Source organism: Curtobacterium sp. S6 (assembly GCF_000710345.2).
Classification (GTDB): Bacteria; Actinomycetota; Actinomycetes; order Actinomycetales; family Micrococcaceae; genus Rothia.
Window position 1 is genome coordinate 287,379 of sequence record NZ_KL537414.1, and the last position, 57,105, is coordinate 344,483.

54 protein-coding genes (2 of these 54 running past the window's edge) are annotated in these 57,105 nt (G+C 65.8%); 44 read left to right on the forward strand and 10 right to left on the reverse strand.

Going from position 1 to position 57,105, the window contains the following annotated elements; genetic code table 11:
* The 4 genes from CURSPS6_RS10680 to CURSPS6_RS10695 form a co-directional block, all read left to right on the forward strand.
* Positions 1-151 carry the 3' portion of a DUF3870 domain-containing protein gene (locus CURSPS6_RS10680; protein WP_030016057.1) on the forward strand. Its footprint begins 167 nt before the window's first position, so 151 of the gene's 318 nt are visible here — the last part of the coding sequence; its start codon lies beyond the left edge, outside the window; its stop codon occupies positions 149-151.
* Positions 152-269: 118 nt separating this feature from the next.
* Entirely contained in the window at positions 270-1,424 is a 1,155-nt protein-coding gene (locus CURSPS6_RS10685; RefSeq protein WP_030016058.1) for a DUF819 domain-containing protein, read from the forward strand.
* On the forward strand, positions 1,424-2,572 hold the full coding sequence (locus CURSPS6_RS10690; RefSeq protein ID WP_051687928.1) for a dipeptide epimerase: 1,149 nt from the start codon (positions 1,424-1,426) through the stop codon (positions 2,570-2,572). The genes CURSPS6_RS10685 and CURSPS6_RS10690 overlap by 1 nt, the downstream gene beginning before the upstream one ends.
* The gene (locus tag CURSPS6_RS10695) at positions 2,569-3,609 is read left to right on the forward strand and encodes a C40 family peptidase (protein WP_030016061.1); all 1,041 of its coding nucleotides are present in this window, start codon (positions 2,569-2,571) and stop codon (positions 3,607-3,609) included. Before CURSPS6_RS10690 ends, CURSPS6_RS10695 begins: the two co-directional genes overlap by 4 nt.
* 49 nt (positions 3,610-3,658) lie before the next feature.
* On the opposite strand, the gene CURSPS6_RS10700 is transcribed toward CURSPS6_RS10695, so the two are convergent.
* Genes CURSPS6_RS10700 through CURSPS6_RS10710 form a run of 3 tightly spaced genes read right to left on the reverse strand, consistent with a single transcriptional unit; the run spans position 3,659 to position 6,442 of the window.
* On the reverse strand, positions 3,659-4,438 hold the full coding sequence (locus CURSPS6_RS10700; RefSeq protein ID WP_030016062.1) for an SDR family oxidoreductase: 780 nt from the start codon (positions 4,436-4,438) through the stop codon (positions 3,659-3,661).
* On the reverse strand, positions 4,435-5,115 hold the full coding sequence (locus CURSPS6_RS10705; RefSeq protein WP_235503756.1) for an isochorismatase family protein: 681 nt from the start codon (positions 5,113-5,115) through the stop codon (positions 4,435-4,437). Before CURSPS6_RS10705 ends, CURSPS6_RS10700 begins: the two co-directional genes overlap by 4 nt.
* Positions 5,116-5,152: 37 nt before the next feature.
* Entirely contained in the window at positions 5,153-6,442 is a 1,290-nt protein-coding gene (locus tag CURSPS6_RS10710) for an enterochelin esterase domain-containing protein (RefSeq protein ID WP_030016065.1), read from the reverse strand.
* A gap of 279 nt (positions 6,443-6,721) precedes the next feature.
* Here CURSPS6_RS10710 and CURSPS6_RS10715 point away from each other — a divergent pair, with 279 nt between their 5' ends.
* From CURSPS6_RS10715 to CURSPS6_RS10740, 6 genes are all read left to right on the forward strand, one after another.
* Positions 6,722-7,816, forward strand: a complete 1,095-nt coding sequence (locus CURSPS6_RS10715) for a heme/hemin ABC transporter substrate-binding protein (protein ID WP_235503757.1) — start codon at positions 6,722-6,724, stop codon at positions 7,814-7,816.
* A gap of 6 nt (positions 7,817-7,822) precedes the next feature.
* Positions 7,823-8,884, forward strand: a complete 1,062-nt coding sequence (locus CURSPS6_RS10720) for a FecCD family ABC transporter permease (protein ID WP_035811077.1) — start codon at positions 7,823-7,825, stop codon at positions 8,882-8,884.
* Positions 8,881-9,639: a heme ABC transporter ATP-binding protein gene (locus tag CURSPS6_RS10725; protein WP_030016068.1), complete on the forward strand. Its 759-nt coding sequence runs from the start codon at positions 8,881-8,883 to the stop codon at positions 9,637-9,639. Before CURSPS6_RS10720 ends, CURSPS6_RS10725 begins: the two co-directional genes overlap by 4 nt.
* 76 nt (positions 9,640-9,715) lie before the next feature.
* On the forward strand, positions 9,716-11,458 hold the full coding sequence (locus tag CURSPS6_RS10730; RefSeq protein WP_030016069.1) for a (2,3-dihydroxybenzoyl)adenylate synthase: 1,743 nt from the start codon (positions 9,716-9,718) through the stop codon (positions 11,456-11,458).
* 37 nt (positions 11,459-11,495) lie between these two features.
* Positions 11,496-11,729, forward strand: a complete 234-nt coding sequence (locus CURSPS6_RS10735; RefSeq protein ID WP_030016070.1) for a phosphopantetheine-binding protein — start codon at positions 11,496-11,498, stop codon at positions 11,727-11,729.
* On the forward strand, positions 11,726-15,754 hold the full coding sequence (locus tag CURSPS6_RS10740) for a non-ribosomal peptide synthetase (RefSeq protein ID WP_051687929.1): 4,029 nt from the start codon (positions 11,726-11,728) through the stop codon (positions 15,752-15,754). Before CURSPS6_RS10735 ends, CURSPS6_RS10740 begins: the two co-directional genes overlap by 4 nt.
* Here CURSPS6_RS10740 and CURSPS6_RS10745 read toward each other — a convergent pair.
* The gene (locus CURSPS6_RS10745; RefSeq protein ID WP_051687930.1) at positions 15,714-16,535 is read right to left on the reverse strand and encodes a serine hydrolase; all 822 of its coding nucleotides are present in this window, start codon (positions 16,533-16,535) and stop codon (positions 15,714-15,716) included. The genes CURSPS6_RS10740 and CURSPS6_RS10745 overlap by 41 nt on opposite strands.
* Positions 16,536-16,584: 49 nt before the next feature.
* Positions 16,585-18,564 carry an acyltransferase family protein gene (locus tag CURSPS6_RS10750; protein ID WP_051687931.1) on the reverse strand — a complete coding sequence of 660 codons (1,980 nt, stop codon included), beginning with the start codon at positions 18,562-18,564 and terminating at the stop codon, positions 16,585-16,587.
* Between the two features lie 189 nt (positions 18,565-18,753).
* On the opposite strand from CURSPS6_RS10750, the gene dapB reads away from it, so the two are divergent.
* The 11 genes from dapB to CURSPS6_RS10805 all read left to right on the forward strand — a co-directional run bounded on the left by dapB (position 18,754) and on the right by CURSPS6_RS10805 (position 30,336).
* On the forward strand, positions 18,754-19,509 hold the full coding sequence (gene dapB, locus CURSPS6_RS10755) for a 4-hydroxy-tetrahydrodipicolinate reductase (protein WP_030016075.1): 756 nt from the start codon (positions 18,754-18,756) through the stop codon (positions 19,507-19,509).
* Entirely contained in the window at positions 19,510-20,130 is a 621-nt protein-coding gene (locus CURSPS6_RS10760; protein WP_051687932.1) for a hypothetical protein, read from the forward strand.
* A gap of 21 nt (positions 20,131-20,151) precedes the next feature.
* Positions 20,152-21,081 carry a 4-hydroxy-tetrahydrodipicolinate synthase gene (gene dapA / locus CURSPS6_RS10765; protein ID WP_030016079.1) on the forward strand — a complete coding sequence of 310 codons (930 nt, stop codon included), beginning with the start codon at positions 20,152-20,154 and terminating at the stop codon, positions 21,079-21,081.
* Between the two features lie 49 nt (positions 21,082-21,130).
* Positions 21,131-22,837 carry a ribonuclease J gene (locus CURSPS6_RS10770; protein WP_030016082.1) on the forward strand — a complete coding sequence of 569 codons (1,707 nt, stop codon included), beginning with the start codon at positions 21,131-21,133 and terminating at the stop codon, positions 22,835-22,837.
* A 119-nt stretch (positions 22,838-22,956) separates the two neighbouring features.
* Complete coding sequence (locus CURSPS6_RS10775) at positions 22,957-25,974, forward strand: DNA translocase FtsK (protein WP_030016084.1); 3,018 nt, start codon at positions 22,957-22,959, stop codon at positions 25,972-25,974.
* Positions 25,975-26,024: 50 nt separating this feature from the next.
* A complete protein-coding gene (locus CURSPS6_RS10780; protein ID WP_030016087.1) occupies positions 26,025-26,654 on the forward strand; it encodes a CDP-alcohol phosphatidyltransferase family protein in 630 nt (209 codons plus the stop codon).
* On the forward strand, positions 26,651-27,160 hold the full coding sequence (locus CURSPS6_RS10785; protein ID WP_055725747.1) for a CinA family protein: 510 nt from the start codon (positions 26,651-26,653) through the stop codon (positions 27,158-27,160). Before CURSPS6_RS10780 ends, CURSPS6_RS10785 begins: the two co-directional genes overlap by 4 nt.
* Positions 27,161-27,372: 212 nt before the next feature.
* Complete coding sequence (locus CURSPS6_RS10790; protein WP_035811220.1) at positions 27,373-27,825, forward strand: helix-turn-helix domain-containing protein; 453 nt, start codon at positions 27,373-27,375, stop codon at positions 27,823-27,825.
* A 183-nt stretch (positions 27,826-28,008) separates the two neighbouring features.
* Positions 28,009-28,230 carry a DUF3046 domain-containing protein gene (locus CURSPS6_RS10795; RefSeq protein WP_030016093.1) on the forward strand — a complete coding sequence of 74 codons (222 nt, stop codon included), beginning with the start codon at positions 28,009-28,011 and terminating at the stop codon, positions 28,228-28,230.
* 190 nt (positions 28,231-28,420) lie between these two features.
* On the forward strand, positions 28,421-29,551 hold the full coding sequence (gene recA / locus CURSPS6_RS10800; protein ID WP_030016094.1) for a recombinase RecA: 1,131 nt from the start codon (positions 28,421-28,423) through the stop codon (positions 29,549-29,551).
* Between the two features lie 149 nt (positions 29,552-29,700).
* Entirely contained in the window at positions 29,701-30,336 is a 636-nt protein-coding gene (locus CURSPS6_RS10805; RefSeq protein ID WP_235503758.1) for a regulatory protein RecX, read from the forward strand.
* A 10-nt stretch (positions 30,337-30,346) separates the two neighbouring features.
* On the opposite strand, the gene CURSPS6_RS10810 is transcribed toward CURSPS6_RS10805, so the two are convergent.
* Complete coding sequence (locus tag CURSPS6_RS10810) at positions 30,347-31,261, reverse strand: hypothetical protein (RefSeq protein ID WP_030016099.1); 915 nt, start codon at positions 31,259-31,261, stop codon at positions 30,347-30,349.
* 146 nt (positions 31,262-31,407) lie between these two features.
* Here CURSPS6_RS10810 and miaB point away from each other — a divergent pair, with 146 nt between their 5' ends.
* The 3 genes from miaB (at position 31,408) to dapF (ending at position 34,933) form a co-directional block, all read left to right on the forward strand.
* Complete coding sequence (gene miaB / locus CURSPS6_RS10815) at positions 31,408-32,931, forward strand: tRNA (N6-isopentenyl adenosine(37)-C2)-methylthiotransferase MiaB (RefSeq protein ID WP_030016101.1); 1,524 nt, start codon at positions 31,408-31,410, stop codon at positions 32,929-32,931.
* 28 nt (positions 32,932-32,959) lie between these two features.
* Positions 32,960-33,907, forward strand: a complete 948-nt coding sequence (gene miaA, locus CURSPS6_RS10820; RefSeq protein ID WP_030016103.1) for a tRNA (adenosine(37)-N6)-dimethylallyltransferase MiaA — start codon at positions 32,960-32,962, stop codon at positions 33,905-33,907.
* Positions 33,908-33,973: 66 nt separating this feature from the next.
* Positions 33,974-34,933 carry a diaminopimelate epimerase gene (dapF, locus tag CURSPS6_RS10825; protein WP_030016105.1) on the forward strand — a complete coding sequence of 320 codons (960 nt, stop codon included), beginning with the start codon at positions 33,974-33,976 and terminating at the stop codon, positions 34,931-34,933.
* A gap of 30 nt (positions 34,934-34,963) precedes the next feature.
* Here the strand turns inward: dapF and CURSPS6_RS10830 are convergent, their stop codons facing one another.
* Positions 34,964-35,569 (reverse strand): class I SAM-dependent methyltransferase, encoded by a 606-nt coding sequence (locus CURSPS6_RS10830; protein ID WP_030016107.1) that lies wholly within the window; start codon positions 35,567-35,569, stop codon positions 34,964-34,966.
* A 301-nt stretch (positions 35,570-35,870) separates the two neighbouring features.
* Here CURSPS6_RS10830 and hflX point away from each other — a divergent pair, with 301 nt between their 5' ends.
* Together hflX and CURSPS6_RS10840 are read left to right on the forward strand one after the other, a co-directional pair.
* A complete protein-coding gene (hflX, locus tag CURSPS6_RS10835) occupies positions 35,871-37,298 on the forward strand; it encodes a GTPase HflX (protein ID WP_416371674.1) in 1,428 nt (475 codons plus the stop codon).
* A 13-nt stretch (positions 37,299-37,311) separates the two neighbouring features.
* A complete protein-coding gene (locus tag CURSPS6_RS10840) occupies positions 37,312-39,372 on the forward strand; it encodes an ATP-dependent DNA helicase (RefSeq protein WP_321164039.1) in 2,061 nt (686 codons plus the stop codon).
* 90 nt (positions 39,373-39,462) lie between these two features.
* Here the strand turns inward: CURSPS6_RS10840 and lexA are convergent, their stop codons facing one another.
* Positions 39,463-40,173, reverse strand: a complete 711-nt coding sequence (gene lexA / locus CURSPS6_RS10845; protein ID WP_030016113.1) for a transcriptional repressor LexA — start codon at positions 40,171-40,173, stop codon at positions 39,463-39,465.
* A 230-nt stretch (positions 40,174-40,403) separates the two neighbouring features.
* On the opposite strand from lexA, the gene CURSPS6_RS10850 reads away from it, so the two are divergent.
* Genes CURSPS6_RS10850 through CURSPS6_RS10875 form a run of 7 tightly spaced genes read left to right on the forward strand, consistent with a single transcriptional unit; the run spans position 40,404 to position 45,191 of the window.
* On the forward strand, positions 40,404-40,850 hold the full coding sequence (locus CURSPS6_RS10850; RefSeq protein ID WP_051687933.1) for a LysM peptidoglycan-binding domain-containing protein: 447 nt from the start codon (positions 40,404-40,406) through the stop codon (positions 40,848-40,850).
* A gap of 23 nt (positions 40,851-40,873) precedes the next feature.
* A complete protein-coding gene (locus CURSPS6_RS10855; protein WP_152978137.1) occupies positions 40,874-42,004 on the forward strand; it encodes a histidinol-phosphate transaminase in 1,131 nt (376 codons plus the stop codon).
* 40 nt (positions 42,005-42,044) lie between these two features.
* Positions 42,045-42,659 carry an imidazoleglycerol-phosphate dehydratase HisB gene (gene hisB, locus CURSPS6_RS10860; protein WP_030016117.1) on the forward strand — a complete coding sequence of 205 codons (615 nt, stop codon included), beginning with the start codon at positions 42,045-42,047 and terminating at the stop codon, positions 42,657-42,659.
* Positions 42,659-43,420 carry an imidazole glycerol phosphate synthase subunit HisH gene (gene hisH, locus CURSPS6_RS10865; protein ID WP_082470477.1) on the forward strand — a complete coding sequence of 254 codons (762 nt, stop codon included), beginning with the start codon at positions 42,659-42,661 and terminating at the stop codon, positions 43,418-43,420. The genes hisB and hisH overlap by 1 nt, the downstream gene beginning before the upstream one ends.
* Complete coding sequence (locus CURSPS6_RS12710; protein WP_173834725.1) at positions 43,417-43,584, forward strand: hypothetical protein; 168 nt, start codon at positions 43,417-43,419, stop codon at positions 43,582-43,584. Before hisH ends, CURSPS6_RS12710 begins: the two co-directional genes overlap by 4 nt.
* Positions 43,585-43,590: 6 nt before the next feature.
* The gene (gene priA, locus CURSPS6_RS10870) at positions 43,591-44,334 is read left to right on the forward strand and encodes a bifunctional 1-(5-phosphoribosyl)-5-((5-phosphoribosylamino)methylideneamino)imidazole-4-carboxamide isomerase/phosphoribosylanthranilate isomerase PriA (RefSeq protein WP_030016119.1); all 744 of its coding nucleotides are present in this window, start codon (positions 43,591-43,593) and stop codon (positions 44,332-44,334) included.
* Positions 44,334-45,191 carry an SseB family protein gene (locus CURSPS6_RS10875; RefSeq protein ID WP_030016121.1) on the forward strand — a complete coding sequence of 286 codons (858 nt, stop codon included), beginning with the start codon at positions 44,334-44,336 and terminating at the stop codon, positions 45,189-45,191. The genes priA and CURSPS6_RS10875 overlap by 1 nt, the downstream gene beginning before the upstream one ends.
* Positions 45,192-45,297: 106 nt before the next feature.
* Here CURSPS6_RS10875 and CURSPS6_RS10880 read toward each other — a convergent pair whose 3' ends face one another.
* A complete protein-coding gene (locus tag CURSPS6_RS10880) occupies positions 45,298-45,750 on the reverse strand; it encodes a DUF1844 domain-containing protein (protein ID WP_030016123.1) in 453 nt (150 codons plus the stop codon).
* 364 nt (positions 45,751-46,114) lie between these two features.
* On the opposite strand from CURSPS6_RS10880, the gene infC reads away from it, so the two are divergent.
* The 9 genes from infC to CURSPS6_RS10925 all read left to right on the forward strand — a co-directional run bounded on the left by infC (position 46,115) and on the right by CURSPS6_RS10925 (position 54,597).
* Complete coding sequence (infC, locus tag CURSPS6_RS10885) at positions 46,115-46,777, forward strand: translation initiation factor IF-3 (protein WP_235503763.1); 663 nt, start codon at positions 46,115-46,117, stop codon at positions 46,775-46,777.
* 141 nt (positions 46,778-46,918) lie between these two features.
* Positions 46,919-47,113 carry a 50S ribosomal protein L35 gene (rpmI, locus tag CURSPS6_RS10890; RefSeq protein WP_030016127.1) on the forward strand — a complete coding sequence of 65 codons (195 nt, stop codon included), beginning with the start codon at positions 46,919-46,921 and terminating at the stop codon, positions 47,111-47,113.
* A gap of 90 nt (positions 47,114-47,203) precedes the next feature.
* A complete protein-coding gene (gene rplT, locus CURSPS6_RS10895; RefSeq protein WP_030016129.1) occupies positions 47,204-47,584 on the forward strand; it encodes a 50S ribosomal protein L20 in 381 nt (126 codons plus the stop codon).
* 134 nt (positions 47,585-47,718) lie between these two features.
* Positions 47,719-48,651, forward strand: coding sequence for a TrmH family RNA methyltransferase (locus CURSPS6_RS10900; protein ID WP_030016131.1), 933 nt, complete (start codon positions 47,719-47,721; stop codon positions 48,649-48,651).
* A 54-nt stretch (positions 48,652-48,705) separates the two neighbouring features.
* Entirely contained in the window at positions 48,706-49,665 is a 960-nt protein-coding gene (locus CURSPS6_RS10905; RefSeq protein ID WP_030016133.1) for a cation diffusion facilitator family transporter, read from the forward strand.
* A gap of 3 nt (positions 49,666-49,668) precedes the next feature.
* Entirely contained in the window at positions 49,669-50,106 is a 438-nt protein-coding gene (locus CURSPS6_RS10910; RefSeq protein WP_030016135.1) for a (deoxy)nucleoside triphosphate pyrophosphohydrolase, read from the forward strand.
* Between the two features lie 113 nt (positions 50,107-50,219).
* A complete protein-coding gene (gene pheS, locus CURSPS6_RS10915) occupies positions 50,220-51,350 on the forward strand; it encodes a phenylalanine--tRNA ligase subunit alpha (protein WP_030016136.1) in 1,131 nt (376 codons plus the stop codon).
* Between the two features lie 3 nt (positions 51,351-51,353).
* On the forward strand, positions 51,354-53,906 hold the full coding sequence (pheT, locus tag CURSPS6_RS10920) for a phenylalanine--tRNA ligase subunit beta (protein ID WP_030016137.1): 2,553 nt from the start codon (positions 51,354-51,356) through the stop codon (positions 53,904-53,906).
* 64 nt (positions 53,907-53,970) lie between these two features.
* A complete protein-coding gene (locus CURSPS6_RS10925) occupies positions 53,971-54,597 on the forward strand; it encodes a hypothetical protein (RefSeq protein WP_051687936.1) in 627 nt (208 codons plus the stop codon).
* A gap of 73 nt (positions 54,598-54,670) precedes the next feature.
* On the opposite strand, the gene CURSPS6_RS10930 is transcribed toward CURSPS6_RS10925, so the two are convergent.
* Positions 54,671-55,657, reverse strand: coding sequence for a quinone oxidoreductase (locus CURSPS6_RS10930; RefSeq protein ID WP_321164040.1), 987 nt, complete (start codon positions 55,655-55,657; stop codon positions 54,671-54,673).
* A 98-nt stretch (positions 55,658-55,755) separates the two neighbouring features.
* On the opposite strand from CURSPS6_RS10930, the gene argC reads away from it, so the two are divergent.
* The gene (gene argC, locus CURSPS6_RS10935; protein WP_030016140.1) at positions 55,756-56,817 is read left to right on the forward strand and encodes an N-acetyl-gamma-glutamyl-phosphate reductase; all 1,062 of its coding nucleotides are present in this window, start codon (positions 55,756-55,758) and stop codon (positions 56,815-56,817) included.
* Positions 56,814-57,105, forward strand: the start of a protein-coding gene (argJ, locus tag CURSPS6_RS10940) for a bifunctional glutamate N-acetyltransferase/amino-acid acetyltransferase ArgJ (RefSeq protein WP_030016142.1). 923 nt of this gene lie beyond the right edge of the window; 292 of the gene's 1,215 nt are visible here — the first part of the coding sequence; the start codon lies at positions 56,814-56,816; its stop codon lies off the right edge, out of view. Before argC ends, argJ begins: the two co-directional genes overlap by 4 nt.

Sequence of the window (57,105 nt, forward strand, 5' to 3'; positions counted from 1 at the left end):
GAGCTTGATCGTCGGGGCCAACCTGTTGGAGGAGGAGGGTCTGGTCGAGCAGATCTCCGCCAGATACCACGGTTCGTCCCAGCGAGCCCTGATCACCGCATTGCGCAATGCGGCGGCCAAGTATCGCGGGGTCGCCGTCACCGAGCAGTAAGCACATCTGATTGCTTGGCCCTTTCCCGAGGGCCGGATCCAGTCGGAAACATCGAGACCTCATGGTCCCGTGTTTCCGGCTTTTTCTTTGTCACGAGGTGCGGGAAGGAAATACCACCATGATCACCGAAGGATTCCTCTACCTGGGGGTGCTTCTGGGGCTGGCCGCCGTCATCGTGTACCTAGAGAAGAGGACGCGCTACGCCTTCTTCCGGTACGTGCCCGGTTTCGTGCTGATGTATATCATCACGGCCCTCATGAACACCTTTGGCGTTTTTGAGCAAACGGACGACGTCGCCGCCACCGGGGCCTCCGTCCAGGACGCGCTGTTGCCCGCGATGATCCTGTTGCTGCTGTTCCAGTGCGACGTCCGCAAGATCATCAAACTCGGCCCGAAGCTCCTGCTGACCTTTGTGGTCACGGCCTTCAGCATCTTCCTGGGTTTCGTGGTCGCCTACCTGGTCTTGCAGAAGACCTTGGACCCCGAGGCGTGGAAGGCCCTCGGCGCCCTCTCGGCTTCCTGGACGGGCGGATCGGCCAATATGGTCGCGGTCCAGTCGATCCTCCAGGCGCCGCAGGACGTCTTCGGGTACGTGCTGATCGTCGACACCATCATCTACTCGGTATGGCTCCTCGTGATGTTCGGGTCGGTCTCGATTTCCGAGAAATTCAACGCGTGGACCAAGGCCGATACGAGCTATCTGGACGAGCACTCGGGCAACCAAGAGGAGGTCGCGAAGAAGCCGATCGATCAGGCGTCGCTCATGTGCGTGATCGGATTCAGCATCCTCATCTCGGCGTTCGCGACCAAGATCGGTGAGCTCTTGCCCGAGATCGGCGTGGTCGTCACCGGCAGCACCTGGACGATCCTGATCGTCAGCGTGCTCGGCCTGGTGATCGGTTCGACCAAGCTGGGCGCGGTGGCCGGATCCAGCGAGGTCGCGATGGTCATGCTGTACATGATCATCGGCATCATCGCCTCGCAGTCGGACTTCGCGTCCCTGACGCAGGCGCCGCTGTATCTCGTCGCCGGCGTCATCGTGATGGTGGTTCACATCGTCATCATGGTGGTTTACGCGAAGCTGACCCGGACCGAACTGTTCAGCCTCGCGGTGGCCAGCACGGCCAACATCGGTGGTATCGCCTCCGCCCCGGTGGTCGCGAGCGCCTTCAACCGTCAGCTCGTCCCCGTCGGCGTGCTCTTCGCCCTGATCGGGGCGTTTGCGGGCACATTCTTCGGTCTGCTGACCGCCCAGGTCTTGGCGGTGCTGTGATGAGCGAGACGACACGCGCACCAAGCAACGGGTCCCTCTCGGCCGACGGTCGGTTCAGACTGACCGACCTCCGCGCGCGACCGTACAGCGGCCCGCTCAAACGTCCGTTCGTCACCTCGCGCCGCAGGGTCGACTCCGTCCAGGGCGTCCTGGTCGAGGTGGATCTGGACAACGGTGCCCGAGGCATCGGCACCACCGCGGAAACCTGGGCGGTGACCGGGGAGTCCGTCGCCTCGATCCTCGCGACGATCAACGGGCCGATCTTCGACTCCCTGACGGGGCGGGACCTGTGCCTGCGGGAGGCCGCGGATGCCGTCGCGACGTGCTGCCAGGGCAACACGAGCGCGAAGGCCGCGGTCGACGTCGCCCTCCACGACGCCTGGGCCTCCGGCCTGGGGGTTCCGCTCGCCACGGCCTTGGGCGGAAACACCGCCGGAACCCTCGAGACCGACATGACCGTGAGCCTGGCGGATCCCGACCGCATGGCCAAGGAAGCCGTCGCGGCATGGGCGGACGGGTTCGAGATCCTGAAGATCAAGCTCGGCCAGGATTGGCAGCGGGACGTCAACCGGTTGGAGACCATCCGCGAGGCGGTTCCCAGGGCCCGATTCCGGTTGGACGCCAATCAAGGCTGGAACGCCAAGGAGGCCATCTCCGCGATCCGCCGATTGGAGGACGCCGGTCTTCCGATCGACCTGGTCGAACAGCCGACGCCCAAGCACGACCTGGTGGGCCTGGCCAAGGTCACGGCGGCGGTCGACACCCCGATCATGGCCGACGAATCCGTGGCGACGCCACGGGACGCCCTCGAGATCATTCGCCGGGGGGCCGCGGACCTGCTGAATATCAAGCTCGCCAAATGCGGCGGGATCGGGCCCGCCCTCGCGATCGCCCACCTGGCCGAGGCCGCCGAGATGGGCTGCATGATCGGCGCGATGATGGAGCCTCGACCGTCCATCGCCGCGGCGATGCACCTGACCATGGCCCACCCGGCCATCACCATCGTGGACCTCGATTCGGCCGAATGGATCAAGGATTCCCGGATAACCGGGGGATACGCGCGTCACGGCGCAAGCCTCCGACTCTCAGACCGCCCGGGGCTAGGGATAGACCTGGACGATTCACTCACGGAAGGATCATTCGCATGAAGACCCCACGAATCATCGTCGCGACGCTGGCATTAGCGGTGGCCTGCACCACGACCGGCACGGCGGCGGTGGCGCAGTCCGGAACCCACAAGACCGAAGACCAGGGCGGTATTTCCGTCGGCGACACCGCATACGTCGACACCGAGGTCGCCACGCTGTGGACCGAGCCGAATATCGCCAGGGACATCGATCGGCCCTCGACCACGAACCCCGTGGACTTGGACCGGTGGAACGCGAATATGGAGGATACCGACACGCGCGGCTGGCTGACCGGCCACCTCGAGACGCAGGCCCTCTACGGCAGCGAGGTCGAGGTCGACGAGATTTCCGGGGACTGGGCCAAGGTGGTCGTCCACGGCCAAGATACGCCTCGGGATCCGCGGGGTTACCCGGGCTGGGTTCCGACCCGGCAGCTGGTCGACAACGGATCCTTCGCGCAACAACGGGCCCAGTCACCGCGCGCCGTGGTGACCGCGAAGAAGGCGGGCTTGACCGGGGAATCCGGCCCGGCCGGCGGCGAGCTCAACCTCAGCTTCAACACCGAACTGCCCGTGGTGGGCCATCACGGCGACGCCGTCACGGTGGCACTGCCGGACGGCGGGCGAGGCACGGTGTCGGCCGACGACGTCGAGGTGTATCTGCCGGGGCAGAGGCCACCGCGACCGAGCGGCGAGGACGTCGTGGCGACCGGGAAGCAATTCCTGGGTCTGCGCTACCTGTGGGCCGGGATGTCCTCGTACGGATACGACTGCTCCGGCTTCACCTACAACGCGTACCGCGCCCACGGCATCAACATTCCGCGCGATGCCGACGCGCAGGCGGAATACGGTACGTCGGTGGCCGAGAAGGACCTGCGGCCCGGCGACCTGCTCTTCTTCGCGAAACCCGGTGGCACCGGCGCGGTGCATCACGTCGGCATGTACATCGGCGACGGAAAGATGATTCACGCCCCGAACGAATCCACGAGCGTCTCGATCGTCGATTGGAAGCAGTGGGACTCCCAGGGAGAATTCTCGGGGGCTCAGAGAATGATGTGATCGGCCACGATGACCCGTTCGGCGGAAGGGAGCGCCCGGGGGTGAACGCTCACCTCTGGGTTGCTCCTCCGTCGACGGTCAGCTCGGTCGCGGTGATGTGGGCCGCGCGGGGTGAGAGCAAAAACTCGACGACCTCCGCGATGTCTTCGGGATCGGCCACGCGGCCTAGCGGTATGCCCGCGCGGTACAGCGACGGGTCGCCGGCGATGGCTTCGGCGGACCGATCCGCCCCGGCCCACAGGGCATCGACCATGGGCGTCCTCGTGGTGCCGGGATTGACCACGGCGCAGCGGATGCCTCGCGGCCCGATCTCGAGCCCGAGACTGCGCGTGTAGTGAGAGGCGAAGGCCTTGCTCGCGCCGTAGGCGGCAAATCCGGCCCGGGGTCCCGTCCCCGCGTTCGAGGCGATCGTGAGGATGGTCCGTTCCGGCCGGGCACCCGGGCGGTGGCCGCCCTGGCGCATCATGGCGCGGGCGACGGCCGAGGACACGTTGACAACCCCCAACGCGTTGACCTCGATCATCCGCCGGATCTGATCCTGAGACAGCTCCACGGCCGCGCCGGTCGCGATGACTCCCGCCGCGTTGACCACGGCCCGTAGCCGATGTGATGCGGCGAGGTCCTCGATCAGCCGGTCCACGGCCGCCTGATCCGTGATGTCGAGGTCGAGATGCTTGATGCCGTCCTCACGAGCCGGCGCGACCCGGTCCACCGAAACGACCTCGGCGTGCCCGTGGTCCGAGGCTCGCTGCTCGATCAGGCGCGCGACGCAGCGGCCTATGCCGCCGCTGCCGCCGGTCACGATGACGACATCGGGGCGAGGCGTCACGAGACCACCCCCTCGTCCAGGGCGCGTTGGCCGCTGAGGGCGGCGTCGACGTCGCGGCTGGTGCAGGCCTGCCCGCAGCACGAGGCGACGTAGTCGACGGCCATGCGATGCCGCTCGGGGGAGAAATCCGCCTGGGCATCCGCCACGAAAAATACCTGGAAGCCGTGCATGAAGGCGATGAGGGCCGTGGTCAGGCAGCCGATGTGGGAGTACACCCCGGTGATGACGAGCTGATCCCTTCCGGCATTGCGCATCCGATGTTCCAGATCGCTGCGATAGAACGCGCTGTACCGCCACTTGGTGAGCACGACGTCGTCCTCGCGCGGGGCGAGCTCCTCGACGATGCGCGCTGAATCCCGGGTGGTCATCCCGGGACCCCAAAAGTCGGTCAGGAGCCCCCGGTCCTCGGGGGCCTGACCCGGCGGTTGCGCCGTGTAGGCGACGGGAACCTCGACACGCCGACAGGTGCGCAACAGCGCGGCGATCTCGTCGATCGCCGTCTCTATCTGGGACTCGGGGGCTCGGTCAAAGGCCCGGACAAAGTGGTTCTGCATGTCGTGTACCAACAGAAGCGCCCGGGCCGGGTCCAGCCGCCAGCTGGTCCGGTTGGCCCAGGTCGGCTCCGGACCGAGGCGATAGGACGGGATGATCGGCAATGCCAACTGATTCTCCTCCACGGTAGGAATTCCTGGGGGTCCCTGGGCCATGACGAGGTCATCGAGCCTCACCCAACGCCGCTTCGAGGCCGTCGAAGAGGGCCTCCCGCCACCAGGCAAAATCGTGACCCCCGGGGTACATCCGCGAGGATGCGGCCCACCCCCGCTGCCTCACCACCCGGTCGAGGGCGTGGACGTGGGAAATCGAGGGTCCTTCCAGACTGCCGACCGCCAGGGAGACGGAGACGTCGTGAACGGCACCCTCCGAAAATCGACGGACGATCCAGTCCTCCTCGGGAACGGACCCCAGGTCTTTGGGTTTGGACGTGCCATCGGGGGTCCACCACATCGAGGGCGAGTGGGACAGTACGTGCGCACAGGCCCGCGGAAATTCGAGCGCGCAGACCAGGGCCGAAAGCCCTCCGAGGCTCTGCCCCGCGATGACCCGCTCGGCCCTCCCGGGCGGGACGAAACCCGCCGCGACGATGGAGGACACGGCCCAGGGAACGGATGATCCGACGACGCTGCCGAGGAAATCGGAATTCGCGCCGAGGCTTGCGATGCGATCTGCCGTGCTCTCGTTGGCAATTCCGAGAACCGCCAGCGGGGGCAGCCGGCCCGTTTGGACGGCCGCCTCGAGGGCCCGGGGGAGATCCAGGCGGCCGAACCAGGTCTCGGCGTCGAAGATGGTCAGCAGGGGGAGGGGGCCGGACCTCCCCGTGGTCGTGCCGGAAGGCGGCAGATACAACCAGTGGGGCCGCGTGCGGTCGCCGTCGCGTGCGGTCAGGCGGCGCGCCTCACGCCGGACCTGACCGGCTAAGGGCCGGCGGGAGTGGTCGCACCATTCGGGTTGGGGAGAGGCCTGCGGGCCGTGGAGCAGCGACAGCCCCTTGTCACCCGAGCGGACCAGGGGCGGGGTGGGATTGAAGGGGTCGAGAAATCGGTCGTAGGCATCGAACCGCGGCGGCCCCGGACGCGGTGATTCGCCCGGGCCCAGCGGGGTGAATCCGTAGCTGACGCTCAGATCAGGGTCGAGGTCGAGGGTTCGCACCCAGATGTCCGTGCCCGGGACGTGGCGCATGTACCCGTTCTCGTAGCGGTGTTTATCGGTGACCCGGTTCATGGACAGATGCACCGCGGTGGACCCGTCCGATCGGTCCCGGGCGTGGGGCCCCCGCCACACGAAGGTCGTGGATCGAGGATCGCGGCCCCTGAGGGGAGTCCCGCTCTCGGCGACGGACCTCCAGAATTCTTCGGTTTCCCCGGGCCCGGCCTGGGACAAAGCGCTCGCGATGGAGCGTTCGTCGGTCCACGCGCCGTCCCGACGAGCAGGGGGGATGGTGTTCATGGGGAGGATCCTTGTCCTGGTCACGGCATCGTGTCGACCACCCGAGGCGCCCCACGAATTACGCTACAAAAAACTAACCGAATATCCCGGGCCCTTCAAGTCCGAACAACGCGTCCGGGCGCAATTCCCGTCATCAAGCGTCGTCGTGCCGGAAGGTTCAGATATCGTGGACATTCGACCAAGGCTTTGGTTAGCCTTCTCAAAGGTGTGAGCGAGGGTGACTTGCCACGCCGTCATTCGCCCCCCCGAAAAGGCCGTCCGGCCAAGAAATGAGGAACCATGTCCAGCAAGCTCGCGAACCCCTCGTCCGATCGCGGCCGCGTCGGGATGCGAGGCCTGCGGGCCTCGGGTGCCGCCGCGGCCCTGAGCGTGGGATTGCTCGTGATGACCGGGTGTGGTTCCTCGGATTCGGCCGCGTCTTCGTCGAGCTCGGCGTCCTCCTCGGCGGGCGGCGAGCACAGCGAGGACCTGAAGCTGCCCGCGGGGTGGAAGCACGCGGTCGGCACCACCGACTTCCAGGGAATTCACGCGGAGACCAAACTCCCGACCACGGTGACGGACGCAACCGGAGCCAGCGTGACGGTCACGGACGATTCCAAGATCATTTCCGCCGGTGACGGCATCTCCTCGACCCTCGAGGCGCTGGGCCTGAAGGACAAGATCTACGCCGCGTCGAAGGACAGCACCTCCCCGGCCGGCAAGGACGCCCCCGAACACTTCGAATACACCAAGCAAACCGGGACCGAGGGCCTTCTCGCCCTGGACGGAACGCTGTTCATTGGGGATAACACCAAGAGGCACGGTTCGGTGGCACAGCAGTTCCGCGACGCGGGAACGCCGGCCGTGGTCGTGGACGACCAGGCGACGCAGAGCGAAAAGCTTCAGGCCGTGGCGGATTACGTCGGAGCCCACGACGCCGGAGTGAAGCTCGTCGACTCCGTGGAAAAAGACATGGCCAAGGCCAAGGACACCGTGAAGGACCACGGCCTGCAGGGCCATAGCGTCATTCAGATCACCGCGACGGGAGCGGGCGGGGCCAATTCCGTCGCCGGAACCGGAACCCCCGGAACGGAAATGATCGAGAGCCTCGGCATGACATCGGTGGGTGCCGAGAGCGGGCTTCGCGGTCTGTCGAGGGAATTCAGCAACGAAGGAATCCTGGCCTCGGATCCGGACGTCATCGTCATGGCCGAGTCCGACTACCAGAAGTGGGGCGGAGAAGACGGCGTGTGGGAGGCCTTCCCGACGTTGAAGGAGACCAAGGCCGGAAAGGCGGGAAAGATCATCGTCATGCCCGACGCCCAGATCCGGTACTCGAGCCCGGAGATCGGCGCCGGCGCGCAGGCCCTGGCCCGGGCGATCTCGGAGAACTGATCGCAGATGAGTTCCGTCCGTTCCTCCGCCGTCGCCGAGGAAGTCCGCCGCCTTCCCCTGCCCGTCACCCTGATCGTGGGGTTGGTGGTCTTGGCGGGGCTCGTGGTGGTCGCGATATCCGTCGGGCCCCTCCGGGTTCCGCTGGGGGAGGTGTGGCACATCCTGATGTCGCCGCCGATCCTCGGCGGGGACGACTCCATCAGCCAGCGGGACGCCTCCGTCGTGTGGAAGCTGCGGGTTCCCCGGACCCTCTTGGCGGTCGTCGTCGGGGCCTCCCTCGCCGTCGCGGGGGCCTCTCTGCAGAGCCTCTTCAATAACCCGCTGGCGGATCCCGGAATCGTGGGGGTCACCAGCGGCGCCTCGGTGGGAGCGGTCGGGGCCATCGTGCTCGCCGGCGGATTCGCGACCCAGTGGGTCGTGCCGCTCGGGGCCTTCGTCGCGGGGCTCGGGGTGACCGGGCTGATTTACGTCCTGGCCCGACCGGGCCGGACCACCGGGACCGCGCGCATGTTGCTGGTCGGCATCGCGGTGGGGTCCGCCTGCCAGGCCCTCGTGGGGTTCTTCACCTATATCGCCGACGACTCCCAGCTTCAGACGCTGGTGTTCTGGCAGATGGGTTCGCTCGGGCGCGCGGATTGGCCGCAGCTGATCGGAGTCGCACCGATTTTCGTCGTCGGGATGCTCTTGGTGCTTCGGCTGTCCACGACGTTGGACGTCCTGACCCTTGGCGAGCGCCAAGCGCAGCATTTGGGCCTGAACGTCGCCGTCAGCCGGCTCCTCATCGTGGCCACCACGGCCCTGTTGACGGCGGCGGCGGTGGCCTTCGCCGGGTCCATCGGATTCGTGGGGTTGGTGGTTCCGCACATCATGCGTTTCGTGGTGGGCCCGGGGCACAAGGCGTTGCTTCCGGCCTCGGCCGTCGCGGGTGCGATCCTCGTGGTCGCGGCCGACGCGGCCGCGCGGACCATTAACCCGCCGACCGAGATTCCGATCGGGCTGTTCACCGCGGCGGTCGGAGCGCCGTTCTTCCTGTTCCTGATCCTGCGCGAGAAGAGGAGGATCGCATGATCCGGGTCGACTCGGTCAGCTACCGCATCGGGAAGAAGACCCTGGTGGATGGCGTCAGCTTCGAGATTTCGCCGGGGACCTTCACCGCGATCATCGGGCCCAATGGGGCCGGTAAATCCACGATGCTCGGGCTCCTGTCCGGGGATCACCAACCCAGCGACGGCACGGTCTTTCTGCGCGACCGTGCGGCGGGCCGTTGGCGGCCCCTCGAGTTGGCCCGGGAGCGGGCCGTCATGTTGCAGCAGCAGACCACGCACTTTTCCTTCAGCGTCCACGAGGCGGTCGAGATGGGCCGCTTACCCCACGACGTCGACCGCGAACGGGACCGCCGGGTGGTCGACGAGGCCCTCGAGGATTCCGGCCTCACTCCGCTCAGGAAGCGTGACGTCACGACGCTTTCCGGAGGCGAGGGGGCCCGCGTCGGGTACGCGAGGGCGACCGCCCAGGAAACCCCGATTCTGCTCCTGGACGAGCCGACGGCCGCCCTGGACCTTCACCACCAGGAAAAACTCCTGCGCTCGGCCAAGAAGCGGGCCGAGGACGGGGCCGCCGTGGTCGTCGTTCTTCACGACCTCAACCACGCCTCGCGCTACGCCGACCGGATCCTGATGTTCGACGGCGGCCGCCTGGTCGCCGACGGCCCGCCGGGGCACGTGCTGACCCCGGAGCGCATCGACGACGTGTACCACCAGCCCGTGTGCCGGCTGACGCACCCGCAGACCGGGGACCCGGTGCTGATACCGATGCACGACTGATCTCCCGCGAACCACGACGGATGAGGGGACGCTCCCGGGGCGCCCCCACGCTTGCTACGACGAAAGAAGCTCACCGATGATCACGAGTTCAGGGCACAACCGGAGCGACCTGGCCGATTTCCCTGGAATGCCCGAAGAATGGGCGGAAAAATACCGCCGCGCGGGCTACTGGATCGACGAGACGATTCAGGAATTCCTCCTGGACCGTCTTCGGCGACATGCCGACCGCACGGCGGTGGTGGGCCTGAGCGCCCGCGAGATCGACGCTGGGCACGCCCGGACCGTCCGATGGACCTACGGCCGGTTGGAGACCGAGGCGAGGTCCGCGGCCGCGATGCTCGAGGCGGAGGGCGTCCGGGCGGGGCACAGGGTTCTGCTCCAGCTGCCGAATACCGTGGAATATATGGCCTACATGGTGGGCACTTTTCTGCTCGGTGCCCTCCCGGTCTTCGCTCTGCCCAAGCATCGAGCCCGGGACCTGGGCCACTTCGCGCGGAGAACCGACGCCGCGGCGCACGTCGTGTGCCAGGGCGCCGAGGGCGGCGATTACCTCGCGGCATACCGGCGGTACGCCGCGGAGATGACGGCGGAGGGCCTGGAACCGCCCGTGTTGATCGACGCGAGCGGCCGGATCGAGGCATCGTTGCCCGGCGTCGTCGTGGCCCCGGACACGGTGAAGCCCCTGGTCACGTTGCCGGCGCCGCTCCGCAACAGGGGAGCCGAACGCCTCAGCGAAAACGTCGCCTTCCTGCAACTGTCCGGGGGAACCACCGGGTTGTCGAAATTGATTCCTCGGACGCACGCCGACTACCTGTATTCGGTCCGCGAATCGACCAGGATCTGCGGGCTGGACGAGCGAAGCGTGATGCTGGCCGTGCTCCCGGCCGCCCACAACTTCACGATGAGCTCGCCCGGAATCCTCGGAGTGGTCGATGCCGGGGCCACGCTCGTCCTCGCGGCGGATGCCAGCCCGCAGACCTCCTTCCGGCTGATCGAGGCCGAGGGCGTGACCGTGACGTCCCTCGTCCCGCCGCTTCTCCAGGCCTGGATCCTCTCGGCCGAACGCCGTCGCCCGAACCTCGGGACCTTGGAGAAAATCCAGGTGGGTGGCGCAAAACTCGCCCCCAGCATCGCCGCCAGGGTGAACCGGGTGCTCGGGGCACGGCTCCAGCAGGTTTTCGGGATGGCCGAGGGGCTGGTCAACTACACGCGGGACGACGACGCCGAGGATCTCGTGATCCATACCCAGGGCCGTCCGATCAGCCCCGACGACGAAATCATGATCCTGGACGACCAGGACACGCCGGTGCCCGACGGGGTCGCGGGGCACCTGGTGACCCGCGGTCCCTATACGATCCGGGGATATTACCTGGAGGAGCACGCCAACCGCCTCGATTTCACCGACGACGGTTTCTACCGGACGGGCGATATCGTCCGGAGGCACCCCTCCGGCCACCTCGAGGTCACGGGCCGGGCGAAGGACCAGATCAACCGGGCGGGCGAGAAAATCGCGGTGGACGAGATCGAGAACCTGGCGCTCACGGCCGAGGGCGTCGCCGACGCCGTGGTGGTCGGCATCCCGGATGACGCCGTGGGGGAGAGGGTCGGTCTCGTCGTTCTTCCCCACTCCGGCCACTCGTTCGGGCCGGATCCCCGGGCGCATTTCCGCGAATTCTTCCGACGGCGCGGGGTCTCGGAATTCAAGATTCCCGAGCGGGTCGAGGTCCGAGACAGCCTGCCGACCACGAGTGTCGGAAAGATCTCTCGACGTCACCTGCGCGCCGCACTTGCCCGGGAGATGACGGCGGCCCGCGCCTGATGCCCGGAAGATTTCGAGAATAATCCAAGGAGAACTCATGATTGACGACACGACTCTCAAAAACATCCTCGCCCCTCACCTGGGGGAAGACGGCGCGCTGGAGGCCGCCTTCGCCGATCCGGACGCCGACCTCGTCGAGCTCGGCCTGGATTCCCTGTCGTCCTTCGCCCTGATCGACGACCTTCAGGAGCACGGGGTCACGGTGGAATTCACCGAACTGATCTCGACGCCGACCCTGAATTTTCTGCGCGAGGCTTCCGAACGCGCATGACGGCCTCGCACCACGAATTCTCCGCCTGGTGCCCGCTGACCGCCGCGGCCCGGGAAATAGCCCTGGCTCATCACCTCGATCCGGACAACCCGTGCTTCAACACCGCCGAGTGCGTCGAGCTGGACGGACACGTCGACGTCGAGGCTCTGCGGGATGCCCTGCGCCTCGCGTACACGGAGCATCCCACGTTGAGGGCCGAGGTTGCCCGGGGCGGAGCCGGATTTTCCTGGCGGTCCGTGGAGCCTTCGAGGTTCCTCGACCGTATCGAGATTCTGCCCCGGGTCCGGATCGAGGCGAGCCCGGAGGCCGCACGGAAGGCCGTGCTCGGGTGGTGCTCTGAAGCCGCCGCCCGTCCGCTGGATCCGGCAACCGGCAGAACGGTCGCCTCGGCGTTGCTCGACTGCGGCGGACGCCTCTGGCTCTACCACTGCGTGCATCACCTGGTCGCGGACGGATTCGCGGTCTTTGAATTCCTCCGGAGGGTGGGCCAACTCTACGGGCGCCTGGCCTCGGGCCTCCGGATCGTCCCCGAGATCCGGCCGGGTCTGGACGAGCTCGCGGAACAGGATCGGAGGGACGCCCCTCAAGCTGCCGCCGATGTGGCCGCCTGGACGGACCGGCTCACCGCCGAGGGAACGGAGGAAGACTACTCCCTGGCCCAACGATCGGCCCCGCCCTCGCCCGCCGCCCACCGGACCGACCTGGTGATCGACGCCGACCTTCAGAGGCTCTTGGCCGAGGCCGGGAGGTCAAGCGGTGACCGGTGGCCGACCGTCGTGATCGCCGCGGCGGGCTCGTATCTCGCCCGAGCCCTCGGCAGGCAATCGGCGAGGTTCGGGGTTCCCCAGATGAATCGGGCTCTTCCCGGAGGCCAGCGCGTCACGGCGAGGGCTGCCTGCACGGCCGTCACCGTCTTGCCCGTGCGGGTCGCGGCGGCCGGCCCGGCGGCCGAGCAACTCGCGGAGGTCAGGCGGCAGCTGGCCTTCAGCAGGAGGCACGGGCTGGCCCGCCACGAAGATCTGGAGCGCTGGTGCTCGACGGCCCACGGCCGGCTGTTCGGGGCCCAGATTAACGTGATTCCTTTCGACGCGGTCGTGCACTTCGGGCAGATCGCGGCGCCCATCCACAACGTCACGGCCGGACCCGTCCCGGACCTGACCGTCTGCGTCAGGGGCCTGCCCGGCAAGGGCCACCACCTGAGCCTGGAGGTCACCGGAAATCCGGCGCTCTACACGCGAGACGACGTCTCGCGTCATGCGTGCCGACTGCGTCGTTGGCTCGGCCAGTGGGCCCGGGTGGCCGCCGGGGACGGGGACACCACGAGACTCGATCAGGCGTTGCCGGAAGAGCTCGAAACGCTCCGAGCTTTCAACCGGACCCGACGGCACCATCGGCCACGCACCCTGTTCTCCCGATTCGAGGAGCAGAGCCAACGGACCCCGCACCGGACCGCGGTGATCGAAGGCCCGGCCTACGCGGCGGGTTCGGGCTTCGGCGGTCGCCGGATCACCTACGCGGAGCTGCGCGAGACGGCCCGGGCGGTGGCCGCGAACCTGGAAGCGGCGGGCGTTCGTCCCGGGCAAACGGTCGCCCTGAGAACCGATCGAGGCCTAGAGCAGTTCGGGCTTCTCTACGGCCTGATGTACGCGGGCGCGGTGTACCTGCCGATCGATCCCTCCCTGCCCGCCCGCCGCGTCGCGGACATGCTCGAGGACGCCGACGGCGCCTTCCTGATCGAGGGGCCGGGCCTGCCTCGGCTGAGGTTTCCCGCGGGCACGGCGAACAGCCTCGTGCGACTGGCCGGGGAGCAGCTCTTGCGGGGATTCGAGGGCGCCTCGGCGCTCGCCGCGGGGCACCGATCGGCCCCCGCCGGGCACACGGTCGAGCCGAGGGATCGCGCGTATATTCAGTTCACCTCTGGCTCGACGGGTCGTCCCAAGGCGGTGCCGATCACTCACGAGGCATTGGACCATCGCTTGCGGTGGCAGCAGCACCTGATGCCCCTGGGCCCGTCGGATCGGGTCGTTCACAAGACCGCGATCTCTTTCGACGTGCACGTGTGGGAGCTTTACTGGCCGCTCCAAGAAGGCGCGGCGGTCGTGATCGCGGCCCCCGAGGGGCATAAAGACCCGGAGTACCTGGCACGGCTCATGACCCAGGCCGGGGCAACATGCCTCCACTTCGTCCCGACCATGCTGTCGGCCTTCCTCGCCTCGCCGGCGGCGCGCCGTATCCTGTCCGCCCACACCCACCGCCCCACGTACGTGGTGTGCAGCGGCGAGGCCCTGACCCGGGATCACGTGCGGGGCGCACGGGAGCTCCTCGGCACGTTTCCGCTGAACCTCTACGGACCCACCGAGGCCACGATCGACGTGACCTCGTGGGATACGTCCGCCGACCCCGAGGCCGCGGTCGTGCCGATCGGGCGGCCGGCATGGAACACCCGCTGCCACGTCGTGGACCGCGCGGGCCATCTCTGCCCACCCGGGATCCCCGGGGAGCTGTGCCTGTCCGGGACCCAGATCATGGAGGGATACCTCAACCGGCCGGACGCCGACGCCGCGGCCTTCGAGATGCTCCGATACGGAACGGGGGAGACCGCCACGAAGGTCTACTGCACCGGGGACCTCGCCGTCTGGAGACAAGACGGAGTGCTCGAGTATCGCGGCCGCCTCGATCACCAGGTCAAGATCCGGGGCCAAAGGCTGGAACTCGGAGAGGTCGAGTCCGTCCTGGCCGACGCCCCCGGGGTTGGGGCCGCGGCGGTCCTGGTTCACGGCTCCGGCGGGCAGCAGATTCTCGTGGCTTATCTGCAGGGAGACGGTCGAGACCCGGAGGTTCTCCTTGACGGCGCCCGGCGTCACGCCGAGGCGAGGCTGCCGACCTACATGATTCCGAGCCTCTGGGACGCCGTCGAGGACATGCCCGTCACGACCAACGGGAAGACCGATCGGAGGGCGCTCGCGTCGAGGCCGGTGGCGCCGTCGGAGTCCGGCGGAGGCCCGGAAAGCCTCCTGGAAGAGCGGATGTGCGCGCTGTTTGCGGAGGTGCTCGGGCTGCGGTCCGTCGGGCGGGACACGGATTTTTTCTCGGCCGGAGGCGCGTCCCTCTCGGCGCTCGAGCTGTGCGCTCGCATCGAAGAGCACCTGGGCGAGGAATGTTCCCTCGCGCAGGTCTTCGCGCACCCCACCCCGCGGGCACTGACCGGCGCCCTCGGGGGTGCGGCCTCCGACGGGTTCGACAGCCGCCTGCTCTTGCGCCGCGGCACGGACCCGACGGCGCGGCCCATCGTCTTTCTGCCGCCGGCGGGCGGGTTGGGCTGGTGTTACGCCGCGTTGTTGCGTGAGCTTGAGCCCCGTAGAACGATCTGGGCCCTTCAGGACCGGAGGTTCTCCGAGCCCGAGGCGAGGTGGCCGACCGATATCGGGGCGCTCGCGGAGGAGTACCTCGACTCTCTGGCCTCGATCGCTCCCTCGGGGTGCGTTCTCGCGGGCTGGTCCGTGGGTGGAATAGCCGCCGCGGAGGTCGCCTCGAGGGCCGCCGGCCGAGGCATCCCGCTCGAGCGCGTCGTGCTCTTGGACGCCTACCCGCCGGCCTATTGGCGAACACGTGCCGAACCCGGCGATGCGGACCTCTGGATCGGGCTGATGCGCATGGGCGGAGTGGACCCTGTCATCCCGCCGACCAACCTCGAGGAAACCGTCGAGGCCCTCAGGGAACACGGCTCGGCCTTGGCGGCCTTGGACGATGAGGCCCTGCGAACCTGCATCGGCTCCGTGCGTCGGGCGATCGCGTACACGCGGGGGCGCGATACGACCCCGACGGACACGTCCGTGATCCTCTATGCGGCGAGGGCGAGCCTCGAGGACGGCGCGGACCCTGGCTCGTGGGGAGCCTTCGTGGGGGCCGTCGACCTTCGGGTCGTGCCGGGGGACCACGCCGCGATGTTCGCCGGGGACAACCGGCGACTCGTCGCGGAGGCGCTCAACGGCGATCCTCCGGCCTCCGGGACCCTCCCCGGGTGAGGCCGAGGGCCGTGACCAAGGAGTGGATGGCCTCGTCCGCGGCGTCCTGCTGGTAGCCCCTCGTGCACACCGCGAGAAAACGGCAATCGGGGGATTCGGGGTCGCCGATGTACGCGACGTCGTGCCGGTACCCGGGGACCTCGCCCGATTTCGACCCCCAGCGCCGACCACCGGGCAGGGCCTCGCCGATCGGTGCCATGCGTTGTTGCTCCAAGATGGAGCGGAAGAATCCGACCATTTCCGGAGGCAAGGGTGCGCGGTCCCCGACGCGGCCGCTCGTCGTCGCTCGCAGGAGGCTCACCAGGTCCGCGGGGCTCGTCTCGTTGGTCAGGCCCCGGGCCGAGGCGGACTCGTCACCGATCAACCGTTCGACCCGGGTGTCGACCAGGCTGGCATCGGCCACGATCTCGGCGATGGCGTCCAGGCCGACGGCGCGCATCATGATGTTCGTCGCCTCGTTGGAGGATCGGGAGATCATCCCGAGCAGCAGGTCGGTCAGGGCCACTCGTGCGCCCGGGGGCGGGAACTCGGCGTCCAGATGGTCGCCGGTCAGCGTGAATTCGGCCCCGTCGGATCCGCGGAAGGTGCGCGTGGCCGGGAACTCGCGATCGAGGGCCATCTCGCCCTCGTGGACCGCGTACCCCACGGCCAGAAGCACGGCGAGTTTGATGGTCGACGCCGCGTAGAACCGCGACCGAGCCCCTCGGTGGGCGAGGGCGGCGCCCCGCGAATCCGCGAGCACAAAGGCTATTTCGGGCGTGGTCAGGGGGTAGTTCGCCATGCCCCGAAATTAGCAGGGATTGTCTGCGCCGGTCACGGCACACCTGCGGTCAGCCCTGCGCGGGGGCCCCGGGGGACGGCGTGGGGCTTGCCTGAACCGCCGGGGCGTCCGGGGTAAGCCTCGCCAAGGTGTCCTTGGCCCGTTGCACGGCGTCGGCCACCGTGCTCGCGTATAGGTCCTGGCCGGCCGGTTCGGGATGGACCCCGTCGGAGACCAAGAGTTCCGGCCGGCCGTCCGAGGCCTTGGCCCAGTCCGCGACCACGAGCTTGTCGTTCTTGGCGGCGGCCTCGCGGATGGCGCGATTGGATTGATCGACCCACCCCAGGTTCGCCGGGGCCTGCCCCGTGACGAGGACCACCTCCCGGACCTGGCCCGACTCGGCGATGTGAGAGAGCTGATCGATGTCGCCCTGGGTCATCTCGGCGTTCGTGGACAGCGAGATCACGACGATCCGCCCGAGGGTTCCCCGGTCGAGCCGCTCGCGGGCGAGGTCGATACCCGCGCCGACGTTGCGGCTCACCGCCGCGTCGATATCGATCCCGGGCATCTGGTCTTGGAGCGACGTCGCGGCCGCGAGGGTCACCGAGTCGCCGATCATCGTGACGTCTTGCCCTCCGGGCTTCGGGTGGTACGGCTCGGGCGCGGTTTCGGAAGGTGAAGCGGACGGCGACGGCGTGGGCGACGGCCCGGAGCTGAGCGCGGCCTTCCCCTCGGCGACCACGGACTCGGCCTGGGTCATCTGCGGGGCATGGACGCACGCGACGACCGTCCCGGCGACGGACAGGATTCCCACGGTCGAGAAGCCGACGGCCACCCATCGGGCTCGGCCAGGCCGGGCGAGGGCTCGCGCCAGCGCGGCGGTCGCGCCGAGGAATCCGAGGCGACGAACCGGCTGCTCGAGCCAACGGTAGGACAGCGCGGCGATGATGACGGTCAGGAACAGCACCAGGCCGTTTCGGAGCTGCTCGGGGAAACCGGGCATCGAGTAGTGGGCCAGCGCCATGAGCGGCCAGTGCCACAGGTAGATGCCGTAGGACCGCGCCCCGATCCAGGTCAGGGGCCTCCACGACAGGAGCGCGCGGAGCCCTTCGGCCCCCGTGCCGCGAACATCGGGCAGGAGGCACTGGATCGCGCCCGCCCCAAGGATCGAGGCGGCCAGGAGGCCCCACGGCGCCAGAACCTTGGGGTTCTCTTCCGAGAGCACGGAGGCCAGCACGGGGAGAAGGACCAGGCTCGCCCAGCCGATGAGGATGCGCAGGACATTGCGGCCGGGGGAGTAATGCTCCTCGACCTTCCACACGCGCACCCCCGGGCGGGGCGGGTACATGCTCCAGGGAATGGACAGGGCCAACACGGCGCCGATCATCAGGCCGAAGGCGTGGGTGTCGAGGCCGTAATATCCGCGGGTCGTGTCGTTGTCGATCACGTTCCACACGATCATCGCCGCGACGGAGCCGACCCCCAGAAGGGCGGGCACCAGACGCCGCCGGAGCCAGGTGGTCAGGAACATGCACGAGACCACGAGGATGACGGGCCAGGCCAGGTAGAACTGCTCCTCGAGGGCGAGGGACCAGAAATTGGTGTAGAGCTCCGGGCTGGTTTGGGCGAAATAGTCGTTGCCCGCGGCGATGTTGGTCCAGTTGGACGTATAGGTCACGGCCCCCAGTACCTGCCGCGGCATTTCTACGAGGACGTCGCCACCGATGAGCAGCGCGAGGCTCGTGCACACGACGACGCACAGCACCATGGCCGGAACGAGGCGGCGGAGGCGTCGCATCCAGAACTGCGGCAGCCTCATGCGTTCCGTAAAGGCCGCCTCCTTGAGCAGCAGGGCGGTGATCAGATATCCGGAGATGACGAAGAACAGGTCGACGCCGATCAGACCTCCGGGAAGGGCCCGGGGCCAGAGGTGATAGACGATGACGGCGACGACGGCCACCGCGCGCAGGCCGTCGAGTCCGCGGAGGATGAATTTCCTCTCGGCGGCCTCGGGCGGCACGGACGAGGCGAAGGGAGTGGGGGAAGACATGTGGCCTTGGGGGTCCTGGGGAAGCGATGCGTGTGGTTCATGGTCTTCCGGCGGGGAAGGCGCATGGACTTCATGATATCCACCGCGCGAAACATCGGGGGGCCCTCCGCCGGTGGTGAGGCCTATCCCTCCACTCATTCAGCCCCTAGTCGTCGCGGGGTCCCTCGCGACGGCGATAGAGTGGGGCGCATGACTGACGTGATCAAGGTGGCCGTCCTCGGCGCCGCGGGCCGCATGGGTTCGCAGGCTGTCGACGCGGTGAGAACAGCAGAAGACATGGAATTGGTGGCCGCGCTCGGATCGAAGGATTCGATCGAGACCCTCGCGGATTCGGGGGCGGAGGTCGTCGTCGACCTGACCGTTCCGGATGTCACCGAGGCGCACGTCCACTACGCCGTCGAGCACGGCATGCACGCCGTGGTCGGCACGACCGGGTGGGACGAGGACAAGCTGGACCGGCTCACGGCATTGCTTCAGAAGCACCCGGAGACCGGCGTGCTCATCGCCCCGAACTTCGCGATCGGTGCCGTGCTGGCCGGAAAATTCGCCGCGACCGCGAGCAAGTACTTCGAATCGGTCGAGGTCATCGAGCTTCATCACCCGAATAAACTCGACGCGCCGTCGGGCACGGCCAAGCACACCGCCCGCGGGATCTCGCAGGCACGCCGCGAGGCCGGGGTGGGTCCCAGCCCGGATGCGACCCAGAGCGATCCCGAGGGCGCTCGCGGGGCCGTGATCGACGATGTTCACGTCCACGCCGTCCGGCTGCGCGGGCTCGTGGCCCACGAGGAAATCGTTCTGGGCGACGTCGGGCAGCAGCTCACCATTCGGCACGATTCATTTGACCGGATTTCGTTCATGCCCGGTGTCCTCTTGGGCGTCCGCACCGTGGGCGAGCGTCCCGGCCTGACCCACGGCCTCGACGGCTACCTGAACCTGGACTGAGTGGTGCGCGGACTCAAAATATTTACCGCGGTCGTCGCGGTCTTGGCCGCGATCAGCGTCTGGTTGTTGCCCCTTCCGAGCGGGACGCGGCTGTTCATCCTCGTGATCCTGGTCTTTAGCGCAGCGTTCGTGTTCGTGGATTCCACGCACAAGGGCAAGACTTTTGCCGCGGTCACCGTGGCCCTGCTGGCCCTGTACCTGGTGCTGACCCTTCAGCGGGGGATTCTGCTCGTCGCGGCCGGTAACGTCGCGGGCATCCTGTTAGGTGCGGCCCTCATCGTCCTGCCGCTCATCGGGGCCTGGGCCCTGATCCGGGAGGTTCTCTTCGGAATTCGCGTGCAACAATTGGCAACAATTCTGGCCAAAGAGGGCGGCCTGCCGGAGGACAACCTGCCGCGCACGGCCGCGGGAGGCATCGACCGGGCGGCCGCGGACGAGCAATTTCCTCAATTTCAACGCGAGGTTGAAGAGAATCCGGGGGATTGGCGCTCGTGGTTCAGGCTCTCCTGCGCGTACGACGCCGCGGGGGACCGCAAACGGGCGCGTCGATCGATGCGCGACGCCGTAGCACTGAACCGGGGACGCTCCGTGGGTGCGTTGTACCAGGGCGAAGAGGGCTGATTGTGCTGTAGCCTGGGGGATATGTCTGAGTCTTCGCGCGAGAACACCCCCACTGCACAGCCCTTGTTCGGTCGCTTGCTGACCGCCATGGTCACACCCTTCACGGAGGATGGCAGCGTCGACGAGGAGGCGACGGCCAAGCTGGCCGTCGAGCTCGTCGACCGAGGCAACGACGGCCTGGTCGTCTGCGGGACCACGGGCGAGTACTCGACCATGACGGACGAGGAGAACGCGAACGTTTTCCGCATCGTCAAGGAAGCGGTGGGTGAGCGAGCCTCGATCATCGCGGGAGTCGGTTCTAACGACACCGCGCACACCTTGCACGTCGCCTCCCTCGCGGAGGCGGTCGGCGTTGACGGACTCCTGGTCGTGACCCCGTATTACAATAAACCGACGCAGGCGGGTCTGCTGGCCCACTTCCGGACGGTGGCCGACGCGGTCAAGACTCCCATCATGCTCTACGACATTCCGGGTCGCGCCGGAATCGCGATCGCACCGGACACGATGGTTGCTCTGGCCGAGCATCCCAACATCGTGGCGGTCAAGGACGCCAAGGCGGATTTCGCCGCGGCGACCGAGGTCATGGCCCGGACCGACCTGCAGTTTTACTCGGGTGACGACGGCCTGACCTTGCCGTGGATGTCGATCGGCGCCCAGGGCCTGATCGGCGTCACGACCCACGTCGTGCCGGAGCAGTTCCGGAACCTCGTCGACGCCGTCGTTGCCGGCGATCTCGACACCGCGCGGGAGATTCATCGCGCGATTCATCCCGTCGTCACCGCGACCATGACCCGCGTTCCGGGCGCCGTGGCGGCAAAGACAATTCTTCAATGGCAGGGCCGGTTGGCATCCCGACGGGTGCGTCTGCCCCACGTTGTCCCCACCGAGGCAGAGACCGCTCAGATGCGATCCGACCTTGAGGGCACCGTGGCAGCCTCAAGCATTAGATAAACACGGTCGTCGCGTCACCGCGCGACCGTAACCATCAGAAAGGGGTCACGTGACCCAGATTCCTACAGATTTGCCCAAGCCTCCGAGGCTCCAGAAAGACACCCTGCGTGTCGTGCCGCTCGGCGGTCTGGGAGAAGTCGGCCGCAATATGACGGTCTACGAGATCAACGGCAAGCTCTTGATCGTCGACTGCGGTGTGCTCTTCCCGGAGGAAACCCAGCCCGGCGTGGACCTGATCCTGCCGGACCTCAACCACATCTTAAACCGTCTCGACGACGTCCTCGCGATCGTGCTGACCCACGGCCACGAGGACCACATCGGCGCCGTTCCGTATCTCCTCAAGCGCCGGCCGGATATTCCCCTCATCGGTTCGCAGCTGACCCTCGCCCTCGTGGAGGCAAAACTCCAGGAGCACCGGATCCGCTCGACCTCGATGGCTGTCGCGGAAGGCGACGTCGAGGATCTCGCCCCGTTCGAGTGCGAGTTCATTGCCGTGAATCACTCGATTCCGGATGCCCTCGCGGTCTTCATTCGCACGCCCGCCGGCAACGTGTTGCATACGGGCGACTTCAAAATGGATCAGTTGCCGCTCGACGGACGCATTACGGATCTGCGGCACTTCTCGCGCGTCGGGGAGGAAGGCGTGGACCTGTTCCTCCCGGACTCCACCAACGCGGAGGTCCCGGGATTCACACCCACCGAGAAAAACATCGGGCCGGTGCTCTCGGACGTTTTCCGTGACGCACCCAAGCGGATCATCGTGGCTTCCTTCTCCTCGCACGTTCACCGCGTGCAGCAGGTCATTGACGCCGCCGTGGAACGTGGCCGCAAGGTCGCTCTCATCGGGCGCTCCATGGTGCGCAACATGTCCATCGCGGAGAAGCTCGGTTACCTCCAGGTCCCGGAGAACGTGCTCATCGACATGAAGCACCTCGACGACTACCGGGACGACGAGGTCGTGCTCATGTGCACGGGCTCTCAGGGCGAGCCGATGGCTGCCCTGTCCCGTATGGCCAGCGGCGATCACCGGGTGCAGATCCAGGAAGACGACACGATCGTGCTCGCCTCCTCGTTGATCCCGGGCAACGAAAACAGCGTGTTCCGCATCATCAACGGTTTGCTGAAGCTCGGCGCCAACGTGATCCACAAGGGCAATGCCAAGGTGCACGTCTCGGGCCACGCCGCCGCGGGGGAGTTGCTCTACTGCTACAACATCCTCGAGCCCGGATACGTCATGCCGGTGCACGGTGAGGTTCGACACCTGATCGCCAACGGCAAGCTGGCGATGGAGACCGGCGTGCCGGAGGAGAACGTGCTCCTCGGCGAGTCGGGTGTGGTCGTGGACATGAAGAACGGCCAGGCCAAGATCGTCGGAGCCGTGGACTGCGGTTACGTGTACGTCGACGGTAAGTCCGTGGGCGAAATCACCGACCAGGACCTCAAGGATCGCCGGACCCTCGGCGAAGAAGGCTTCGTCTCGATCGTGATCGTCGTCGATCGCGCGACCAAGCGCGTCGTGGCGGGACCGGATGTCCACGCCCGCGGCGTGGCGGAGGACGACTCCGTCTTCAAGCCGATGATCCCCAAGATCACCGAGGCCCTGGAAGAGGCCCTGCAGGAGAAGAACTCCAAGCGGGTCAGCAATCACCAGATGCAGCAGATCGTGCGTCGGACCATCGGCCAGTGGATCGGTCGTAAGCTGCGCCGCAAGCCGATGATCATCCCGGTCGTCGTGGAGGCCGGCAAGAACAAGTAAAAAACGGTTCATCCCCAGGCGCAGTCGGCGCTGGGGTTCTGGGGGCGGTATCCACCTCGGCGTGCGGTTTTGACCGCACGTGAGTGTGGGTTCCGCCCTCATCGTTTACCCTGGAACATATGGCGACTCGAACTTCCCCCACCCCGAAAAAGGGCGCCTCGCAGTCGCGACGTTCGTCGGGCGGCACCACCAAGGCCGCCAATCGATCCTCGCGTGCGAGCACCAACGCACCCGACCAGCCCAATTGGATCATCCGGGCCATCGTCGGTGCGTGGGTCGGTTGCGCCCATGTGGTCGGCGGTGCCACGCGCCGCATCGGAACCCTCCGGACCTCACTGGACCCTGAAGAGCGTCGCGACGGCGGCGCGCTGCTGATGTTGCTCCTCGCGCTCATCACGGCCGCGGTCGAATGGTGGTCGCTGGCCTCGGTAGGCGTTCAGGCGGTGTCGTGGCCGGCAACGGCCTGGCACGCCGTGGTCGCCGGAACCTTTGGGCACATGGCTCTCGTCGCACCGGTATTGCTGGGCGGGTTCGCGATCCGCGCCTTCCGGCATCCCACCGAGATGGGCGCAAACAACCGTATCGCCGTGGGCCTGTTGCTCATGGTCATCTGCGGCTCGGCGCTCTTCGACATCGCGGCCGGTTCGCCCAGTATCGATGGTGGGCTCGACGGCGTTCGACGTGGCGGCGGGATCGTGGGTCTCCTGGCGGGGGCCACGGCCGGCAAGCTCATCACGGTGCCCGGCGTGGTGGTCGTGCACATCCTCCTTCTGCTGATCTCGATCCTCATCGTGACCGCGACCCCGATTCGCCAGATCGGTCCCAAGATCAAGGGGGCCTTCGGCCGCCTGATGGGGGAGAAGCCCGCATCATCGCAGACCGACGTCACGGCCGCGGATCACGACCGTAGCTATCTCGACGAACGCCATCATCCCGAGCCACAGCCCAAGGCCAAGAAATCCCTGTTCGGTCGGCGCCGGAAGGGCGCGCCGGAGGATGACCAGCTGGATCTTTACGACGGAGACGAGGCCTTCGCCCGTGCCGTCGTCGACGAAGATGGCAGCCGCCCCGATCCCCACGGCGGCCGGATCGACGGGGCCACCACGGAACTCTTCGATCATTCGTCGGGCAAGGCGCCGTCGCGCAAGGCACAACGCAAGAAGTCCGAGCTGTTTGACCTCGGAAAATTCAATCGTGCCCGTGCCGTCAGGGGAGAGCCCGTCCAGGAGCCTGCCCCGTCCGAAGAGCAGATGGACCAGACTCGCTTGTTGGATTCCCCGACGGCCGACGCGACGGAGGTCCTGCCGACCTCAGAGGACACGCCCCGCAAGGGCCGGCCGGCCGAGACGAAAAATCTGTCGACGCCCGATTCGGGCGCCAGTGGGAAGCTGCACGCACCGTCCGAGGGAGTCTCTCCGATCGTGGAGAAGGCCGACCCGGAAGAGGCCAAGACGCACGGGGTCTCCGCCATCGAGCCCACGGACGAGAACCTGCCGCACGCTCAACCGCAGACCGGCGCCGCCCGCGAGGCCGCGCTGTCCACGACCAATTACGCCCTCCCGATGCAGAAGATGCTGATCCAGGGGCCGCCCGCCAAGGAGCGCTCGGAGGTCAACGATTCCGTCGTCCGCGCCCTGACCAATGTCTTGGAACAGTTCAAGGTCGATGCGGAGGTCACCGGATTTTCGCGCGGCCCGACCGTGACCCGCTACGAGATCGAGCTCGGCTCGGGCACCAAGGTCGAACGCGTCACGGCGCTGTCCAAAAACATTTCTTACGCGGTGGCCAGTGCCGACGTGCGAATCCTCTCGCCGATTCCCGGCAAGTCCGCCATCGGCATCGAGATCCCCAATACGGATCGCGAAACCGTCGCGCTCGGTGACGTCCTGCGGTCCCAGAAGGCACACGCTTCGCCGCACCCCATGGTCATGGGCGTCGGCAAGGACGTCGAGGGTGGATACGTCGTGGCCAACCTCGCGAAGATGCCCCACATGCTCGTCGCGGGTGCCACGGGCGCCGGTAAGTCCTCCTTCGTCAACTCCATGATCACCTCGATCCTGATGAGGGCCACGCCCGACGAGGTCCGCCTGGTCATGGTCGACCCCAAACGCGTCGAGCTGACAGCGTATGAGGGCGTGCCGCACCTGATCACCCCGATCATCACGAACCCGAAGAAGGCCGCCGAGGCCCTCCAGTGGGTCGTCCGCGAGATGGACGCCCGCTACGACGACCTCTCGCATTTCGGGTTCAAGCACATCGACGACTTCAACAAAGCCGTGCGCGAGGGAAAGGTCCAGCCGGAACCCGGGTCGCAGCGGAAGATCAGGCCGTATCCGTACCTGTTGGTCATCGTGGATGAGCTTGCCGACCTCATGATGGTCGCGCCGCGCGACGTCGAGGACGCGATCGTCCGCATCACGCAGCTCGCCCGTGCCGCCGGCATCCACCTGGTTCTCGCGACGCAGCGGCCTTCCGTGGACGTCGTCACCGGCCTGATCAAGGCGAATGTTCCCTCCCGCATGGCCTTCGCTACCTCGTCCGTCACGGACTCCCGGGTCGTGCTTGACCAGGCCGGCGCCGAGAAGCTCATCGGCCAGGGCGATGCGCTGTTCCTGCCGATGGGCGCCTCGAAGCCGATGCGTGTGCAAGGTGCGTGGGTCACCGAATCCGAAATCCACGACATCGTCGAGCACGTCAAGACGCAGATGCCGGTCAGCTACCGCGCGGACGTGATTCAGGATCAGCCCAAGAAACAGATCGACGAAGACATCGGAGACGACCTCGACGTCCTGTTGCAGGCCGCCGAGCTGATCATCAATTCGCAGTTTGGTTCCACCTCGATGCTTCAGCGCAAGTTGCGCGTCGGCTTCGCCAAGGCCGGACGCCTGATGGACCTGCTCGAATCGCGGGAGATCGTGGGCCCGTCGGAGGGTTCCAAGGCGCGCGATGTCTTGGTTGCTCCCGACGACCTGCCGAACGCGTTGGCCCGGCTCCGAGGCGAAGAGCCGCCGGAACCGAGCGGCGGATCCGCGGGGTCGGATCCCGTGGAAGAATCCTTGAAGGACGTCGCGACCGAGTACCACGATCAGGCGGACGAGCCGAGCGGCGAAGACGCCTGGCAACTCACCGGTCGGTGAGCCGAGGCCACATCCCCTCCCCGGGGGACCAGCGATGAAAGAGATGGGTCATGAGTAATCCAGGCGCACCGGAGCAGGCCGCCAAGCCGTCCAACGTCAATCTGCCGAACGCCCTGACGACCCTGCGCATCATCATGGTGCCGTTCTTCGTCTGGTTCCTGCTGGCCGGTGGGCACCTCGGCGAGGTATCGATGCCCATGCGTTGGGCGGCCGTCGTCGTCTTTGGCGCGGCGATGTACACCGACAAGCTCGACGGGGATATCGCTCGGTCCAGGAACCTCATCACGGACTACGGCAAGATCGCCGATCCGATCGCGGATAAGCTGCTGACCGGTGCCGCGTTCGTCGTCTTGTCCATGCTGGGCGAGTTGTGGTGGTGGGTCACCATCGTCATCTTGGTGCGCGAGTGGGGCATCACCATCATGCGGTTCTTCGTGATCCGCTACGGCGTGATGGCGGCGTCCAAGGGCGGAAAGCTGAAGACCGTTCTGCAGACCATTGCCCTGATCCTCTTCATCCTCCCGATCGGCGTATTGGGCTGGTGGGCGGTGCTGCCGGGCTTCATCGTCATGGCCGCGGTCCTCGTCGTCACTGTCGTGACCGGCATCGACTACGTGGTCAAGGCGATTCAGCTGCGGCGTGATTACCTTGCGAAGAATGACGGGGACGGACGACGATGAGTCCTTCGGCCGTACCCGCGAACGAATCGGTGGCCTCCCTTGCCGCACGGATCGTCGCTTCGGCGACCGTGTCGGGTCAGACCATCGCGACCGCCGAATCCTTGACGGCCGGCTTGGTCGCGTCGGCGATATGCGAGGTGCCGGGGGCGTCCTCGGCTTTCCTCGGGGGCGTCGTCTCCTATGCCAACTCCGTCAAGGCGGAGGTCTTGGGCGTTCGCGCCGAGTTGCTGTCCGAACGGGGCTCCGTGGATCCCGAGGTTGCGCGAGCCATGGCCGCCGGTGCACGCCGGGCCTGCGGGACGGACTGGGCGGTCTCGACGACCGGGGTGGCCGGACCGGAGCCTCACGACGGTAAACCGGTGGGTCTCGTCTACGTCGGGTGCGCCGGACCCGGGGGATTCCGGACCAAGGAGCTTCGGCTGACCGGGGACCGTGCAGAGATCCGCGAACGCAGCGTTGTCGCCGCGCTCAGGGTCTTGCTCGATGCCATGTGCGCCGAAGGCTGACGAGGCTGTTTACCGTTTGCCCAGGGTATTCCCAGGCATCTTTCGCCCTCAGCGGGAATGAATTCACAGGTAACTTGGTTTGACTGAATGTGACGGTTCAAGAAAAAGCCGTCGGGAAGCCTAACAACACAGTGAAGACTGGATTAGGCTGAAGTACACCAGTGGCCCGAAACAACGTCAACGGCCACATCGAAAGGGAGACAGGCATAAAGATGACTAAGCAACCCGTGTCCGTGAACGGCGTCGTCCGTTGGAAGGACGTGGGACAGTCAGACACATACACGCCCGAATCACAGGAGCCCAAAGTGATCGTTCTTCGTCACGAAATCGGTGAGGTACTCCGCGATATCCGTCAGCGCCAGGGGCGAACCCTGCGCGAGGTGTCGCACAGCGCCCGCGTCTCGCTCGGATACCTGAGCGAGGTGGAACGGGGGCAAAAGGAAGCCTCTTCGGAACTTCTCGCCTCCATCTGCGCCGCCTTGGAAATCCCCATGTCCCAGATGTTGCGTGAGGTCTCGGACCGACTCGCGACGGCCGAGGGCCTGAGCATCCCCGATACCGTGCCCAACGAACTGTCGGAGGAATTCCGCCGGGAGTACGGCATGAACGCCACGGGTTCGAGCGACCTGCCGAACGTCCAGCGGCATCGCCCCATCGCCCGGTAGGCCGTAGCGCCCTCCGGCGAGCCACCGAGCCCACGAGGCGCGGGGTAAGAATCTCAAGCTCAACCATCCGCGCCTCCCAGCACTGAACGTGTCGGGAGGCGCGGATTTTTTGTGGCATCCTCGATCGGGGTCGGCCCACCGTGACCGGGGCACGATCGGGATGAATCAGGGGACGGACGAGGTATGAAATTATCCGAGTTTTGGCGAAGCATGGACGATGAGTTCGGCGCGGGCTACGCCCGCGTCGTGGCGTCGCAGACGGTTCTGGACCGGGTGGGGAATCGAACATCGGATGAGGCCTTGGACGCGGGGGTCCCGCCGCTCGAGGTCTGGCAAGCGGTATGCGCCCAACACGACCTGCCTCAGGATCGTTGGTTGGGTACGGATCCCGGCGAACCGAGGTGACCGGAGCGACGCGCCGAAAAAAGTATTCGAAACTATGTTCGACATCGGGTAGGCTGTTCCTAGAACGCGATGCACGGGTTATCCACAGATGGCCCCGAGCGCTTAACTTGTCAGTCCTGCCGACTAGCGTGAGGACTGAAACGCACGACATCAGGTCTCGCCTCCGGCGGGCCCCGGAAATGAGGTAACCATGGCTGCCAAATCGCGAAACACCCAGTCCGTTTCCCGCGCGACCGGATCGGATCGAGAGAAGGCGCTGGACACCGTTCTGGCGCAGATCGACAAGAACTACGGCAAGGGCTCGGTCATGCGTCTGGGCGACCGAGAGGCCGTCAAGACCGAGACCATCTCGACCGGGGCCCTGTCCCTGGACGTCGCGCTCGGCGTCGGCGGGCTGCCCAAGGGCCGCGTCGTCGAGATCTACGGGCCGGAGTCTTCCGGTAAGACCACCCTTGCGCTCCACGCCGTCGCAAGTTGCCAGAAGAACGGCGGCATCGCCGCCTTCATCGACGCGGAACACGCACTGGACCCGGTCTACGCAGAGAAGCTGGGGGTCGACACGGATAACCTCCTCGTCTCTCAGCCGGATACGGGTGAACAGGCCCTCGAGATCATGGACATGTTGGTCGGGTCCGGCTCGATCGACATCATCGTCGTCGACTCCGTCGCAGCCCTGACGCCGCGCGCCGAGATCGAAGGCGAAATGGGAGATTCCCACGTGGGCCTCCAGGCGCGTTTGATGTCCCAGGCACTCCGCAAGATCACCGGTCGGCTCTCGCAGACCAGTACCACCGCGATCTTCATCAACCAGCTCCGCGAGAAGATCGGCGTCTTCTTCGGTAGCCCGGAAACCACGACCGGCGGTAAGGCACTGAAGTTCTACGCCTCGGTGCGCATCGATATTCGACGCATCGAGACCCTGAAGGACGGCGCCAACCCGATCGGTTCGCGCACTAAGGCCAAGATCGTCAAGAATAAAATGGCCCCGCCTTTCAAGGTGGCCGAATTCGACATTCTCTATGGTGAGGGCATCTCCATTGAGGGCGGCATCATCGATATGGCCGTTGAGCACAATATCGTCAAGAAGTCCGGCGCGTGGTTCACCTATGAAGGGGACCAATTGGGGCAGGGCAAGGAAAATGCCCGCCGATTCCTGAAAGACAATCCCGAACTGGCCGAGGAGATTCAGCAGAAGACTCTCATCAAGTCGGGGATTCTCGAGACCGAGGAATCCGCCCCCGAAGACGAGGCACCCGTCGAGGCCGCGGAGACCGGCGAGCTCAGCGACGATCCGTTGGATGCGTTGCCCGAGAACTTCTAATGTCTTTCACCTCAGGACGCGGTGACGGCCGGAACCGCAATGGTTCCGGCCGTCGTCGTCAGGGTCGGAGCCTGGGTGCTCCATCCGGTAACTCGAGACACGTCGATGTCGGCCTGACTCCCGGAGACACCAACGCTTCGCGGGAGCCGGTGAAAGATCGTGGACGGCGCGCCGAACCTCGCGGTGGCACACCGGTGCCCTCGGACCGGTCCGCCTCGGTCGACAAGAACGAGCCGTCTCGACCGGAGTACGACCGGGCCAAAGAAATTGTCCTTCGACAGCTGACGGCCTCCGCTCGGAGCCGGCATGAGCTGGAAGAGAAATTGCGGGCCAAAGAAATTCCCGAGGAGACCATCGCCGAGATTCTCGACAAATACGAAGGCCTCGGCCTGGTCGACGATCAGCAGTTCGCGGAAATGTTCGTGCGCAGCCGTGCGATGAGCAGAAAGCTGGCCAAGCCCGCGTTGCGACGAGAATTGGCACATAAAGGCATCACCGGTGAGATGGCTGAAGAAGCCCTGTCGCAACGGTCGGATGACGACGAGCGATCGGACGCGGCGGACCTGGTCCGCAAAAAGTTGAAGCCGAGCGTTGATCTGACGGATCGCGCGGCGCGTGACAAGGAGCTGCGACGACTTGCCTCGATGCTTGCCCGCAGGGGATACGCGCCGGGTCTCGCCTTCGAGGTGGTCAGGAGCGAGCTGTCGAGCGTCTCCTCGGCCGGAACCGATCAGGATGGCGCGGGAGACGAAGAATTCATCGAAGCCTTCGACGAACTTCCGTAATGTACCGGTTTTAGCGGCCTGGACCGTCCAGTGCGGCTGCTAGAGCCTCCAGGCAATCGCGACCACGAATCTCGTCGACCGGGCTGACTCCCCATGTGTCCGCAAGGTGGTTGGCCATCTCGTCCCACTCGGAAGCCGGAAGCAGGGGCAGAAACCCCTCGCGGTCCAGGGCGGAGGGGAGGCACCCCCGCACCTCGGCCACCAAGAGGCCGGGGTCGCAGTATCCGGTGCCCTCCATATCGAGCTGGACGAAGCCGCGGTCGGGAAGATGAATGAAATTCGCCGGGTTCATGTCTCCGCACCACAGCACCGAATGGTCCGGTGTGATCAGTCGGCGGAGGTCCGCCTCGGCGATTCCGGAGCGGCGGAGAAGGCCCAACGACGGTAATGCGCCCGGGTGGCCTCGCCGCGCGGCTTCCGGATCGGCCTCCGCGAGGCGTCGCCGGAATGCTTGTGCCCTCGGGGAATCGGCCGGCAGACACAGCCGCGGCCACGCGGCGATCCACGAGCGAAACGTCTCCCGATGGGCCGTGACCGCGGCCCCGTGCCCCACGTCTTCGGCAAATATCAGCCGAGATTCGGCGTCGGCTCCCAGGAGGCGTGCGGTGCCGGGTAAGGCCTCGGCCCCGTGGAGGGCCCGGAGGAACCCGAAGCCGCTGGCATTCTTCGCGGCGTCGCGACGACGAAAATGCTTGGCCACAACTGTTTCCTGTGCCGTCCGAAAACGGACCACCACGGAGCGAAAAGTCTCCGACAGGATCTGGGCCGAGGCGACGTTGCTTCCCATGAGGCTCGCAGCGACATCCCAAGCGCGGGTCAGGGGCTGCCGGGCGCGCGGGGCGACCGCCTCGGCGAGGTCTTCGACGTGAAGGAATTCTCGGGGGTCACCGGGGAAGGAACTGGTGCTGCGGGCGGGAAAGGTCACATCAGAAGGGTACGCGGAATCAGGACTCCGACGAGTGGTGACGGAGGTCAACCTCGGGCCACGGGCCGTGGGGATTCTTGTACGCTGGAACGGTGACCGTCAACGCAACCGAAACACTCAGCCCGTCCCTGGACGTTCGTCAACCCATGCCGGGAATCGACGAGCGTACCGGAAAGCACCGTACCTACGAGGTCCGAACCTTTGGATGCCAGATGAACGTCCACGACTCGGAGCGAATCTCCGGTCTGTTGGAGTCTTCGGGCTACGTTCCTCATGTCGAGGGCACGCCGGACCTCGTCGTCTTCAACACGTGTGCCGTCAGAGAGAACGCGGATAACAAGCTGTACGGGAACCTGGGGCAATTGGCGCCGACCAAGCGCGCCCATGAGGGCATGCAGATTGCCGTGGGGGGTTGCCTGGCTCAGAAGGACCAAAACACGATCGTCGAGAAGGCGCCCTGGGTCGACGTCGTGTTCGGAACGCACAACATCGGTTCGTTGCCCACGCTCCTGGAGCGCTCACGCCACAACGACGAGGCCGCCACCGAGCTGCTCGAATCCTTGGAGGTCTTTCCCTCGACGCTTCCGACCAAGCGGGACTCCGTTTACTCGGGATGGGTCTCCATTTCGGTGGGATGCAATAACACCTGCACGTTCTGCATCGTTCCGTCATTGCGAGGCAAGGAGAAGGATCGCCGTCCCGGTGAGGTTCTCGCGGAGGTCCAGGCGCTGGTCGACGACGGCGCCATCGAAGTCACCCTGCTCGGTCAGAACGTGAATTCCTACGGCGTCGAATTCGGCGACAGGCAGGCCTTTTCCAAACTGTTGCGCGCGTGCGGAGAGATCGAAGGGCTAGAACGGGTGCGTTTTACCAGTCCGCACCCCGCCGCCTTCACCGATGACGTCATCGACGCCATGGCCGAGAGCCCCAACGTCATGCCGGTTTTGCACATGCCGTTGCAATCCGGTTCGGACCGGGTGCTCAAGGCCATGCGGCGTTCGTACCGGTCCAAGAAATTCTTGGGAATCCTGGAGAAGGTGCGGGAGCGTATTCCCCACGCGGCCATTACCACGGACATCATCGTGGGCTTCCCCGGGGAGACCGAAGAGGATTTTCAAGCCACGCTCGACGTGGTCGAGAAATCCCGGTTTACGTCGGCCTTCACCTTCCAATATTCGATTCGCCCCGGGACTCCCGCGGGTGAGATGGAAAATCAGGTTCCCAAGGCCGTGGTTCAGGAGCGTTACGAGCGCCTCACGGCCCTCCAGGACCGCATCAGCGCCGAAAGTAACGCCGCGCAGGTCGGGCAGCGCGTCGAGGTCATGGTCTCGGCGGAATCCGGGCGCAAGAGCGCCGCGACTCACCGCCTGTCAGGGCGGAGCCGTGATCAGCGGCTGGTTCACTTCTCGGTTCCCGCCGGGGGAGAGACCCCGCGCCCCGGGGACCTGGTGAGTTTGAAGATCACCGAGGCAGCCCCGTTCCACCTCCTCTCGGATCCCTCCTCGGCGCGGCCCGAGGAATATTCGGTGCGTCGTTCCCGAGCGGGCGACGCGTGGGACCGCTCGCAAGCGGATTCGTGCGGTGTCGGCGCGACCAAACCCGGGACCACGAACCTGGGGATGCCGTCGATCCCTCGGCGCGACGCGGTCTCCCTGCCCGGTGGCGCCTGAGATCGTGGACGACGAAACCGGCGGCCGAGTGTCGTCGCCAGCCTTCGGCTCGGGGGCGGACACACCGATCCCGGTCGTGGCGATCGTAGGTCCCACGGGAACCGGCAAATCCGACCTCGGGGTCGCCCTGGCACGACGCATCGACGGGGAGATCGTCAATGGCGATTCGATGCAGTTCTATCGGGGCATGGATATCGGCACGGCCAAGCTGACCCGCGACGAGCAAGGGGGAATCCCTCACCATCTGCTCGACGTTCTCGACGTGCGCGAGGAAGCCTCCGTCGCGACCTTTCAGCGCGAGGCGCGACGGTGCTTAGATGAGATCATGGGCCGGGGCAGGGTTCCCATCCTGGTCGGCGGGTCAGGACTCTACGTGCGAGCGGCCCTCGATGTGCTGGATTTTCCCGGAACGGATCCAGCCGTGCGCCGGCGTCTCGGCGAAGAACTCGAGACCTGCGGGCGTGGCAGGTTGTTGGACAGGCTGCGGTCCATCGATCCCGAGTCAGCCGAGAGGGTCAAGGACGACCGCCGGTTGGTCCGGGCCCTTGAGGTTCACGAGGTCACCGGCCGGCCCTTTTCCTCGTTCATGCCGCAACGCGTGTACCACCGCCCGGCCCTTCAGATCGGTTTGGACGGCGATCGGCAGATCCTCCACCGCCGCCTGGCCGATCGGGTCCACGGGATGGTCGGTCGAGGGCTCGAGGATGAGGTGAGGGACCTCGACCGACGCGGTATCAGGCAGGGAAAGACGGCTCAACGCGCCCTGGGATATCAACAATTCTTGCGGGTCATCGATGGCGAGGCCACCGTGGAACAAGCGGCGGAGGAGACCATCATTGCCACGCGGCAGTTCGCGCGGCGTCAGATCACGTGGTTCCGGGCGGATCCGCGCGTGACGTGGATGGATTTCTCGACGCCTTTCGCCGAGAACGTGAACGCCGCGGTGGAACTGTTTCGCTCGGTCGCCGAGGGCTAACATGATGGGGTGACTTCTCATCGCCTCAACTCTCCCGCATCCGACGTTGCCCAGACCGGTCATCCCGTGTCCGCGGCCGACGGGCACAACGCGCCTTCCCCCACCCCGGGCTCCCCGTGGGGCGAGCTCGCGGGGCGTCAACTGACCAAGGCGCACGGAACGGGCAACGATTTCGTGATCGTCACCGATCCCGAGGGACACCTGGGACTGGATGCCGACTTGGTGGCTTCCGTCTGCGACCGTCACCTCGGCATCGGCGCCGATGGTTTTATCCGGGCGATCCGTTCGGAGAACCTCGAGGCGGGCCGCTCGGTCCGCGAATCCCATCCGGAGGCCGAGTGGTTCATGGACTACCGCAACGGCGACGGTTCCCTGTCGGAAATGTGCGGCAACGGCGTCCGGGCGTTCGTGCACTATTTGATCCACGAGGAGCTGGTTTCCCTCGAGGAGGGGGAGACCCTCACGATCGGGACCCGTGGCGGCGCCAAAACCGTCGGGCGAGTGGCCTCGGGGTACGCGGTGGACATGGGCGCTTGGGGATTCATCGACGGCGATGAGGCCCGTTCGACGGGATCGGACGTCCTCGTCACGGCGCGGGGGCTCAAGACCCCGAGGCCTGGGCTATCCCTCACGATGGGAAATCCTCACACGGTCGTCGCCCTCGCCGGGGAAGAAAAGCTGGAAAAGTTGGGCCTCGAGACCGCCCCGACCGTGAGGCCGCACCCCGCGAACGGCACCAACGTGGAGTTCGTGGTGCCGATCGACGCCGAGGACAGCGAGACGATCGGTCACATCGCCATGCGTGTCCACGAGCGCGGGGTCGGAGAGACCCAGTCGTGCGGTACCGGAGCGTGCGCCGCGGCCGCGGCCACCCGGTTTTGGGCGGGCGAGGATGCGCCGGACGAATGGATCATCGATGTGCCGGGCGGCTCCCTCGGAGCCACGTTCGTGCTCGGTCCGGATGAACTGGAACACGTGGTGCTCTCCGGTCCCGCCGCCCTCGTCGGCAGGGTTGTCCTCCTGTGAATCCGGGAAGCTCGGCTCGTTCGGTGCCCCTCAGGCAGGGCGCGCGATCTCCAAAATCCTGAATCCCTTGGAGGTCGCGAATCGTGTGGCCCGGAACGAATCTCCCAAGTGTTCGCCGATCCACGGCAGGAGGGAATCGGCGCCGAGGTTCTTCTGAACGACCAGGTAGGCGTGGCCGCCCGGGGAGAGCCGCGGTAGCCACGTCAAAAGAATGTCGTGCAAGACGTCCTTGCCGACCCGGACGGGCGGATTGGACCAGATCGTGTCGAACCGAACCTCGGGATCGATATCTTCCGGAAGAGCCGTGACGACGCGATCTAGGCCGAGTCGAGCGGCGTTGAGGCTAGTCAGGCTGAGGCTGCGGTGATTGACGTCGACGCCGAACACGGTTGCTTCAGGCGACCGCAAAGCCATGGTGAGGGTGATCGGGCCCCAGCCGCATCCGATATCCAGCAGGGAATTTCCTACCGGCTCCGGGACTTCTTTAAGGAGAACCGCCGTTCCCTTGTCGAGACCCTTGGGGCTGAAAATCCCCGGTGCGGTCACCAAATCCCTCGGGGCGCCGTCGAGCTCCACCGTGAGAGGGCGGGTGTGCAACGGGTCCCCGGAATGGGAAGAGAAATAGTGCTCGGCCATGGTGCACGATTTTACGCCATGCCCGAGGCGGCCGGGACGAGGCCATTCGTTGGGGAGATGCCATCCACAACCCGTCCGAACCGCCGGTCATCACAGAGGATCCCGGATAGAATCGACTTCATACCACCGTGGTGGGTACTCCCATCACGAATCACAGAAAGGCATTATGCCCGAACAAGAAACCACAGGACCCGCCGATCAAAACACTGGCGACTCAACGCCTAGTGACGCCCAATTGCGGGCTTCGGTGGATCGAGTCCTCGGCAGGTTCTCCGCCGAGGACGAGCGTGAGACATCCATCTTGTCTCACAAGGCGCCCGAACTCGCGGACGAGGGGACCCGCCACACCTCGGCGGATGGGGACCAGCAGGAGCTCGACGAACGTCGCGCCTTGCGTCGTGTCCAGGGCCTGTCGACCGAGCTCGAGGACGTGACCGAGGTCGAGTACCGCCAGCTCAGGCTGGAACGCGTCGTCCTGGCGGGCATTTGGTCCGAGGGCACCCAGCGGGAAGCCGAAGATTCTCTGCGCGAGCTTGCCGCTCTGGCGGAGACCGCCGGCTCCGAAGTCCTCGATGGGCTGGTCCAGAGGCGTCTCAAACCGGACCCCGGGACTTTTTTGGGGTCCGGCAAGGCCAAGGAGCTCCAAGAGATCGTGAGCTCAACCGGGGCCGACACGGTGATCGTCGACTCCGAGCTGGCCCCCTCTCAGCGGCGAGGCCTCGAGGACATCGTCAAGGTTAAGGTCATCGATCGCACCGCGCTGATTCTCGACATCTTCGCGCAACACGCGAAGTCGCGAGAGGGTAAGGCGCAGGTCGAGCTCGCGCAGCTCGAATATTTGTTGCCTCGACTTCGCGGTTGGGGCGATTCGATGTCTCGTCAGGCCGGTGGCCGGGCCGCCGGCGGCGAGGGGATCGGTTCGCGTGGTCCGGGTGAGACCAAGATCGAGCTGGATCGCCGTCGCATCCGAGGGCGCATGGCCAAACTGCGTCGCGAGATCGCGGCCATGAAGCCGGCGCGGGAGACCAAACGCTTGAACCGGCGGCGCAATCACGTTCCGTCCGTGGCGATCGCCGGATACACCAACGCCGGTAAATCGTCCTTGCTGAACCGTCTGACCGACGCCGGTGTCCTGGTGGAAAATGCCCTCTTCGCCACCCTGGACCCCACCGTCCGAAAGGCCGAAACCCCGGACGGCATCGGATATACGCTCTCCGATACGGTGGGCTTTGTCCGGTCTTTGCCGACGCAGTTGGTCGAGGCGTTCCGCTCGACCCTCGAGGAGGTCGGTGACGCCGACGTCCTCTTGCACGTCGTGGACGTTTCGCACCCGGAGCCCGAAGGGCAGATCCGGGCCGTGCGGGAGGTCCTGGCGGACGTCGACGCACGCGACGTTCCCGAGATCGTGGTCCTGAACAAGGCCGACGCCGCGGACCCTTTCGTCGTCGAGAGGTTGCGACAGCGCGAGCCTCTGCACGCCGTGGTCTCGGCTCGAACCGGCGAAGGGATCGAGGATCTCAAGAGGCTGATCTCCGAGACCATCCCGCGCCCCAACGTTCGCATGGAACTGCTGGTCCCGTACACCCATGGCGAGGTCGTCTCGCGGTTGCATTCGTGGGATGCCGAGATTCTCTCGACGGAGTTCCACGAGACAGGAACGCGTCTGTCCGTGCTGGTGCGTGCGGACATAGCCGCCGAGCTCCACGAATTCGTCGTCGAAGCCGAGTAGGGACGTGAAGTCGGTGAATAGCCAGAGGATCGTCGCGCCTCGCGGGGACGAGCCGGAAACGCTTCCCGGGGCCAAGGACGCGCTGGAGTTGCTGGATACCGCGGTCGAGCGGACGGGAGGCCAGCGCCGAGACGGTCAGCGGACCATGGCGGCGCACGTGGCCCAGGCGCTCGATACGCGCCGGCACCTGCTGGTTCAGGCCGGCACCGGGACCGGCAAGTCGTTGGCTTACCTTGTGCCCGCGATCAAGCGATCCATCGACTCCGAATCGCCGATCGTGATCGCCACGGCGACCCTTGCCTTGCAGTCCCAGATCGTCAACCGGGACGTCCCCCGGCTCTTGGAGACCCTGGACGATCAGCTGGAACGGCCGGTCGACGTCGCGTTGCTCAAGGGGAGAAATAACTATGTTTGCCTGCACAAGCTGGAAGGCGGTTACCCCGACGAGGAAGACCCGAGCGCCCTCTTTTCGCTCAATTCGGAAGGTGCGCAGGCATCGGGCCACCCAGATCGAGCGGGATCGAGCCTGGCCGAGGAGGTCGTGAGGCTGCGCTCGTGGGCGGAATCGTCGGACACAGGTGATCGGGACGAACTCCTCCCGGGCGTCTCGGATAAGGCCTGGAGGCAAGTCTCGGTGACCGCCTCGGAATGTTTAGGACGCAAATGTCCGCTGGTCGAGGAGTGCTTCTCGGAGCTCGCGCGCCACCGGGCGGGGGAGGCCGACGTCGTGATCACCAACCACGCGTTGCTGGCCATCAACGCCTTCGAAGGCATTGGGGTTCTGCCGGAGCACGACACGGTGATCGTCGACGAGGCGCACGAGCTGGTCGACCGGGTTACCGGCGCGGTCACGGGCGCAATTTCGCCGGTGATGGTGCGTGCCGCGGCGCGAGCGATGCGAAAGAACACCTCCGCGGAGCACGAGCCCCTCCAGGCCGCCGCGGAGGCGCTGGATGCCGCGTGCACCGGTAAACCCGCCGAGCTCTTGCCGCAGGGCCTGACGTCCGATCTGAAGCGGGCCATGGAGTTGACACGCGACGCCGCCCGCGCGGCTTTGTCGGATACCAAACCCGAGGCCAAGGATTCCGATGCCGGTCGGCAGATGGCACGGGCCAGACTCACCGAGGTCCTCGAGCTGTCGGAGCGGACGCTCGGCGCCGACGGAACATTCGAGGTCGTGTGGCTGAGCCGAGTCGGTGGATGGGAACCGGGCCGAGGCTACGTGGCCGCGGCGGATACCGATCCTGCGACGATACACGTCGCTCCGCTGTCCGTGGCCTCGCGGCTGCGGGAAGGACTTTTCCACGACCGAACCGTCGTCCTCACGTCGGCGACCCTCTCCATCGGGCACTCCTTCGACTCCGTGGCCGGTTCCCTGGGGCTCAAGGGAGAGAAGGCCCCGACCTGGGAGGGGCTCGACGTTGGCTCGCCCTTCGAGTACCCGAAGCAGGGAATGCTGTATATGGCCGCCGACCTGCCCAAGCCGGGACGTAGCGTATCGGAGGAACAACTCGAACGGATCCTTCAGCTCGTGGAGGCGTCCGGCGGAGGGGCCCTGGGCCTGTTTTCCTCCAAGCGAGGAGCCGAACAGGCCGCCGAGTACGTGAGGCAGAATTCTGATCTGAACATCCTTGTTCAGGGCGAATCGTCCCTCCGAGGGCTTGTGAAAGAGTTCACGGATGACGAGGACGCCTGCCTGTTCGGAACCATGAGCCTGTGGCAGGGCGTCGACGTCCCCGGGCGCTCCTGCCGGCTGGTCATGATCGACCGCATTCCCTTTCCCCGGCCGGACGACCCGCTTTCTTCGGCCAGGACGCGCGCCGTCAGCCAATCGGGTGGTAACGGCTTCATGGCCGTTTCGGCCTACCACGCCGCGATTCGACTGGCTCAGGGATCGGGCCGGCTGATCCGTGCGAGCGATGACCGAGGCGTCGTGGCGGTGTTGGATTCACGCCTGGCGACGGCGCGGTACGGGGGCTTTCTGCGGAGCGCACTGCCGCCGTTGTGGACCACCGACAAACTTCCCACGGTCACCGGGGCTCTGCGACGCCTGGCCGAGACCTCCCGGGAGTAACCGGTCAAGGTGCGGGCGCAGGATCCGCGAGGCGCAGAGAAAAGACCCCGGCACGGTAACGTGCCGGGGTCTTTTCGTCGTGGCGAGGGCTTAGACCGACCGTAGAACGGAGACGACCTTGCCCATGATCGTGGCGTGGTCGCCCAGGATCGGTTCGTACTGGCGGTTCTGCGGAAGAAGCCAGGTGTGTCCGTCGCGCTGACGGAACGTCTTGACGGTGGCTTCCTCGTCCAGAAGCGCGGCGACGATGTCCCCGTTGTCTGCGGTGTTCTGCTGGCGCACGACGACCCAGTCTCCGTCGCAGATCGCGGCCTCCACCATGGAATCGCCGCGGACCTTCAGCATGAACAACTGGCCCTGACCGACCAATTGGCGGGGGAGCGGGACGACGTCTTCGACGTGTTGCTCCGCGGTGATCGGAACGCCAGCGGCAATGCTGCCAACCAGCGGAACGCGGGCGGTCTCGTGGCCCTCCGACGCCGGGAAGAGCTCCACGACGTTGGACGTGCTGTCCTCGGTGAGTGCGGCCGGGACCGAGGGGACGCCGTCGGTGGGCAGAGGCATGTCACACAGCACTTCGATGGCGCGAGGCCGTTTGGGATCTCGGCGAATCAACCCCAGGGTTTCGAGGCGCGTCAATTGGTGGGTCACGCTCGAGAGGCTCGACAGGCCCACGAGGTCGCCGATCTCTCGCATGGATGGCGGATATCCGTGCGAGGCGATGGACGAGGCGATCGCTTCGAGGATTTTCCGCTGGCGCGGCGTGAGCGGTTTGGCCTGATGAGGAAGCTGGGTGGCCACCGGTTCGTCCTTCCCTGGGGTGCTTAAGTTGTCAGTCGCCCTGTGTGTACTGGGAGTACGACCGAGGAGATCAGCGAAACGCGGGAGTTTCCACGCTTCGAAGGCTCACCAGTCGAACCGACGTGTCACCCATCAGGCTAGGCCAGTCGGAGTGGCAAATCAAACATGTGTTCTATTTTTCTCGACAGTGTTCGAATCTTTTGGTAGAACTGATGTACTAACTCGAACAGATGTTCGAATCATCGTTGCTCGCGATCTACAGGAGGAAGCACCTGATGCGTACCGCACTTGCCGCACCGCGCCCCACGGAGCACCTGACCCGTTCCCATGCAGCAGAAGTAGCCAGCGACCGCCGCGAAGGGCAACTGACCCTCACCCGTCGGGGGCGTTTTATCCTCATCGGCCTCCCGACCCTCATGGTGGGACTGTGTGTCGTGGCCTTGTTGATGCTGTTCCTCTCTGCGGGAACCGCCTCCGCCAGCCCCCAATCTGCCGGGCAAGGCACGCAGACCGTCATCGTCGGTAGTGGGGAGACGTTGTGGGACATCGCCGCCGAGGTTGACCCCGCCGCTGATACGCGCGACATCATCAGCCAAATCGACGACATGAACGATTTGTCGAGCGGTCACGTGACCCCAGGGCAACGACTTATTGTCCCGGTGATTTCGGGGCGTTAGCCCAGGGTCCTTAAGATGAGTGGGTGACTACTTCGTTGGACGCCATGAACAGCCTGCCACTCCGGGATGACCTGAGGGGGCGCTCCCCGTATGGGGCGCCCATGATTGAGGTTCCATACGCGCTGAATGTTAATGAGAACACTCATCCGATGCCTCCGGAAGTCGTCGAGGCCATCGTTGATGGCGTGCGCGCGGCCGCCGGCCGGCTCAACCGGTACCCGGACCGGGATTTCGTGGCCCTGCGTGAGGAGCTAGCCGAATATTTGGGTCACGGGCTCGCGTCGAAGAACGTGTGGGCGGCTAACGGGTCCAATGAGATCCTTCAGCAAATCCTTCAGGTCTTCGGGGGGCCCGGGCGTAGCGTCCTGAGCTTTACGCCCACCTACTCGATGTACCCGCTTCTGGCCAGCGGAACGAATACCGAGTTCATCGCGGGTCACCGCGCCGAAGACTTTTCCCTGTCGGCCGAGTCCGCCGCCCGTCAGGTTTCCGAAAACCGTCCCGACGTGACCATCCTGTGTTCGCCCAATAACCCCACCGGGACGGGCCTTGGGCTGGACGTCATCACCGCCGTCTACGAAGCGGCCTCGGAGTTCAACGGCATGGTGGTGGTCGACGAGGCCTACGCCGAATTCGCTCGCGATCCGGAGAACACCGCCCTGTCTCTTCTTCCCGGTCGGCAGCGGCTGATCGTCTCGCGCACGATGAGCAAGGCATTCGCCTTCGCCGGCGCGCGCGTCGGGTATTTCGCGGCCGATCCCAGTGTCGTGGACGCCATCATGCTGGTCCGCCTGCCGTACCACCTCTCCGCCGTCACTCAGGCAACGGCCCTGGCGGCCCTACGTCATCGGTCGGAGCTGCTGGCCAACGTCGAAGACATCAAGCGCCAACGGGACCGCATCGTGCGCACCCTGACGGAATGCGGTCTCAAGCCCGCCTCGTCGGATTCGAACTTCGTGTTCTTCGGCGGAGTGCCCGACAGCCGGGCGTTATGGGAGGATCTATTGTCGGACGGCGTCCTGATCCGCGATGTCGGGATACCCGGCCATCTGCGTGTGACCGCGGGTACCGAAGAGGAAACCACGGCCTTCCTTCGGAGCCTCGAACGTCACCTCGATGATCGGCAAACGCCCCGCGCCACGCCTTCGGAATGACCCGGCCTTCAGGGCCGGCCCTCACGATCAGGAGAAATCCATGAGCACCTCTGCACCGTCCAGGACGGCTGCCCTCACACGTCAGACGAGCGAGTCGAGCGTATCCGTCCGGATCGATCTGGACGGAACGGGTCAGTCGACCATCGACACCTCGGTTCCGTTCTATGACCACATGCTGACCGCGCTGTCCAAGCACTCGCTGATCGACATGGATATCCAATGTTCGGGCGATACCCACATTGACGTGCACCATACCGTGGAGGACACCGCCATCGTATTGGGCGAGGCCCTCCGGGAGGCCTTGGGGGATAAGCGCGGCATTTGTCGATTTGGCTCCGCCTCGGTCCCGCTCGACGAATCTCTGGCGAGCGTCGTCGTGGACATCTCAGGACGCCCTTTTCTGGTGCACGAAGGCGAACCCGCCGAATTCGCCTTTCATCTGATCGGCGGCCACTTCACGGGGTCGATGGTTCGTCACGTCTTCGAGGCGATCGCGTATCACGCCGGAATCTGCGTCCACGTGGATCTCCTACGGGGGCGGGACCCACACCATATTGCCGAGGCTCAGTTCAAGGCATTCGCCAGGGCGTTGCGGCAGGCCGTCGAGATGGACCCCCGCGTCGACAGCATTCCCTCGACCAAGGGGGCACTCTGATGGGTGACTCCACGGCAGCAACCAGTGCGGCGGGGGATTCCTTCGCTCGTCCCACCGTGACCGTCCTCGATTACGGCGCCGGCAACGTCCGATCGGTGGTCCGAGCCCTGGAGTCGGCCGGAGCCGACGTCGTGCTCTCGAAGTCCGAGCGAGACGTTCTGGGCGCCGACGGCCTGGTCGTTCCAGGCGTTGGGGCCTTCTCAGCTGTGATGGAATCGCTTCAAGCCGTGGGGGCGCCCAGGATGATCGGACGTCGGATCGCCGGCGGTCGCCCCGTCCTCGGGATCTGTGTCGGGCTCCAGGTGTTCTTCGACAAAGGCGTCGAGCACGGCCGTGACACGGCGGGACTCGGCGAATGGCCGGGTGTCGTGGAGAGGCTCCAGGCGGAGGTGGTCCCCCACATGGGGTGGAACCGCGTGGAACCGCCCGAGGGCTCCCGGCTCTTCGAGGGGATCGGTGACGAACGCTTCTACTTCGTCCATTCCTACGGGGTCCAGAAGTGGGCCTTCGACCAAACCATCGCCGAGATGACACCGCCTCAGGTCACGTGGTCGGATCATGGTGGCCGTTTCATCGCGGCCGTCGAGAATGGCCCCCTCTCGGCGACGCAGTTCCACCCCGAAAAGTCTTCGGGAGCCGGCCTACGCTTGTTGCGCAACTGGCTGTCTACCCTTCCGCGAACGGGACGGTTGGACTCCGAGGGGAAACCCGTAGATCTCACGACCACACGTGATGCCCGAAAGGATGCAACCGCCTCATGAGTCCACTCGTCTCAGGGCTACTGCTCATGACCTTTGGCGCATTCCTCGCAGGAGGCGCCATCTCGTTCCGAAAACAGAAGATCAGCGTGATCGCCCAGGCGGTCTTGTGGATCCTGGCCGTGGCGAGTTTTGCCTACGGCTTCTACGTCACGACATTGGAGTAATTCAGCATGACCGACAACGCACGATTGCAGCTCCTTCCGGCGGTGGACGTCGCCGACGGGCAAGCGGTCCGCCTGATTCAGGGCGAAGCCGGATCAGAGACGGGTTATGGGGACCCGGTCGACGCGGCGCTGGCGTGGCAGGAGGCCGGCGCGGAGTGGCTGCACCTGGTCGACCTCGACGCGGCGTTTGGTCGCGGTAACAACCTCGATGTGCTCCAGCGGGTTTCGGAGCGGTTGGACATCCGTATCGAGATGTCCGGCGGGATTCGAGACGATGAATCCCTCGAACGCGCCCTTAAACTTCGTCCCGCTCGGATCAATTTGGGAACGGCTGCGCTGGAAAATCCGGAGTGGACCCGTCGGGTCATCGCGGAGCACGGTGACGTCATCGCCGTGGGGTTGGACGTGCGCGGAACCACGCTGGCCGCGCGCGGATGGACCCAGGAAGGCGGGGATCTCTGGGAGGTCCTTGACCGCCTCAACGACGACGGTTGCGCACGCTACGTCGTCACCGACGTAACCAAAGATGGCACGCTTCAGGGACCGAACACGCAGTTGCTGGCCGAGGTCGCTCGACGCACGGATAAGCCCGTCGTCGCCTCCGGCGGAATCTCCAGCTTGGAGGATATCCGGGCCCTCCGGGAGATGGTCGGTCACGGCGTCGAGGGAACTATCGTGGGCAAAGCCCTGTACGCCGGCAAATTTACGCTCGCGGAGGCCCTCGACGTCGCCGGTCGGCCGGTGCGCTGATGTCCTCCCCGCGCGAGCTTCCCGAGCACATTAAGGCACAACTCCGGAGTGCGGGTAGGGAAACGGACACCGGCGGGCAAGCGTGGAAGGGTCGAAACCTCGGAGAGGGAACCTCGCACACCCACGCATTTCCCCAGGACGACGGCGCAACGCCGGCGGTCCTGGCCGAGGCGCTGGATCGTTTTGAACGAGGCGAAATCCCCGAAGAATCCATCGTCGACGCCCTCGCGGAGGTCCGGCTGTTCGTCCCCGTGGTGGCCGAGGTGTCACAATCGCAGATCACCGATGATGGGTTGGTCGCCGACAAGGAGGCCGATATGGCCTTGGTGAGCATCGAGGCCCCGGACGGTCGTAAGGCCCTGCCCGTATTCACCAGCGTCGATGCACTCTCCGCGTGGCACGACTCGGCGCGTCCCGTGGCCGCGGACTCCCGCAAGGTCGCCCTCTCGGCGGTCGAGGACGACAACCAGCTCCTCGTCGTGAACCCCGGGGGAGATATCACCTTCGTGGTCCGGCGTCCTGCCCTGTGGGCCATAGCCAAGGGGCACCGCTGGCGGCCTTCCTATTCGGACCCGGACGTCATGACGGCCCTCGAAGACTGCGCGAAACCGGATCCTCAGATCTCATCGGTCGGAATGTTTCCGGGCCGCGGCGTCGGGTCGAGGGACCGAGCCGGCCGGATGCTTCCGGGTGGGGGACCGGGGCCGGAACTGAGTATTGAGCTGTCGGTGGTCCGGGGGCTGAATCAAGAGGAGCTCGATCGCGTGGTCGGGGCCTTCCAGCGCAATTTCTCCCAACACTCCCTGTTGGCCGAACGCGTTGATTCGGCGGATATTCGCATCCGACCGGCCGGATAGCGCGGGACCGACGGCCGCGACCCATCGCCAGGCTTCAGGACGTGAGAAGGTCCCGTTGGTTCGATGACCAACGGGACCTTTTCTGATGTGAGAAGTGGGCGGGGTGTCAGAAAACGGGGCCGGTGAATTTCTCTCCCGGGCCCTGCCCCGGAGCATCCGGGGCGATGGAGGCTTCGCGGAAGGCCAACTGAAGTGATCGCAGGCCATCCCGGAGCGGGCCGGCATGCTGAGACCCGATTTCGGGTGCGGCGGCCGTCACCAGCCCGGCGAGGGCGGTGATGAGTTTGCGGGCTTCGTCCAGGTCTTTGACGTCGTCGGCGTCGTCTTCGGCCGCGAGACCGCATTTGACGGCGGCCGCGCTCATCATGTGAACCGCCGAGGTGGTGATGACTTCAACCGCGGCGACGTCGGCGATGTCTCGCATCTGCTGCCCGATCGCGGCGATTTCGGCCTCGGAAGGTTCCCGCGTCGTCGCGTCCGCGTCGGCCTCGGGGAAGCGGAAGGTATTCTCGGCGGACTCGTCGGGGGCGGAATCCTGAGATGATGAATTGGTGCTCATGCCCTCTAGCTTCCCACATCGTCCGGGTTCGCAGGGCCACGTCGTGCCTTGTTGTTGTGGATCACCCTGGGATCCGTCGTGGGGATGGTGTATAGTATTGAGGAGTTTCAAGCGGAGACTCGTCTCCCACCCGCGACCATCGATGCGATGGCCGGGTCACGGCCCGGTCCATCGGGTGCCTTGTGTGGTTACACAGGGTATTCCGTCGTGGAAAATTGGGTGTGTGCCTCCGTTTGATCGTGACGGAGGCATTTTTTGTGTCCGTGACACGTAGTAAGACCAAGATGGGGAAACCCACTAACCACAGGAGTGCCACATTAGCGATCCACGCATCAATGACCGTATCCGCGTCCCGGAAGTCCGACTGGTAGGCCCCAGCGGTGAACAGGTCGGGATTGTCCGCGTAGAAGACGCCCTGCGTCTGGCGCGCGAATCGGATCTTGATCTGGTCGAGGTAGCACCGTCCGCGAAACCGCCGGTATGCAAGCTCATGGACTTCGGTAAGTACAAGTACGAAGCCGCCGTCAAGGCTCGCGAGTCCCGTCGGAACCAGACGAACACGGTGCTCAAGGAGATCCGTTTCCGTCTGAAGATCGATTCCCACGACTACGAAACCAAGGTCGGACACGCCAAGCGTTTCCTGGCCGCAGGCGACAAGGTCAAGGCAATGATCCAGTTCCGCGGCCGTGAGCAGCAGCGCCCCGAGATGGGCGTTCGCTTGCTGGAGCGCATGGCCGACGATCTGGCCGAGGTCGGGACCGTCGAGTCCAACCCCCGCCAGGATGGCCGCAACATGGTCATGGTGATCGGCCCTCTGCGCAATAAGGCGGAAGCGCGTGCGCAGGCACGTCGCGAGCAGAAGCAACAAGGCGGTGGCCGAAAGACACGCGAACGCGTGGACACGACCACTGCCGAGCCCGTGTCGAACAGCATGGCCGATGCCATGCCGGCCGAGCTCAAAGACCAGGCCAAGGCGCAGGAATCCGCTCCGTCGGACGCGCCGAAGCCGGGTCCCGCAGCTAACTAAGGACCGCCCGATCGGGTAACCGACGGGGTGGGGGACGAGTTTTCCCACATGGTTTCGCCAGCAGCGGCCTGGACGGTCGTTGCAAGCCCACCCGGGTGCCCGAAAGGGCCACGGGGACAGAACGTAAGGAGAACGGCAGATATGCCGAAGCAGAAGACTCACTCTGGTGCCAAGAAGCGCTTCAAGCTGACCGGATCGGGAAAGGTCAAGCGTCAGCAGGCTAACCGCCGCCACTACCTGGAGCACAAGTCCTCCCGCCTGACGCGTCGCCTCGCGAGCGACCAGATCGTCACGGGCGGCCAGGCCAAGGTCATCAAGAAGATGCTGACCAAGTAGTCCTCCGGACCTTCGCGGAATACCACCGCAACCACTGAATTTTTGTACGGGCCTGTCGAATCGGCCCGGTGAACAGTTAGGAGTACACACGTGGCACGTGTGAAGCGGGCGGTCAACGCCCACAAGAAGCGTCGTACAACCCTGGACCGCGCGTCCGGCTACCGCGGACAGCGTTCGCGCCTGTACCGGAAGGCCAAAGAGCAGGTCACCCACTCGCTCGTTTACAGCTACGACCACCGCCGCAAGAAGAAGGGCGACTTCCGTCGTCTGTGGATCCAGCGCATCAACGCTGCCGCTCGCGCGCAGGGCCTGACCTACAACCGTTTCATCCAGGGCCTCAAGGCCGCGGAGGTTGAGGTGGATCGCCGTATGCTGGCCGAGCTGGCCGTCAACGAGCCGACCGCATTCAACGCCCTCGTGGACATCGCCAAGAAGAGCCTCCCCGAAGACACTTCGGCCCAGGCCGCTTAAGGCATTTCGGGCCAGGCCCGGAGCCTCGCCGGCTAACAAAGACGCCGCCGCACCCATCCGCTCGTGATGGGTGCGGCGGCGTCTTTGCACCCGTCGGCGGGGCACTGGTGCCGGCCGTCGGGTAGCCTGACACAGTGGATATCTTCGACGCACTTTCTCGTGAACGCACACTCATCAATCCCACGGCCGACCGGGTCAAGGATGTGGCGGCCTTGGCGCGCCCCCGGACCCGGGGGAAGAAAGGGCTGTTCGTCGTCGAAGGCCCGCAGGGCGTACGGGAAGCGCTCATCGCACATCGACGGCGCCCGATCATCGACGCTCTGTACGTGACCGAGCGCGCGCTCGAGCGTCACGACGACCTGGCCGAGGCCATCGCCGAAGCCGAGGGCAGCCCCGCGCCTTCTGCCGGCGGCAAATCGCGCAAAGTATTCATCCGACTGGTGACCGACGAGGTGCTCGACGCGATGTCTGACGCCCTGACCCCGCAGGGCGTGCTGGCCGTGGCCCACATCGAACCGAGCCTGAGCACGGACCCCTGGGCCGAGGGAGCCGAACCCGGTCTCTTGGCGGCCCTGGTCCGGGTCCAAGATCCGGGAAATGCGGGCACGCTGATTCGCGCCGCCGATGCGGCCGGCGCCCACGCCGTCGTGGCGACTCAGGGGAGCGTCGACGTGCTCAACCCGAAGACCGTCCGGTCTACGGCGGGTTCGCTCTTTCACCTCCCGGTGATTCACGGCATGGAGATTCACGAACTCGTCGGCCGGGCCCGATCGGCGGGAATGCAGATTCTCGCCGCGGATGGGTATGGCGACCACAACCTCGACGACCTGGCGGATCGCGCGGCAGAAGACCGCGCGGGGCACACTCCGTTGCGCTCGGAGGGCCCGGACCTCAGGCGACCCACGCTCTGGCTCTTCGGCAACGAGGCCCAGGGGCTGACGCGCCAGGAAAAGCTTTTCGCCGACGCCCGGGTCGCGGTTCCCGTGTACGGAAATGCGGAGTCGCTCAACGTGTCCACGGCGGCGACCGTGTGCCTCTACGCGACCGCACGCGCACGACGCCCGTAGCCTGCGGGGCAATCCGCCTCGAATCCACGAACCGAACGGAACAGAAGGAACCACATGGCCGATCACGGCGGAAATAAAGCGATCTTCGCGGCTCTGGGCGCAAACCTTGGCATCGCGATCCTGAAATTCGGGGCGTTCCTGCTCACCAAGTCCTCGTCGATGCTCGCCGAATCGATCCATTCCGTGGCCGATACCGGAAATCAGGTGCTCCTGCTGATCGGTGGGAAGGCCTCAAAAAAGAAGGCGGACGACGAGCATCAATTCGGGCACGGGCAGAACCGGTACATCTACGCATTTCTCGTCTCGATCGTCATGTTCAGTCTTGGCGGGTTGTTCTCGCTGTATGAGGGATGGGAGAAATGGCACGAACCTCACGGCATCGATTCCTGGGCCTGGGTTCCGATCGTGGTGCTGGTCGGGTCCATTCTCTTGGAAGGCCGTTCCTTCCTCGTGGCGAACAAGGAAGCCCAGTCCACGCGGGGTAAGCGCTCGTGGATCGGCTATCTTCGGGCGGCGAAGTCTCCGGAACTTCCCGTCGTCATGCTGGAAGACGCCGCGGCCGTGACCGGCCTGGTCCTCGCGCTGATCGGCGTCGTGATGACGGTCGTGACCGGCGACGGCCGATGGGACGCGGCGGGATCGGGCGCCATCGGCGTTCTCCTCGTCGTGGTCGCCATCTTCCTCGCCGTGGAGATCAAGTCTCTGCTGGTGGGCGAGTCCGCGTCTGCCGAGACCGACCGGCGCATCCGCGAGGCGATCGACACCCAGCGGGGCATCGGTCTGATTCACCTGAAGACCATGCACCTGGGCCCCGACGAACTGCTCGTGGCGGCCAAGATCTCGGTGCAGAAGGCCGACGTGAGCGCGGAGCAACTCGTCGACGCGATCAACGCGACCGAGGCCAGGATCCGCGATGCCGTGTCGCAGGCACGCATGGTGTACATCGAGCCGGATATCTACCGGGACGACTACGAATCCACGACGGGCGCTCCCGCCCAAGAGGAAGAGGATTAACGCATGGCGGATGTGCGCGATTTTCCCGTCCAGGTGGTCGGAGCGGCCCTGGTCGACGACCTCGATACTCCCAGGCGTCTCTTGGTGGCCCGACGCTCCGCCCCGGCCGAGCTCCGAGGGCTCTGGGAATTCCCCGGCGGGAAGGTCGAAGCCGGGGAAGACGTCCGCGACGCCCTCCGGCGGGAGCTACGCGAAGAGCTCGGCATAGAAGCGAAACTCGGCGACGAAGTCACCGGGCCCCACCCGCAAGGTTGGCCGCTGAACGAGCGGCTCGCCCTCCGGGTCTTCATCGGGACGGTGGCCTCCGGGGAACCTCGGCCGTTGGAAGACCACAGTGAGCTGAGCTGGCACGGGCTCGACGACCAGGCCGGGTTGCTCGGCCTGGCGTGGATCCCCGCGGATTACCCGATCGTTGAGGCATTGATCCACAGGTTGGCCTGACCCGGACGCACATCCACTAGACTGGATGTGCTCGAGGAGGCCCGATCCGAACGACGGATGCATCGCTCGGGTCGCACCCCCACTAGTCGACTGTCACAAGAGATGAGTTGTTCATGACTGAAGCGTCGCCGGAGAGCGCCGTGCCGTCCGCGGGACCGGACCCCGTGCTGGAGGATCTGGCACGAGTTCTGGAAAACGATCCGGAAGGGGGGCTGGAACGCGTACGAGCGGCCTTCGCGGCCGAAACGCAACAGGCCCTCGAGAGCATCGAAGCCCATACCCCGGACTTCGAGTCCCTCAAGCAAGTTCGGCTCCGATTTACCGGCGAGAAGTCAGGCGTCTCGGCCGCCAATAAGCACATGCGGTCGTTGCCCAATGAATACAAGAAGGAGATCGGTCAGCTCCTGGGGCAGACCCGAGGGCGTATCACTCAGGCGCTCGAGGCCCGAAACGAGGTCCTCGAGGCGGAGCACGCCGAGCGGATCCTCGTGGAAGAGGCCGTGGACGTCACCTCGAGCGAGGGCCGCCGAGGCATCGGCGGGCGTCACCCCGTCTCCACGCTGCAGGAACGCGCGGCCGACATCTTCGTCTCGATGGGATGGGAAGTCGAGGACGGCCCTGAAGTCGAGTCGGAGTGGTTCAACTTCGACTCCCTGAATTTCAAGCCGGACCACCCGGCCCGGGAACTCCAAGACACGTTCTTCGTCGACCCCGTCGACGCCCACCTGGTCTTGCGGACCCACACGTCGCCGGTTCAAATGCGTGCGCTGCACAAGCGCGATGTGCCCCTGTACATCGTGTGCCCCGGGCGGGTCTACCGGACCGATGAACTTGACGCCACGCACACCCCCGTCTTCACGCAGATCGAGGGCCTGGCGGTGGATCGCGGGCTGACCATGGCCGACCTGAAGGGAACGCTGGAGCACTTCGCCCGGCAGATGTTCGGACCCGAGGCGCAGATCCGCCTGCGTCCGCATTACTTCCCCTTCACGGAGCCGTCGGCCGAGATGGACGTGTGGGTTCCCCATGCCAAGGGCGGGCCCCAATGGATCGAGTGGGGCGGTTGCGGCATGGTTCACCCGAACGTCCTTCGAGCCGGCGGCGTAGACCCGGAGAAGTATTCGGGATTCGCCTTCGGAATGGGCATCGAACGGACGCTCATGTTCCGCAACGGCGTGACCGACATGCGCGACATGATCGAAGGCGATATCCGCTTCAGCGAACATTTTGGGATGGAGATTTAAGGAATGCGTATTCCCCTGTCGTGGCTGCGTGAGTACGCGCCGCTGCCCGAAGGTGCCTCTGCGGAGTACCTGATGGAGACCCTCGTGAAGGTCGGCCTCGAAGAAGAGGCCGTTCACCGCCCCTCGGATGAGATTTCCGGTCCCGTCGTGGTCGGCCAGGTCCTGACCATGGAACCGGAAGAACACTCCAACGGAAAGACCGTGAACTGGTGCACGGTGCGGGTGGTCCCGGAAGGCCAAGAACAGACCCTGTCCGGAAAGGGCATTGAGCCGTCCGGCGTGCAGGGCATTGTTTGTGGTGCCCACAATTTCCGGCCGGGGGACAAGGTCGTGGTGACCCTTCCCGGGGCCGTTCTTCCCGGAAACTTCGCCATCGCGGCACGCAAGACCTACGGCCACGTGTCGGCGGGCATGATCGCTTCCGTGCGCGAACTCGGCATCGGCGACGACCACGATGGAATTCTGGTCCTGTCCCGTCTGGGGCTCGACCCCGAGATCGGCTCGAACGCTCTCGAACTGCTCGGATTGGACGACGAGGCCGCCGAGGTCGAGGTGACCCCGGACAGGGGATACGCCTTCTCCGTCCGCGGCATTGCTCGGGAATACTGCCACGCCGTCAACGAGCCGTTCACGGACCCCGTCCTGGCCGTTGACCAGCGCGCCCCGCACGGCAACGCATCGGGTCAGCCCGTCACGATCCAGGACGATGCCCCGATCCACGACCGTCAGGGCGCGACCCGGTTCGTGGCCCGCACGGTCGCCGGCATCGATCCCGACGCTCCGACCCCCACATGGATGGCTTCCCGGCTCAGGCTCGCCGGCATTCGCTCGATTTCCCTGCCCGTGGACATCTCCAACTACGTCATGCTCGAATTCGGCCAGCCGTTGCACTTCTACGACGCCGACCGTGTGCAGGGCGAGATCGTGGTTCGTCGTGCCCGGAAGGGCGAGACCCTCACGACCCTCGACGGCAAGGAACGCGCACTGAACGTCGAGGACCTGCTCATCACGGATGCTTCCGGTCCCATCGGCCTGGCGGGCGTCATGGGTGGTGCCAGCACCGAGGTCACGGACTCGACGCGTCGGATCTTGGTCGAGGCCGCCCGATTCGAGGAAGTCTCTATCGCCCGGACCCGTCGGCGCCATAAATTGCCGTCCGAAGCGTCCAAGCGATTCGAACGCGGCGTCGACCCCAAGGCCTCCGCGGCGGCCGCCCAGCGCGCCGTCGAGCTCCTGGAAGAGCTGGCCGGGGGGCAGGCCGAGGACGGCGTGACCGACGTCTTTGACCATTACTACCCGCATGAAATTCATATGTCCTCGGATTATCCGAGCCGCCTGATTGGCGTGGACATCGCCGAATCGGACACCGTGCGCATCCTCGAAGACATCGGGGCGACCGTGGTTCGCACCGGCGAGGTGCTCCAGGTCACCGTTCCGTCCTGGCGCCCCGATCTCAACGAGCCTGAAGACCTGGCGGAAGAGATCGCTCGTTTGACCGGCTACGAGAAGATCCCCTCGCGTCTGCCGGTTCCGCCGAGCGGACGCGGGCTGACCGTGCAGCAGGCCGCGCGGCGTCGGGCTTCGGACGCGTTGGCGGCGGCGGGGCTGACCGAGGTCGTCTCCTATCCGTTCGTGAGCGTGGCCGACAACGACCTGTTCGGTGCCGCCGTGGCGGGGGCTACCGTGCACGCCGTCAGGCTCGCCAATCCGATCAGCGAGGCCAACGGATACCTCCAGACCTCTCTGCTGCCCGGGTTGACCCAGGTGATCAAGCGGAACCACGCCCGCGGCTTCCGGGACTTGGCGCTCTTCGAGTCGGCATTGGTCTTCCACCCCGGTGAGCATTCGGGCACGAGCGCTATCCCCGCCGTCGGCATGAAGCCGGACGCGGGAATTCTGGCCGACCTCAACGCCGGGATCCCGCATCAGCCTCGGCACATTGCGGCGATGTTCTGCGGGCAGGATTCCCAGCCCGCGCCGGGGGTCTCTCCCAGGCAGTACGACTGGCAAGACGCCCTCGACGCCGCCAGGCTGACGGCAGGTGCGGTGGGCGTGGCGTTGACCGTCAAACAGGGGCGTCACCAGGCGTTCCACCCGGGACGCACGGCCGAGCTCTTCGACGCCCGGGGCAGAAGCATAGGTTTCGCCGGTGAACTGCACCCGCAGGTGATCAAGGACCTCGATCTGCCGGAGCGAACCGTGGCGATGGAAATAGATTTCGATGTCCTCGCGGAGAACGCGGGGCAGCCCGTCGAGGCTCAGGAGATCTCGGGGTACCCGGCGGTCAGCCAGGACGTGGCCCTGGTGGTCGCCGCCGACCTCCCGGCGGCCGAATTGATGGAGACCCTGCGCGAGGGCGCGGGCGACCTGTTGGAAAGCGTTCGTGTCTTCGACGAGTACCGGGGGCAGGGCATCGAGCCTGACCACAAATCGCTGGCCTTCGCCCTGCGATTCCGTGCTGAGGACCGCACCCTGACCAACGACGAGGCGAGCGACGCTCGTGAAGCGGCGATCGAGCTCGCGTCACAACGCCACTCGGCGGTCCTGCGCGGGTAGACTCTCGCGGAGTCCATCCCATCGACACCGGCTTCCCCAATCATTCCGGTAGACGAGGAGAATCGTGTCCGAAGACTTCTTTGGCTTTGACGAAGACGAGGAGCAGGCCGGACTGAGCCTGCGCCATCGCTCCAAATGGCGCTGGATCGGGGTGGTCATCGTCCTGATCGCGCTGGTGCTCGGCGGACTGTTGATGTACGGGGGGCTACGTTCCCTGAGCGTTGCGAAGCAGGATGAACCGTACGCGGGTCATTCGTGGGTCATGTCCGGGGAATTCGTCACCTCGACGGATGACCTGAAAACCAAAACCTTCAACGGCGTCTACCAGGGAAATCTGCCCAAGGACAGCAACGTTTCATACCAGAAATTCGACGGCGGGGTGAACGATCCCGCGGACGTGAAGTCGGGGCAACAGGTCCAATTCCGGGGTACGCAGACGGGGGAGACGGATTCCGACTTCCCCCGACAAATCGACGCATTGGTCGCGGTGGATCACGGAGTCATGAAGGTCGTCCAGACCGATGACGCCGGGTCTTTGTCTCCCGTCACGGACGGAAGCATCGCCAAGGCACGATGGATCGGGTGGCTCGAGATCATCGGGGCCTGCCTGGTGATCGCGGCCGGCGCCTACGGCGTCGTGCACGCCGTCAAGAGAACTCGCGCGGAAGAAGACGCCGTCCGGTACCTCTGAGAAATCGCTTTCCTCGCACGAGGGCCCGCCGAACCGAGAGTTCGGCGGGCCCTTTGTTAATGTTTGCCCGGGGTTACGGAATCAGGAGCACCTTGCCGCGGGTTTTGCGGTCTTCGAGGTAACGGTGAGCCTCGTCGGCCGAGCCGAGCTCAAAGGTCGTGTCAAGCGTGACCTTGAGCCTGCCGGCGAGGACGTCGTCGAAGAGCTCGCCCATGCGGTATTCGAGCTCCCGACGATCCTGCAGGTAGGCGGCCATCGACGGGCGTGTCACGTAGAGCGAGCCCATCGAGTTCAATCGTTGCAGGTCGAAGGGCGGAACTTGGCCGCTCGATCCGCCGAATAGTACCGCCATGCCACGCGGCTTGAGGGTCGACAGGGATTCCTCGAAGGTGGCCAGCCCGACCGAGTCGTAGACGACGTCCACGCCTCGGCCTTCCGTGATCTCGTCGACGGCCGCGCCGAAGCCGTCGTAGCGCAGCACGTGGTCGGCGCCGTGTGCGCGCGCGATCCTTTCCTTCTCGTCGGTGGAGACCGTGGCGATGACCCGGGCGCCGAGATTCTTCATCATTTGGATCGCGAGGCCGCCGACACCGCCGGCGCCGGCGTGAAAGAGCACGGTGTCCGAGGCCGAGACGGGGTAGGTCGAGCGAACCAGATAATGCGCCGTGACGCCTTGCAAGGGAAGGCAGGCCGCGTCTCGTGGATCGATCCCCTCGGGCAAAGTGACCGCGCGGTCGTCCTCGACCACAAAATATTCGGCGTAGGTCCGTTGGGCCAGGCTCGTCGCGATCCGATCGCCGACCCGCGCGTGGGTGGTACTCGAGCCGGCGGCCACGACGACGCCAACCGCCTCGCCTCCCGGGACGAAGGGATACTCGACGTCGTAGACGCCGGACCGTTGATAGGTCTCGATGAAATTCACCCCGGTGGCTTCGGTGCGTACCAGCAGTTGCGTCGAGGTGGGTTCCGGAACGGGAACATTGCTCTTCTGGAGGACCTCGGGCCCTCCGCTGCGTGCCGCAGCCATGGCCGACATGTTGCGAGGAATCTGCTCTGACAAGGCCGTATCCTTCCGATGACGTCGTTGACTGCGGCCAGTCTAACCGCCTAATGCATAATAATTTAGTAGTCTGTATAAATCTGCGATAGGCTGTTCTCATGACATTTTCGGTAGCGGTATCCGGCGCCACGGGCTACGCCGGGGGAGAGGTCCTCCGGCTCCTTGCCCAGCACCCAGAAGCGAACGTGACCACGGTCGGGGCACATTCAAACGCGGGAGCGACCTTTGGCACGCTGATGCCTCACCTGCGATCACTCGCGGACCTGACGGTTCAGGAGACTTCGGTCGAGACCCTGGCGGGCCACGACGTCGTCTTCCTGGCGTTGCCGCACGGCGCGAGTGCCGCGATCGCGGCGCGACTGCCCGCGGACACCCTCGTGATCGACGCCGGGGCGGATCATCGCCTGCGGGACCCCGAGGCGTGGAAGAAGTTTTACGGGACCGAGCACGCGGGTTACTGGCCCTACGGGCTGCCCGAGCTCGTCACGGAGCCGGTGCGGGAAGAGCGGCGGGTCAAGCGCAGGGAATCATTGATCGGTGCCCGCCGAGTCGCGGTGCCGGGGTGCTATCCCACGGGCGCGCAGTTGGCCCTCGCGCCGGGCCTCGCTCATGGCCTGATCGAGGCCGAGGACATCGTCATCGTCTCCGCCTCGGGGACCTCGGGGGCGGGCAAGGGTCTCAAGCCGCATTTGTTGGCCAGCGAGGCCATGTCCTCGATGTCGACCTACGGCGTCGGCGGCGTCCATCGCCACGTACCCGAGATCGAGCAGGGGCTCGCGGATGCATCGGGGGTTCGCACCAGCGTCAGCTTCACCCCGACCTTGGCGCCCATGCCCCGGGGGATCTTGACCACGGCGACGGCGCGTGTGGCCCAGGGGATCGACGAGTCGGCCCTCCGGGAGGCGTGGCGAAAGACTTACGCCGATGAGCCGTTCGTCCATGTTCTCCCCGAGGGACAATGGCCGACCACCAAATCCGTGCAGGGAAGTAATCACGCGGCGATGCAACTGGCCGTGGACGAGCACGTTGGGCGCGTCGTGGTGACCTGCGCGATCGACAATCTGGTCAAGGGGACCGCCGGGGCGGCGGTTCAGTCCATGAATATAGCCCTCGGTTTGCCCGAGACCTCCGGCTTGGAACAGGAAGGCATGGTGCCATGAGCGCCTCAGAAGAAGACGTGCTGGCCGTATCGACGGATCGGGGGCTCGCCGACGTTGCCGGATTTCGGTATTCGGGCGTCAGCGCCGGGCTCAAGGCCAGCGGGGGCGAGGACATCGCGCTGGTGCAGAATCTGGGCCCCGACCACGGGGCCTCCGCGGTCTTCACGACGAATCGATTCGCCGCGCCGCCCGTGGAATGGTCGCGCGAGGCGGTCTCGGATGCGCGCGCCGATGCCGTGGTCCTGAACTCCGGGGGAGCCAACGCGTGCACGGGCGCCGAAGGATTCG

Bases quoted from the DNA above. Each gene is read 5' to 3' on its own strand.
- CURSPS6_RS10685 (WP_030016058.1), top strand. From the start codon at position 270: ATGATCACCGAAGGATTCCTCTACCTGGGGGTGCTTCTGGGGCTGGCC.
- CURSPS6_RS10690 (WP_051687928.1), top strand. From the start codon at position 1,424: ATGAGCGAGACGACACGCGCACCAAGCAACGGGTCCCTCTCGGCCGAC.
- CURSPS6_RS10695 (WP_030016061.1), top strand. From the start codon at position 2,569: ATGAAGACCCCACGAATCATCGTCGCGACGCTGGCATTAGCGGTGGCC.
- CURSPS6_RS10710 (WP_030016065.1), bottom strand. From the start codon at position 6,442: ATGAACACCATCCCCCCTGCTCGTCGGGACGGCGCGTGGACCGACGAA.
- CURSPS6_RS10715 (WP_235503757.1), top strand. From the start codon at position 6,722: ATGTCCAGCAAGCTCGCGAACCCCTCGTCCGATCGCGGCCGCGTCGGG.
- CURSPS6_RS10720 (WP_035811077.1), top strand. From the start codon at position 7,823: ATGAGTTCCGTCCGTTCCTCCGCCGTCGCCGAGGAAGTCCGCCGCCTT.
- CURSPS6_RS10725 (WP_030016068.1), top strand. From the start codon at position 8,881: ATGATCCGGGTCGACTCGGTCAGCTACCGCATCGGGAAGAAGACCCTG.
- CURSPS6_RS10730 (WP_030016069.1), top strand. From the start codon at position 9,716: ATGATCACGAGTTCAGGGCACAACCGGAGCGACCTGGCCGATTTCCCT.
- CURSPS6_RS10735 (WP_030016070.1), top strand. From the start codon at position 11,496: ATGATTGACGACACGACTCTCAAAAACATCCTCGCCCCTCACCTGGGG.
- CURSPS6_RS10740 (WP_051687929.1), top strand. From the start codon at position 11,726: ATGACGGCCTCGCACCACGAATTCTCCGCCTGGTGCCCGCTGACCGCC.
- CURSPS6_RS10745 (WP_051687930.1), bottom strand. From the start codon at position 16,535: ATGGCGAACTACCCCCTGACCACGCCCGAAATAGCCTTTGTGCTCGCG.
- CURSPS6_RS10750 (WP_051687931.1), bottom strand. From the start codon at position 18,564: ATGTCTTCCCCCACTCCCTTCGCCTCGTCCGTGCCGCCCGAGGCCGCC.
- dapB (WP_030016075.1), top strand. From the start codon at position 18,754: ATGACTGACGTGATCAAGGTGGCCGTCCTCGGCGCCGCGGGCCGCATG.
- dapA (WP_030016079.1), top strand. From the start codon at position 20,152: ATGTCTGAGTCTTCGCGCGAGAACACCCCCACTGCACAGCCCTTGTTC.
- CURSPS6_RS10775 (WP_030016084.1), top strand. From the start codon at position 22,957: ATGGCGACTCGAACTTCCCCCACCCCGAAAAAGGGCGCCTCGCAGTCG.
- CURSPS6_RS10780 (WP_030016087.1), top strand. From the start codon at position 26,025: ATGAGTAATCCAGGCGCACCGGAGCAGGCCGCCAAGCCGTCCAACGTC.
- CURSPS6_RS10785 (WP_055725747.1), top strand. From the start codon at position 26,651: ATGAGTCCTTCGGCCGTACCCGCGAACGAATCGGTGGCCTCCCTTGCC.
- CURSPS6_RS10790 (WP_035811220.1), top strand. From the start codon at position 27,373: ATGACTAAGCAACCCGTGTCCGTGAACGGCGTCGTCCGTTGGAAGGAC.
- CURSPS6_RS10795 (WP_030016093.1), top strand. From the start codon at position 28,009: ATGAAATTATCCGAGTTTTGGCGAAGCATGGACGATGAGTTCGGCGCG.
- recA (WP_030016094.1), top strand. From the start codon at position 28,421: ATGGCTGCCAAATCGCGAAACACCCAGTCCGTTTCCCGCGCGACCGGA.
- miaB (WP_030016101.1), top strand. From the start codon at position 31,408: ATGCCGGGAATCGACGAGCGTACCGGAAAGCACCGTACCTACGAGGTC.
- CURSPS6_RS10830 (WP_030016107.1), bottom strand. From the start codon at position 35,569: ATGGCCGAGCACTATTTCTCTTCCCATTCCGGGGACCCGTTGCACACC.
- CURSPS6_RS10850 (WP_051687933.1), top strand. From the start codon at position 40,404: ATGTTCGAATCATCGTTGCTCGCGATCTACAGGAGGAAGCACCTGATG.
- hisB (WP_030016117.1), top strand. From the start codon at position 42,045: ATGAGCACCTCTGCACCGTCCAGGACGGCTGCCCTCACACGTCAGACG.
- hisH (WP_082470477.1), top strand. From the start codon at position 42,659: ATGGGTGACTCCACGGCAGCAACCAGTGCGGCGGGGGATTCCTTCGCT.
- CURSPS6_RS12710 (WP_173834725.1), top strand. From the start codon at position 43,417: ATGAGTCCACTCGTCTCAGGGCTACTGCTCATGACCTTTGGCGCATTC.
- priA (WP_030016119.1), top strand. From the start codon at position 43,591: ATGACCGACAACGCACGATTGCAGCTCCTTCCGGCGGTGGACGTCGCC.
- CURSPS6_RS10875 (WP_030016121.1), top strand. From the start codon at position 44,334: ATGTCCTCCCCGCGCGAGCTTCCCGAGCACATTAAGGCACAACTCCGG.
- CURSPS6_RS10880 (WP_030016123.1), bottom strand. From the start codon at position 45,750: ATGAGCACCAATTCATCATCTCAGGATTCCGCCCCCGACGAGTCCGCC.
- rpmI (WP_030016127.1), top strand. From the start codon at position 46,919: ATGCCGAAGCAGAAGACTCACTCTGGTGCCAAGAAGCGCTTCAAGCTG.
- CURSPS6_RS10905 (WP_030016133.1), top strand. From the start codon at position 48,706: ATGGCCGATCACGGCGGAAATAAAGCGATCTTCGCGGCTCTGGGCGCA.
- CURSPS6_RS10910 (WP_030016135.1), top strand. From the start codon at position 49,669: ATGGCGGATGTGCGCGATTTTCCCGTCCAGGTGGTCGGAGCGGCCCTG.
- pheS (WP_030016136.1), top strand. From the start codon at position 50,220: ATGACTGAAGCGTCGCCGGAGAGCGCCGTGCCGTCCGCGGGACCGGAC.
- pheT (WP_030016137.1), top strand. From the start codon at position 51,354: ATGCGTATTCCCCTGTCGTGGCTGCGTGAGTACGCGCCGCTGCCCGAA.
- argC (WP_030016140.1), top strand. From the start codon at position 55,756: ATGACATTTTCGGTAGCGGTATCCGGCGCCACGGGCTACGCCGGGGGA.